This window comes from Candidatus Rickettsia kotlanii, assembly GCA_030295365.1.
Lineage (GTDB): Bacteria > Pseudomonadota > Alphaproteobacteria > Rickettsiales > Rickettsiaceae > Rickettsia > Rickettsia kotlanii.
This window is the reverse complement of sequence record AP027062.1, coordinates 192,302-249,972: the sequence shown is the minus strand read 5'-3', so window position 1 is coordinate 249,972 and position 57,671 is coordinate 192,302. Positions and strand designations below refer to the sequence as shown.

The following is a 57,671-nucleotide window of genomic DNA, read 5'->3' as shown; positions in this document are numbered from 1 at the left end:
GTATGGGTTGCTTGATGTATCACCATTTTTGTTGTTTTAGGCTTATCAAGCTCCGGGTTATTTCGATGCTTCTGATTTGTAATACTAATATAACCTTGTAGTACTAGCTTCATTGCATTATTTAAAAACTCAGCTTTGATTTCGTTTAATTTAGTATTATGTAACTTTTTATTAGCTTCAGTAGTTATTTGCTCAAAGCTTAACGGATTATTTAGATTTTCGCTGAAAGTGTATAAAATAGCTTTCATATAAGGCGAACTAGTTGTTAAGTTAGCGTCTTTATTGCCGTTTAAAAAGAATTTTAAATTTTCGGAAGCATTATTAAGATCTACTTCTTTAAGTGGTTTTTCAGGCACTATATTAAAGATTATATTAAATTTCATTATATCATCATTGTTAATATTTCTATTAATTTTCACATCACTATGACATAGTAAAGTGGTTCTAAAACGACGATTCGTAATGAAATCCATATATTGTTCGGTTCTCACTATATCGTTTACCGCTTTTAACTGCTCTACTACTTTCGGCGGCATATTACCGAGATACATAGTCGAAAGATTACAATCGGCTAAATATTGTAAATTGTGTTTTCTTGCTTCATTCATAAATTCATAGAAGTAGAATTGAGCATTTTCTTCTTCTAGATGATCATGACGTAAATAATGATCGGTTTGTTTAGCCAGTAGCTCTGCTTCAGTTTTTAATGCTTCTGCATAAGGAGTTTTAGAGTTTTCTAAGCTATCCTTAACAAATTCTAGTAACAATCTAGATTGAGCTATTCTATCCTGTACATTTGCAAATGAGCTAGAATGATACATCATCATATCTCTAATAGTACGGACCATATTCCAGCCAGGGAGGGTATTATAGCTAATATATGCTATTCCATTTGGACTAAGATTTTTATTACAAACTTCAAAAATTTTATCTCTAACGGTTTTTGGTACCCAAGAAATTACGCCATGGCAAATTATATAATCAAACTTACCGAAAGAATCGTTAATATCGGTTATCGAACAATGATAGAACTCTATATTTTTTAATCCTAGTGCTTTAACATTTTTATTTGCTTCGTCAATTTGTACCTTAGACAAATCAACCCCAACAAAATACGCTTTTGGATAAAGAACTGCATGTGGTATTAAATTACCGCCTGCTGCACAACCAAGCTCTAATATTTTAGCATTCTCGACTTCAGGAGCATTTACACCGAAAAGAGTTGCAAGTGTACTTAAGTGATAAGGATTTGTAAGAGCATATGGGTAGCTTTCATACGGTACTTCATCATAAGTGTTATGATTTGAAACCGCACCGTTAACAACAGATTGTATGGAATGTGTTTTTTTTGCCATCTTATCATGACCGTTAGGGGAAGAGTTAGTAGCTTTTGGAGACATATTTTTTCCTTATATAGTTGAATTATTTGTGTCATCCCGTGGTCAAGCCTCGGGATGACATTGTAGCTTTCATATAAACATTTCACAGAATTATTAAAATGGCAATCTATAAGTAAATCCTACGCCAAATTCTCCAACGGCTATAGTTTTTTTGATAGGATTTGCTGGCATGAATTGCCCCATTTTCATATCAAGTGTATCATAATTAATTCTTACTCTATATGTTGTTTGTAATTTTGCAGTTGCATCAATACTTAAATTTGAAGTTACATCTTGTGAAATTCCAAGACCTGCTTGCCAAGCAACACAATTTTTATGAGTTTTTCTTACTTTAAAATAATCGCTATTTATAACACTCCACCTAGAAGAGGTAGGCTTAACTTTTACTTGTGCTATTCCACCTCCAAGTATTACAAAAGGTGTGAAAGTTTTTATTTTTTCTAAATCATAAATAAAATTTAGTATATATATATTTGACAATACAGTAGTATTACCTGGAGTTTTAGGAACAGTGAGACCATTACTTAAGTTTTGCTTAGGTAATACGTAATGCAGACGATATTTAGGTTGATAAGTTGCTGAGAATTCAATAGCTATCTGTGGATATATTATATAGCCTATTTTCCCACTATACATACTTGATTTTTTTAAAATTATTTTGGTATTTGAATGTTTATGTCGGAATTTACTAACGACTGGTTCAACTATTCCGCCTTCTGCTCCTATATAGAACCCTATTTCTTTTGCGAAAGCAATGTCATTAAAAATGATGATAGTAATAAAAAATGATTTTAGTAATTTAGTCATTATAATTGCTTAAAAAATAAAAAATATTATATACCTCCTTTATTAATGGTCAATCATATTGTTCCTAATTATGGAAGCAATTATACCAAATAGTAATAAAGTAATAGTTATAATGAGCGCAACATATGCCGGAATCGCTATATAATGATGAATAAATATTTTAAAGCTGATAAATATTAAAATTAAAGCCAAAGAATATTTTATATAACTGAAACATTCTACAATTTCTGCTAAACAAAAGAATAACGCTCTAAGCCCTAAAATAGCAAAAATATTTGAAGTATAAATTATATAAACATCATTAGTAATTGCGAATATTGCCGGTATACTATCTATAGCAAAGACTAAATCTATTGCTTCTATCAGTACTAAAGATATAAAAAGGGGAGTACAATATAGTTTGTTATTACGTTTAACAACAAATTTATTCCCTTCAAGGTTAGGAGTAATATTTAGATTTTTTATTATTGACTTGTAAATATAAGAATTCTGTATATCAAAAGTTTTATGTGATAAATAGAAAGTTTTTATACCTGTAGCAATAAGTATTACGGCAAAAATATATAATAACCAGGCAAATTTATTTATAAGAATAATACCGCCGTAAATCATTACGGCTCTGAATATTATTACGCCTATTATACCGAAAAATAAAACACGATGTTGATATTGCCCGGGAATTTTAAAAAATTGGAATATAATAGAGATAATAAAAATATTATCAAGTGACATAGCTTTCTCAATGAGAAAGCAAGTATAATATTCACGAGCATGATCTGCCCCCATATTATAGTAAACAGAGATACCGAATAAACAAGCTATTACAAGATAGAAAAGACTAAAAAGTACGCTTTCTTTAAAGCTCATTATGGTATTTTTTTTGTGTATTATTCCCAAATCGAGAATCAGTAAAGCAGCGATTACCGTATAAAAAATAATCCAACTCATTATTTATCTCTTCATCTTATATTGCATGTGGAAATATAGTCCTCCACTAAACATAACTCTTAGCTGGAATCTTATAGTATTTTCTCCTTGTTTTAAATAACGCTTTATATCAATCGGTAAATTTTTAGCGTGTAATGCTTGATTTTGGTCCTGTCCATTGTTACAGTACCTTGTCTCATCTAGAGAATCAACGTTAGTAGGGAGGCTAAGTAACTTTATGTCGTTGACATATATTAATATGCAATCATCATACCATAAATCTTTTATTTTAAAATACTCAATATCGTCTATTATTGCATCTAAAGTTACTTTGAATTCTACAGTATGCAATGTTGTATTGTTCAGGTGATCTGCTGCATTTATACGTGCTCCATCATCTGGAAATACCATAGTGTTCATATATGGTACCGGTTTCTTGTTTAAGATATAGTCACCTATTTTAGTTACCGGATTATAAAGGGTCTCAGGTAATTGGTCTGATGGAAAGTCGTTATAACTAACTTTTATAGGTAATCCTTTAGATTTTCTACAGCCGACATTTTTGCCTAAAGGTTCAAACTCGACAACCTTTCTATCAAAATATGATAAACAATGGCGTTTTAAAGGTTTATTAGGATCAATAGGTATCCAATTCGTCGGGCATTTTCCTGTTGCAAGTTCTCCTATATCGCTTTCAGGCCATTCTGCATTACCGTGATTGTTACCGGAAGGAGCTTCCTCTGTGCTAGGAATTTTAGCACAAGTAGGTACTAATATAGGAACACAAAGATTTAGCTCTTGCCAAGTTTTATCTCTTACATCCTCAGTCTCAGCTTTATATGTCGGCTCAGGAGGAGTATTGTTATCTCCTTTTGTATATGTCACTGTATAATATTTTGAAGGATCTACCGGTACTAATATTGGTCCTATGCTAGGTTTCGGCTCGATTCTATCTGTATAATTCCTACTTAAAACACATACTGGAGTATTAGCCTTATCGTTATTGGTATAGCATTTACTCGGAATCTTATTTATATTGCAAGTATAAATTGTAATACCTCTTCCTGGACCTGACACTGTTTCTTCTAGAGTACAGCGTGTTAGATCTGTATCTTTTTTACATAAGCCAAGATTTGGATACTTAACGTTATATTTATTTTTAAAATCTTTACAATTTATAGTGTCGTTGTTGTTGAGTTTAGCAAGTACACAATTTATCGAATCATTATTGTAACCGGGCATAGGTGATCCATCAGGTAAAGTAGGACGCAGCATAGGGTTACAATGTTGGAAATTTTTTGGCATCAAGCAGGCATGTGTTCCACCTTGGATATATTTACCGTTTATATACTCTAAATATTTTAAATATACCGCACTTGAGTTAGGATTTCCATTACTATCATAAGGTGCTTTATCGTCTTTATATTTACCGTAAATAGTCAACTGATTTAGAGCATTCTCTTCTGAAAACGGCATAGCAATATATTGATCTTTCTTTGGATCTTTAGGTATAAACACAACGGAAGAACTATACTTATAACCAGCAAGCATTACTATGCTTTCTGTGTCAGTGGGGTTGGGAGGTGGAGGTCCGGCGTATGCTAACGGCGTTACAAGAGTGCTTGTTTCATCTATGATATTGTCGCCTTCTCTGACTTGTACTGACGCAATGAATTGCGGTTTATAATAAGCATCGTTGGGATTGCTATTATTAGTACAGGTAATTCCGGCATATTGCTTTGCACATTCATAAGCAGCTAAGCTGTAAGAATGATTTACTCTTGGTACGCAATCTATTAAATTACCAGACTCAAATAAGCAAATATTATTAGGATTTTGCTTATCGTCTTCGGTATTACTAATAGAGACATAAAGCTTTCTATCTTTACCGTTATTGTCTTTTAAGGTGACATCTGTCTTTATAGGCATTAAGCTAGTTGTATCTTGCTTTTGTACCTTAGGAAATTTTACGCTTACATCCTTAAATTCGCCAATATTAACTCCCCACACTTTTTGACAAGTAGTTGAATTAGAACTTGGACAGTCTGGTATATCGCTTATGTAGTAATCGCTGGGTGTTTCTATATTTCCAATTTTCTGCGAATATACTATTCTAAATCCCTCATTACAACCGTTAGCCGTAACACTACATGGCGTAGAAATTTCTGTATTAATACATGGAGTGTTGCCTGAAGTATTTTTACACGATTTAATTAAATCTTTAAAAGCCGTATTAGTATGAGTAATTTTTGCTGAAGAAAAATCTATATTACGTGGTTCTACACAAGTTTTGAGGTCAGAGCGAGAACTCTTGCAAAGCGGGACAAGATTGCTAAAGCTAACACGTATGGTATTATTAACAATATTGTTTTTAACATTAATATTAGATGGCACTACACAAGCCGGACTAGTAGAAGATTGGTCAAACTTGCCGCTTGCATCTTTTATGCTACATACATTATTAGCGCTTGCATTAATGCTAATATAATCTAAATTTGGACAATATGGCGGTGGAAAAGGCCCTAAAGGTAATTGTACACAACCAAAAGAATAGCTATCTACAGAACCGTTTAATGACCCAAGTGTTTCAATAATTTTTATTATTAAAGTAGGAAAAAAATTAAAAAGCTCTCCTATTGCATTAAGTATTGATTGAAGTACTTTTATAAACTCTGAATTTTGATTTATCATACCAAGAAGCTGCCCTAATAAACTTGGCAAACTGGCTCCTTTTACCGTTTCAACTAAAAATTTTAATACTTTTGCAATAGGGCTAAGTTCATTAGTCTGATGAAGAGGTTGACGATTAGGATTCCAGTCCATCGGATCAAGATGTACACCGGAATCTGAAATAAGATTAACAAGTCCAGGATCGCTATAAGCACAAAGTTTAGGAGGTTTTAAAGTAATGATTTTTCCGTCTACACCGATTATCTTATTATCAGTTTCTGTATAACCGACTTTATTGAGATGTACCCCATCAGTATAACCTGGATCTGCAGGGGAAGGCGGGGCATTTATCCCGGAAGGTGGAGGCATATCCGGTACGGCAATTCTAGCACAGACTCTAGTTAGAGGTAGACCGTAACCTGTAGGCCATAATACACATTCTCCATCCCAATTTAAAGTAGAGTTTTGATGCCAACAAGCTGCGGCATTACAGCTTTGAATTCTAATACGAATTTTAGGAGTAAAGTAACTACTATCAGGGGCTTCTTCCGCACATCTATTGAGTAAAAAACCAATAAATGTACCTGGGTAATCAAATTTTAATAAACAAGTATCATTATCGCGACCGTCGCTTTTATTCCAAGGAGGACATAATGTGTTTGGTTTAAAAGGCCCTCTTAGCTTTGCATTGATGCCTCCATCCCTATTCCAAATTTCCGTTCTCTCACTTTGACCGCAATTACATGGATCGCCAAGACAAGTGACTATATCATCCCAAATAGATGCATATACATTAAATGAGAAAAATGAAAATAAGAAAAATAGTAAATATTTTTTTAACACTTTGAGTATTCTTTATGCTCGTTGTTTTTATAGTTCATAATAAATTATTGTCATCCCACGATTTTGTAGCGGGCTCCAGTCCTTTTTAATTTTTTTGGATCCCATAATAAATCACGGGATGACAGAGTGAAATATTAGTCCGTATTTAACTCATTATATAGGTAATTAACCCAATTATCTGGAGGACCTTGGTGTTGTTCAAGTATTTTTTTATAAATATCCATTTCCTCCTGTCTGCTTGATAAAATACGGACAGCTCCTATTAAAGCGGCAATACTTAATTCAGAAGCTATCGATGTATTATCTTTACTAATTAAGAACATTCTTGCAGAAAGTATTAGCTGTGATAATTTTCGTATTTCTGGCTTGCTTAAACCTAAAATTTTATCTAAATCTTCTATTTTAACGTCAGACGGTAGAATAATTTTAGTATTAATTAAATCAAGCCAAGGTTTTATAGTATATTTTGGATATGACTTAAGATAAATAAAATTGAAATTACTGACGAAAATACCGTTATTTTGAGACAAATTATTATAGATTAAATTTATATTATCATAATAAACCTCAGGTCTGTAAAGTTTATCAAAATTATCGGCAGCAAATATTTTAGGTTTTGTGCCAACTAGACTTAAATGATAAGTAAAAGCATAAATTACTGCTGCACTAATACTTTGGTGTTTCTTTAAATTATTATTGAATTGTTCTAAAAATTTTCTCTCTGTTGGGTAAAATTGTTTAGAAAACGGCTCATCAGAAAGTTTATATAAATTAAACCCTATAACTTTCCCTTCTTCAATATTAAGAGACGATCCGTCAAATAATCCGGAATATAATTGTTCTTCGGTAAAAACTTTAAGTTTATCAAGTATTTGTATTCCTCCTTCCTCCTTAAAATCTTCTAATTTTAAAATATCGGAAAAAATACGTTTTTCTTTTTCAATTGATAAAATTTTATTTTTTAATTTCTCTAGAAAGGATATCTCTATTTCGCTAAGAGGTGAAATATAATGACCACTGATTAATTTTAAAAATTCTAAAATGAATGCTTGTGATTTTTCTGTATCATCTACTAAAAATGGATTGATAATTTGTTTGTCCGGTTCTGACCATTTGCCTTCTATTGCCTCGATAAAAATTTTAGAATCATTATTATTAGAGATATAAATTATTGTTGGATCGTATTTAGTCGATTCTGATATTAAAAAGTTCAATAATACGGTCTTGCCGGTTTTTTCCGTACCAAAGATGCAAGTATTACCTTTATTCGTTTTATCATGAAAATTCATGAAATATGGAGTACCTTTCTCGGTTCGCAGTAAAGTTATAGCCTTACCCCAAGGATTATATTGATTACCGAGTGTAGTATTATGAAGAGCGGTAAGAGAAGCAATATGCTCTACGGATAATGGCGACATTCTACGTATAAAGGCAAAGTTAGCAGGTAATTGCGACCAAAATATTTGCTCAATATTAAGATCTTCTTTTACATGAATAATACCAAGTTTAAAAAGTTCGGTTGATGCTTTAGCTACGGCTGCATCTAGTTTATTTTCATCTTCTTCTATAACGGCAATTGAAATTTGCTGATTACAAAATTGAAAATCTAAATTAGCTGCATCAAGCTTATTAATCCCTTTGTGATTAAGTAAAGTTGAGTCGTTAGTAATTTTTAGAATATAATCTTGACCATGCAATTTGGATATTACTTGTTTTTTGTTAACAAAGTAAAATATTTCAGTTATTATTAATTCAATCGGTAACTGTAAAAATTTATCCAGTGTACTAGAAGGAGTTTCATGATATTCTTTTATAGATAGTAAAGAAGCAAATTTATTATTTTTCTTATGATCCGTAACTACCATTTTATCGCCGCTAATTGTATAAATACTTCTACCTAGTGCATCAGATAAATCTATGATAGGTACCAAACAATCATTATTATTAAGGTTAGCTATTCGATTATATAAGAATAAAGGACTAGAAAAAACATTATCATTTTCAAATATTATACCGAGTTTTTCAGCACTGAATTCGTTTAAATCATTTAAAATATTATTAGTGATATTGTCTAATTTTTGAAAAGCTAAATCTAAGTAGTTATTTTCAAAATCAGTAATTAATTTATTAGATAAAGAATTTATTAAAGAGTTAAAATTTACGATGTTAACTTTAGCAGAATCATGTACTATAGATATATATAAAGTATTAACGAATTTATCATTCCAATGGTTTTTTCTTTGCCATAGGCTATGAATATTTGCCGGTAGTAATTTTTTGTAAGGAGTTAAATCGTCTAAGTTTTGTTTTTCTCGTATTGTATGTAGCCAAAAAGCAAAATCATAATTGGTTATATTCTTTTTTATAGAAACTCTAACCATTTCACGTAAATTTTGTATGTTATCGCTTATTTTCTCTGAGTTAATGCCGTGTACTTTGATAATTTGTAGTAATTTACCGTCTTTGGTAAGTAAAGTATTTTCATTATAATGACATGCTATAGGTATAAAACTAGGAGCATTATAATTATATATATCTTTGTCAAATTTTCGTAAACCACTAAACACAAATAACCTGAATTTAAATTATTGTTTTGTATACTCGTTCAACTTGAAAAATTGGCTACGTCGTTTGTGTAAGTCCTTGGATGCTCACGTATTAAGTAGACGCTCTGCCCCTCGGCTTACAGACTCCTTGCTCTTTTTCAAGTTGAACTTCGTATAACAACTCTTCATTTCACAGGAGTATATACTAATAAATTTTGCCTGTGTGGATGCTAGAATCGTCATTGCGAGCAGCCGTAGGCCTCTACTCGATGTTATTCCCGCGAAAGCGGGAATAACATGGAGAGCCATGCAACAAAGCCAATTTAATAACAACTAGAAACTGTACCTTAATTATTTATTAGTTGATAAACAATTATTCACTATAGGCAGTGATTTTTTGTAATCCTCCCATGTAATTTATCAAGACATCCGGTATAGTTATTGATCCATCTTCATTCTGATAATTTTCAAGTATTGCGACCATAGTTCTTCCGATAGGTAATCCTGAAGCATTTAAAGTATGAACTAAGGTAGTTTCGTTACTGCCGAATTCTTTATATCTTGCTTTCATTCTACGTGCTTGAAAATCTCCACAATTAGAACAGCTAGCAATTTCGCGATATTGCTTTTGTCCTGGAAGCCATACTTCTATATCATAGGTTTTTTTTGCTGCAAATCCCATATCTCCGGTGCAAAGTAACATAACACGATAAGGAAGATTCAGTTTTTGTAAAATAGTCTCTGATGCATTAGTTATATATTCATGCTCATTTTTTGATTCTTCAGGGGTAGTAATAGATACTAACTCAACTTTACCGAACTGATGTAACCTAATCATACCTCTTGTATCTCTACCGCTACTACCTGCTTCTGATCTAAAGCACGTGGTGTAAGCAACATAACGTATCGGTAATTTTTCTCTTGGTATAATAGTATCGGCGACCATATTTACTAAAGATACTTCTGCGGTTGGAATTAGTCTGTAACCATTGGCTGTTGCAAAAGACTCTTTGGTAAATTTAGGTAGTTGTCCTGCATTATACATAGCATTATCTCGAACTAATACCGGAGGTGATATCTCAAAGAAATCCAACTTTTTAGTATGAACATCAATCATAAAATTAATTAAAGCACGTTCTAGCTTTGCTAAATCACCTTTTAACGTTACAAATCTAGTTCCAGAAATTTTAGCAGTTTGTTCAAAATCCATTAAATTTAATTTTATACCTAGTTCAAAATGCTGTTTATTCAAAGCATTTGGATTTATCTTTCCGTAAGTACGAACTAATTTATTCATACTTTCATCCATTCCGTAAGGTACTTCTTCATCCGGAATATTAGGCAACATATTTAATAGTTCATTTAATTCGTTATTATTATTTAAATCCTGTTCAAGTGCTTCCAACTTCTCATTTATATGTTTGACATCTCTTTGTAACCCTTCAAACTCTTCGCCGCTTTTAGAGGCCATATTACCTAAAATCTTTGATTTTACCTTACGTGCATGCTGAAATTCTTGAATTAAACTCGTAATTTTTCTTTTCTCTCCGTCGAGCATAGCAATTTTACTAGACATAGGTTCAATAAATCTTTGGCTAAGCTTTTGATCAAACAATTCTTGATTTTCTCTAATCCACTTGATATTTAACATTTAGTGTCCTCGGTTTTTCTATAAAATTACATATCATTATTGAAGTTTCATATAATAAAAGTAGTGGTATTGCAAGAGCAAACTGGCTGAAAATGTCAGGAGGTGTTAATATTCCTGCAATAATAAAGTTAATTACCACGGCAATGCGTCTTTTTTGCTTAAGTGTTTGTACCTTAACTATTTTTAGTATATTTAATATCATTATCACAATTGGTAGTTGAAAAGCGACTCCAAAAGCAATAATTAAATGAATAACTAAATTTAGATACTCACTAATTCTTGCTTCCAAAACTATCGGTACTATCATATCACGTTTTTCAAAACTAAGAAAAAAATTCCAAGCTTTCGGCATTACAAAGTAAAAAACAAAAATACTACCGCACCAAAATAAAATAGGCGACATAAAAAGAATAAAAGCGATAATTTTTTTTTCATGGCGGTGTAACCCGGGACTGATAAATAAATAACACTCCAAAGCAATTATAGGTATAATAATAGTAAAAGCAGTAAAAGCTGCAAGTTTAATATAGGTAAAAAATGCTTCTGTAAGCCCTGTATAAATTATATTTCGTGCCGTATCACCGCTTAGCTTAGCAAGCGGTTTTAATAAAACATTATAAATAGTGTCGCTAAAATAATAGCAAATAGCAAATATAATTATAAAAGCAGTAAATATTCTAAGAAGCCTTATTTTTAATTCTAGTAAATGTTCTTGAAAACTATATAGCTTCATAAAAATTCTAACTCTTCATTTCGCAAAAATATATATATCAATATTATAAACCTTTTTTAATAATTGTCATATCTTTTTAGAAATATTCACAAAGCCTAGTTTCTTTCTATATATTTTATAAAATATCGGGATAAATAACATGCTAAACAGAGTATTACCTAAAAAGAATACAGGCCAAGTAAGATATTTTGCACAAATACCGCCAAGGCTAGCTAGAATAATACGGCTAAGAGAGCTAAAAGATGCAATAATAGAATATTGTGTGGCAACAAATTCACTATTGCAAAGGCTAGCAAAATAGATAGAGATAATAGTTCCTGCAAAGCCTGCACAAAAGTTTTGTACTGTAACAGTTATTATAAATGTCTTTATATCATAGCCGATACTAGCAAGAATCATAAACATCAGAGGTGACAATAATTGAATAACTCCACCAATTAAGACACTATGAAATATACCCATTTTTGCAGCCATAACACCGCTTAAAGCTCCTCCGATGATCATGATTAGTAACCCGTAAGCTTTGTAAATAACGGCAATTTCATGAGTAGTAAAACTTAAATCTAGCAATAAAGGCGAACTCATAGCCATAGGTATAGAATCCGCAGCTTTATATAAAAAGATAAACAATATAATTAGCAGTAAATATTGTTGTTCATTTTTTAAGGAGATAATACTTTTTTTAATAACTTCAAAATATTGTTGTAATCCTATTAAATTAGTAGTTGTATGGTGTATTTCTTTTGATTGTGGTTCTTTGATACATAAAATTACTATAGGTCCAATTAGAGTAATTAATAGAGCAAATTTATATACTGTATTCCAGCCGAGAATAATTGATAAATATAAAGTACCGACGCTGCCAAGTAACATACCTAAACGAAACCCTATGCTACTAAAGGTAAAAGCCATTGAAAGCTCTTCTTTAGATGTAGGTCTCTCAATTCTATATGCATCAAGTACAATATCTTGTGTAGAACTGCAGAATGAAATAATAAATAAGATAATTGCAGTAATATATAAGTTATTACAAGGGCTTATATTTAAGAACCCTGTCATCACTAGGATTAAAAATATTTGTGATACCAATGCCCAACCACGCCTGTGACCGAATTTAGAACATAAAAAAGGTATAGAGTATTTATCTATAAAAGGTGACCATATGACCTTTAAGCAATACGGGAAGGCAGCTAGTGATATCGAACCTATTATATCAGTGGTGTATTTTGCTTCGGATAGTTGATATGGAACTGTAAAAAAAATTAAATTGAACGTAAGACCGGAAATTAAGCCTAAAAGTAAAATACCGATTAAATATGTATGATTATTTATGTCATTCTTGCATGAATTGATCTTCAACATCATTGTGAGGAAAAACTGTAAGTTTCGACGAAGCAATCCAGTAAAAAATTCTGATTTACAGAATATTCTATTATTATTTCTGGATTGCCACCACGCTCCTTGCAGTTGTGGATTTGTTGTATGGCTTACTTCCACCTCTGTCATTCTACAAGTTTGTAGTAGGCCCCAGTTAAAAATACTAATATTGTTAGTCTTTTTAGTTGTTTTCTGGATACCGTAGTCAAGCCAAGGTATAACACCGAACACGTTTTTTAAGCCATACAACAACGCTTTCAGTCGTTCGCAATGACGATAAGGTACACACGCAATAATGCCTCGCAGGAATGACATAAAGGAATGATTAAACATTTTGTACACGCAATCTAATAGCTTTAAATAGTTACTTAATATTTCATTTTTAGGGAGTAAGGAGCGACTTTGGAAAATATTTTACCGACTACCGGTATTTTAGTTACAATAGTGCTGATTAAGAAAAAGGAAGGAATAACATTTCCTTTAACCATAATTAATTGCTGCTTGGTATCAATATTACCTGTCATAGTAAAATCAAAGAACGGTCCATGTGCTTCCGTATCAAAAATTGTAATTATATTTCCTCTATAATTAAATTTACCGCTTATATCTTCAAATAAAATATTTTTATTATTAGTTACTGAACTAAGAAAACCCGGCAACGAAACAAAGGAAACAAGCCGTGTTAAAAAAGGAGTATCAACTACCGTAAAATGTTTTATAGAAAATTTGCCGTCTAATATTGGCACTATCCCACCTTTTTTTACTTCATATCTTTTTGTATTTAAGTTGATGTTAATCTGACCGTTTTGCATAGTGGTATACATTCCGAGTCCCTTAAGCAATGCTCCAGCATTATCGGATTCAATTAACCATTGTTCAAAAGTTTCCTTAGCAGTAAGCGACATCTTAACTGTTTTATTATCAATATTAGCATTTAGAAAGCCGGAGAAACACCGCACTTTATCACATTTAATTGCTAAATCAAGATTACCTAGAATTATATTATTCTTTAAAAGTATTTTTGATATATTAGTTTTTAAATTAATATTACGTGTAGAATCTCCCGCTTTTTCTAAAAACTGCATCATATTAGCATTTGATAAATCTAATACGCTCCCATAAAGTGCCGTATTAAGATTATGGTTATCTATGATTATTTGTCCTTTTAAATCCGTATGATTATATTTAACAGAGGCTAGATTAATATTATAAATATTTTTCTTAATTAAGGCATTACCGTTAATTTTTAGATTATCCTGCCCTGAAAGGTTAAATTCAATATTTCTATCGAAATTTTTATCATTTAATTTAGTATATAAATATAAATTGGCTTTTTTATATAATTTTTTATGAATAGATACTTTATCTATATAAAATTCTAAATTATTAAGATTAGAATTAACGGTAATAAAACTCTCATTATTATGCTGTTTTTTATACTCAAAATTTAAAACAGTGCTGCCTGAAATTAACTTAAATACTCCAAATCTTTGATTATTTACCGCAATATTGCTTTTTATTTTAAGTAAACACTCATTATTTTTATCCGATATATCATGATCATAAGTAAAGCTGCTTGCATAATTATTAATGTTACCTTTACCGTTAATATTTAGTTTATTATCTTTAAAACTACCTTTGGCTTCACCGTTTTGTAATAGGATATTATTGTCTAAGGTGTTAAAAGAGATATTTGTTAATGTCGACAAAACATTATAGCTATTAGGGATATTGGGGCTAATAGGAATTATTAGCTCTATTATTGAATTTGCTGTTCCTTTGATTTTTTTAAGATCAATATTTTGAGCTTTAATATTTTGATATGTATCATTTGGAACAAAGGCAATTAAGTCATTAATTTCACCTTTAGCAGTAGCATTAAAAACAAATTGTGATTTATCCAGTCCTTCCCATTTGAAAGTCATAATACCGTCTGAAATGACACTTTTACCGCTATATGCTTCATTAATTAGAAATTTTATTTCCGGTCCTGAAATGATTATATTAATGTCAACTTTAGTCAAAGGCGGTAAATCTGTATGATATTTATATTCAAAATTCGAGATATGTAAATTTGCTTTTAAATTATCTTCTACTAAAATATTTTTTTTTAAAAAATTTTTATCTAATTTAATATTTAATTCTCCGTTTTGGATGTAACCTTGTTTTATATGTTCTCGTAAATATGAGATTATAGGATTATCCGGAATAATTTTTTCGACTGTTTGATAAATTATTAAAGGTATATTTGTAGCAACTGCACTTGCATCGATATTTTTATCGGTTATTATACCGCTTAGTGATAAAAAAGCTTTGTCCCCAAAGGTGAGTTTGCAATTAACGGTCTTTGGATTATCTTTAGAATAGGTGGCTTTATGTGAGCATAAGGCATTTCCTAGAGGTAAGTCTACTCCTTGCTCATCAGTTAAGATATCACTTTTTATTGAAGTTAGTCGTATGTCGGTTAGGGAATCTTTTTTAATTATATTTAATGAATAATCACCGGTCGTTGAAGTATTTATAATTTCTTCATCGTTATTTGAAATTACGGAAATTTTATCGATATTAAAATTAGCCTCTATTAACGAATTAGAGAAGAAATTTTTGAAATTAAAGAAAAGATTAAAATTGTTAATTTCTCCTCTAGCATTATCTATAAGACTTAAGGAAATTTTATCTATGGATAATCGGTTTTCTTTAAATTCTAAATTATGTAGTACAGCCTTTATATCATTTTTACTTAAATAAAATTCAATTATTTTTTTCAAAGGTTCATTTAAGTGTCCTTTATTTGCACTATAAACAGTTAGAGTTATAGTCAAAGATAATGAAATCAGAATTATAACAATACTAATAAAGGTTTTTTTAATAAAATTCATTTGAGTTTGTAAATCTATTGAAATATGATAAAAGCTTTATATTCTTGGATAGAACTGCAAACATTAGCTACGTCATCCTACAAGTACTCCGGTACTCACGTATTAAGTATACGCTCCGTTCCTCGTCTTGTGGACTCCTTGTACTTTTTGAAATTGAGCTTCGTCTATACTACTATTTATTTGAGGTATACACTTGGAATATAACGTATAATTTAAAAATTTAATATAAAAATCACAAAAAATTATGAATATTACATTTATCGGTAGCGGATATGTGGGATTAGTCTCAGGTATTATTATGGGCTATTTAGGTCATAATGTTACTTGTCTTGATAATGATGAGGTTAAAATATCCAAATTAAATAAGCAAATATTACCGATTTATGAAGCTAAACTTGATGAGTATCTTAAGCAAGCTTTAGAATCTGATAGGTTAAAATTTACAAATATTTATAATAATGAACTTCAAAATGCTGATGCAATATTTATTACGGTCGGTACACCTTCAAAATGGTTGGGAGAAGCGGATTTAAAATATGTTTATGATGCTATTGATAAAGTTTTCGAGCATATAAATAAAGATTGTTTAATAGTCATAAAATCTACCGTTCCGCCAGGTAGTTGCAGTAATATTATAGCTTATTTAAAATCAAGAGGCTTTTCATTTAATGTTGCTTCTAATCCTGAGTTTTTAAGAGAGGGAAGTGCGGTGGAAGATTTTTTATATCCTGATCGTATAGTTATCGGTGTAAATAATAAAGAATCAGAGGAAATATTGCGAAAAATTTATGCACCTTTACAAGGTGCAAAGTTTGTAGTTACCGATTTAGTGACGAGTGAACTTATTAAATATGCTTCAAACAGTTTCTTAGCTACCAAAATTGCTTTTATTAATGAGATGGCTGATTTATGTGAAAAAATCGGCGGTAATATTAAAGATTTATCTAAAGGTGTAGGACTTGACCAAAGAATCGGTCAAAATTTTTTAAATGCAGGACCTGGTTTTGGCGGTTCGTGCTTTCCAAAAGATATTCTAGCATTAAATAATCTTGTAGAAAATCATCATATAGATTGTAGGATTCTTAAGGCAGTAATTAAAAGTAATAAGCAGCGTCCAAGTAATATGGTAGATAAAATAGCTACTTTGTTAGACGGAGATTTAAAAGGTAAAAATATAGCAATTTTAGGCTTAACATATAAAGCAGGAACAGATGATGTGAGAGCAAGCCCTGCCATCGCAATTGTAAAGATCTTATTAAATAAAGATGTATATGTTAAAGCATTTGATCCTATCGGTCTTGAAAATGCTAAAAAGAATTTGGAACATAAAAATTTGCTATATTTAGATTCAGCAGTTGAAGCCTGTAAATCAGTAGATATTATAGTTATTGCAACTGAATGGTCAGAATTTAAAGAACTTAATTGGCAAGAAATTTATAATTTAGTAAAATCACCGATAATCATTGATCTTAGAAATATACTAGATAATGAAGCAATGAAAAAAATCGGTTTTAGATATTATGCAGTTGGAAGTAAAATTTAGTCTTGTCGTTAAGGCTTCCGATGTTATTCCCGCGTATGCGGGAATAACATAAAAAGAGTCATACAGTAATACAATAAACTTTAACATTAATTTAAAATGCAACCTGAATTTATTCATTTAAGAACTCAAAGCTCTTATTCTTTTCTAGAAAGTGCATTAACGGTTGAGAAGGTAGTAGAACTTGCTTCATCAAATAAAATGCCTGCTATTTGTTTGGCAGATAAGGGAAATTTATTCGGCTCATTAGAGTTTGCATTATATGCAGTAAAAAAAGGACTGCAGCCGATACATGGAATTATTCTAAATATAAAATACGATATAGATGTTTTTGCTCAAATCTTGCTTATAGCTAAAGATGAAACGGGCTATAAAAATTTACTCAAACTATCAAGCCTTACTTTTACTAAAAATGATCGTAAGATATGCGATCACATTGATTTTGAAGATTTAATCGAATATCAAGAAGGATTAATAGGATTATGTTGTTATACCGACGGTATTGTCGGGAAATACTTGCTAGCTCGCAATGAGGAGCAAGCGATGTTGTTTGCACGTAAATTACAGGAAATTTTAGGAGATCGTTTTTACTTTGAGATTATGAGACATGAGCTACCGGAAGAACAGTTTATTGAGGATAGTTATATTAGAATTGCTGCTGAGCTTGCTATTCCGCTTGTTGCTACTAATAAAGTTTTGTTTAGTGAGAAAAGCATGCATGATGCACATGATGTATTGTTATGTATATCAGCTGGTGTTACTAAAGAATATCTGGATCGAAAAACAGTTAGCGAAAATTGTTATTTTAGGTCATCGCATGAGATGATAGAGCTTTTTTCCGATTTACCTAGTGCCATCCAAAATACCGTGAATTTAAGGGAGCGTTGTTATTTTGCCGCACATGCAAACCCGCCGATGCTGCCTAATTTTGCCACCAAGGATATTAGTGAAACGGATTTAATTAGAAAAGATGCAAAAGAAGGTTTGCTTGCAAGGCTTGCTACAAAGTTTAAATCTGAAAATATTTCGTTAGAGAATCAAGAAGAAGTAAAAACCGAATATTTTGCTCGTCTTAATTATGAGCTGGATATTATCTGTAATATGAATTTTGCCGGTTATTTTTTGATTGTATCTGATTTTATTAAATGGAGTAAAAAAGAGGGTATTTTAGTCGGACCGGGTAGAGGATCGGGAGCAGGTTCGGTTGTTGCTTGGAGCTTGCTTATTACTGATCTCGATCCGATTAAATTTGGCTTATTATTTGAAAGATTTTTAAATCCTGAACGTATTTCAATGCCTGATTTTGATATTGATTTTTGTCAGGAAAGGCGTGAGGAAGTAATTAATTACGTACGTTCCAAATACGGTAATAATAGAGTAGGACAGATTATAACTTTTGGTAAGATGCAGGCAAAGGCTGTAATTAAGGATGTTGCTCGTGTGCTTAGCTTACCTTATAAATTCGCTGATTATCTAACGGAGCTTGTCCCTTTTAGTGCAATTAATCCAGTTAGCTTAGAACAGGCAATGCGTGAAGTCCCGGAGCTTGCAAATGCCGCTAAAGGTAATGGGCTGTATAATTTAGATGGTGAAGCGGAGTTAATTAAGCTAGTGCTTGATACTTCGTTAATTCTTGAGGGGCTGCATAGGCATTCCTCAACTCATGCTGCAGGAATCGTAATAGCAGGTACTGATTTAGTCGATATAGTACCGGTATATAAAGATGCTAACTCTGATATGCTGGTAGTCGGTTATTCTATGAAATATGCTGAGATTGCCGGTTTAATTAAATTTGATTTTTTAGGGCTACAAACCCTAACGGTTATTACCGATTGTAAGAAACTGCTTAAAGAGCAAGGGATAGAAGTAGATTTTAACAATATGACGTTTGATGATAATAAGACTTATCAAATGTTGTGTAAAGGTAAAGGAGTCGGTGTTTTCCAATTTGAAAGTATCGGGATGAAAGATGCACTTAGACGCCTTAAACCTGATTCTATACATGATTTGATAGCGCTTGGTGCGTTATACCGTCCTGGTCCTATGGAAAATATTCCTACCTATATAGCTTGTAAGCATAAATTACAACAGCCTGATTATTTACATGAGTTATTGAAGCCAATCTTAGAAGAAACTTACGGCGTGGTGATATATCAGGAGCAGGTACAAAGAATTGCTCAGGTTCTTGCAGGTTATACGCTAGGAGCTGCCGATTTACTTCGTAGAGCCATGGGTAAGAAGATAAAAAAAGAAATGGAGGAGCAGGAAGAAATTTTTGTTAAAGGAGCAGTTGCTAATAATATTTCGGAATCTCAAGCTAAATCCATTTTTGCAACCGTGGCTAAATTTGCTGGATACGGTTTTAATAAGGCACATGCTGCGTCTTACGGTGTTATTTCATACCAAACTGCATATCTTAAAGCTAATTATCCTGCTGAATTTTTAGTAGCATGCTTAAATCTTGAATTAAATAATCACGATAAAATTAATTTATTTTTACAAGAAGCAAAAGATAACGGCATAAAAATTACTGCACCTAATATTAATATTTCTGAAGGGTATTTTAGTGTAAAGTTTTCGGACACTGTCATCCCGTATAGCGTAAAGTCTGTCATCCCGCGACTTGATCGCGGTATCCAGGAAATTTCAAAAGATACTGTGGTCAAGCCACGTTATAACATCGCGGGTGCAATAATCTTCGCTTTAGGTGCTATTAAGGGAGTCACGCCGAATTTCGGTAAGTTAGTAACGGATGAGCGAAAAGCAAGAGGGGTGTTTAAATCAATTACTGATTTTATTGAAAGATTACCCCCCAAATCTATTAACAGTAAATTATTGGAAAATTTAATCAAGTCAGGCTGTTTTGATGAGCTGCATGATAATCGATTGCAATTATTGTCAAGCATTCCAAAATTGCTTTCTTATTCAACTTTATATCACGAAGAGCAGGAATCTAATCAATTGAGCTTAATTAAAGTTTCTAGTTTAAGTCCAACTATTTTAGTATTAAGCGATTATGCCGATAAAAATACTTTAGCCTTTTATGAATTTGAGGCTATGGGTTTATTTATCTCTAATCATCCTCTTACGGAATATCAAGAAATATTTAGTCGTTTAAATATTTTAAATACTGCGGATTTGCATAATAACTTACCTGATGGTACTAACCGAGTAAATCTTGCCGGTGTAATACAAAAAAAGGATTCTCGTATGTCGGCAAGAGGTAGGTTTGTGACGCTCGTGCTTTCCGATCCTGAGAATATCTTTGAACTTAGTATTTTTAGTGAGGAAGTTTTAAAAGATTATGTACATTTACTTGATGTTAAAAGTTTGGTAGTTGTTAATTGTGACATAGTTAAAGATAAGGGAGGAATAAAACTAACGGCAAAAAGCTTTTCATCAATTGAGGATGCAATTAATAATAAACGATTTGAACTACAGTTTTATCCACAAAATCATGAAGAATTACGGCAGATAGTCACCTTGCTTGCAGCTCGTATAAATAATGAAAATCAGAGTAATGCTAAAGCTACAATCTATTTACAAAGCGCAGATGTAAAGAATTTTGTAGCAAAAATTACATTACCTGAAAAATTTTTGCTCCAAGGGCAAGATTTTGAGATTTTAAAAGGATATAGTAAATAGCGTAGTTGTTTGCTTGGTTCGGTTTTCCGCTGTCATTCCTGCAAGGCATTGTTGTGTGGATACCAGGTCGTCATTGTGAGCAGCCATAGGCTGCGTGGCAATCTCATGAAATAATAACAAACTCCTGAGATTGCGGACGTACAATTACTTCGTAATTTCCCTTGCAATGACGAAAAAACCAAGTCATGCAACAAAGCCAATGCCTTGCAGGAATGACATCGAAACCTTGAGTCAACTTTTTATAGGCAATACCTGAATTGATGGTAAAATGAATCTATAATTGAGTAATATTCTTTGATGTTTTTTTACTGTGTTGGAAAATATCTATAGCCAGGCGGTTTGCTATTTTCGCTTGTATTTGTGCTTTGATAAGTATATTTACATCTTTATCATTTAAGCATTTTGCTGATAGCTCTTTAATGATTTGTTCTTTGTTAGATTTATATAATCTATAATTTTCTAAAACTTTTTTTGAGGGAGCGATTTCATGATCTTCAAAACAAGTTTGGATATGGTTTATAACAGGCTTTAAAAGATCCTTGGTAATAGGTAAATCAGGGGAAACACAGTAGATAAAAAATCTGCTAGATCAATCTTGATATACTTTAAATTAGATTCTTCAGCAACTTTATTAAATAACTTTTCTTTTGTGCTTGGTGTATGCCCTTCATTATAAAAAAAAGTATCAAAATAATTAGTAGCTGAATTGGCAATATCTTTTTGAAATTGATTTTGATAAGTTGTATTTGAGATACTTTGTTCTTTTATTAAAGGTATATTTAAGATATTTGCTAAATTTTTTTGTTCACTTAAGTTTGATATTATTTGTGATACTTAATTTTGTATAATAAAATCATATATTTCACGAAATTCTGAATCCGGTACATTGTCGCTTAAAGCTTCTCCTATTGACCTGCTATTATAATTCCCTAAAGTTTGTCCGGTAACTGTTCTTCTTGAATCAGCTATTGGATTAATAAATTGCTCTGATTTGAATCTTCGTTATTATAAGCTTTTATTGCTTCTATTTTATTTATAGATAATATAGAAAATATAATATCTTTTATTTCTTTATCTGTTTGATTTTTGAGTGCATATTTAATTGAACTAAATTTTGCTTTACTTCTTGCTTCTATTGTTTCATTTATTTTAGATAATTGATCTTTTGGTGTTTGATTTAGCTTTGAATTATCTGCTCTTACCCCAGCACCGGCATTATATATATACGATAATTTTTTCCGTTTTCTTTAGAAGATTTTATAACATTTGCATGTAATCGTATATTAGTAGGAGCATTAGAATATGATAAATATACTTCTCCGGTTTTTTGTAGTTTATCATATATTTCATCTGTAGTTTTTTCTAAAAAATTTTTTAACTATTCTGCTAGTGGTAATTCAGTTGAGCTAGTTAAATTACGTACTAAAAGGGATTGCTTATAAAGCTCATCTAAACCATCCATAAAATGGTCCAATTTTTTACCTGTATTTTCGTCAGGATTTAAAGCTTTATACGCTAGCCGTTATAAAATGAGCTGAGCCTAAATTATAATCTTTTGTGGATTTATCATAGGTATGGGCCTCGTCAAGCATTTCGCAGTACTGAGTTGCTTTTACTTCATACTCATATTTCCGTATGTTATTTAAGGCTTGAGTGATATTTTCATAATGCTCTTTCAGTTTATTTTGGTTATTCTCTTTTGGAGCAGTATTTGTAAGTTGATTATCATTATTTATATTCTCAGCCATATTTTTAACTAATTAGTTAAACAGGGATAAAAATAATCATGTATTACGAATAAATAAATGTCAATAATTACTCACCTCAATATATCTACTTTATCTAATTGTTCCCATGTAAAATTTTTGTCTTCTCGGCCGAAATGATCGTAAGAAGCCGTTTTTGATAATATGGAGTGCGAAGCTTAAGATGTTTAATAATTCTTCTTAGACGCATATCAAAATGCTGTGTTATGAGCTTAGTAATTTGTTTGTTGCTTAATTTGCTAGTACCGCAAGTTTTAGCATAAACAGATACGGAAACAGCTACGCCTATTGCGTAGGATATTTGTATTTCACAGCGATCGGCAAGTCTTGCTCCTACTATATTCTTAGCAATATAGCGTGCCATGTAAGCAGCCGATCTATCTATTTTTGTTGGATCTTGCCCAGAAAAGCAACTGCCGCGCCGTGTCTTGCCATTTCTCCATAGCTGTTCACGATAATGTCCCTACTGGTTAAGCCGCAATCTGCAATGGGACCGTCTATAACAAACCGACCTGTCGGATTAATTAGGTATTTAGTGTCTTTATGAAATAAATTGTTTGGTAATACCTGTTTAATAATTTCTTCCATTACTGTCAATAAAGTCTTTTTGTTGTATTGCCGGATGATGCTGAGTTGATCAAACTACTGCATCAATGGCAATTGGTTTGTTATTTTCATATCGTAACGTGACTTGAGATTTTGCATCGGGTCTAAGCCAAGACATTTTGTTTACGTAAATATGCTTGCCTTTTCATTAATAAATGAGCGTAGTAAATCGGTACGGGCATAAAACTATCTGTTTCATTACAGGCATAATCGAAAACCATACCTTAGTCTTCTGCACCTATTTCATTGTCATTTGCATTGTCAACACTCATAGCTATATCGGGTGATTGTTTAATGATAGCTGAAATTACGGTACGACAGCTACCGCCAAATCCATAATTTGGATTATTATAGCCGATTTCTTGTATCTTGCTACGTACTATTTGCTCAATATCCACATAGATAGGTACTAGTAGTAATTTCGCCGTTCACTAGAACTAGACCGGTTGTTACAAATGTTTCACAGGCAACACGACTGTTAGGGTCTTGTTTTAGAATCTCATTAAGTACCGTACCTGAAATTTGATCGGCAATTTTGTCTAGATGCCCTTCAGAAACTGACTTAGACGTGAATATAAAATTTTTCATGCATTACGCTCCTTTTAAAATTCTTCAAATGTTATATTAATATATGATTTTTATGTCATTATAGCAAAAGTGGGAATGACATCAGGTCATGCAATAACGCCGCCTTTAGCTAGGAATAATACACCTTCAATGCATTTCCATCCAGTTGTTACCTGCTCTAATTTCGGTTATAATCGGTACATCCATATTAGTAGAATTTTCCATGATTTTTTTAATAATAGGTGTTATAATTTCTACTTCATCAATCGGTGCTTCAAATAGTAATTCATCATGAATTTGCAGTACTAATCTTGTTTTAAGTTTAAGTTTTTCTATTTCTTGATCTAGATTGATCATAGCAATTTTAATTATATCGGCATTAGTTCCTTGAATCGGAGCATTAATAGCCGCACGTTCTGCAAATTGTTTAAGCTTTTTATCATGAATTAGAGGTACAAAACATTTTCTGCCAAAGCAATTTGTGACATAGCCGTTGCTACTTGCAAAAGCTTTTGTTTGCTCCATATATTCTTGTACTCCTTTATATTCAGCAAAATATTTCTTGATATATTCGGATGCTTCGCTATTAGTAACGTTTAATTGCTTAGCAAGCCCAAAAGCACTTATACCGTAAATGATACCAAAATTTATAGCTTTTGCTTTACGCCTATGTTCGCTAGTTAGTTCATGTTTTTGTAAGTTAAAGATCTGACAAGCAGTTTGAGTATGGATATCGTCTTTATTGATAAATGCTTGTTTTAGTGCATCTATATTTGCGATATGGCTTAATATTCTAAGCTCAATTTGAGAATAATCGGCAGATATTAATTTATAACCTTCTTCAGCAATAAAAGCTTGTCTGATTTGATTCCCCTCACTAGAGTGAATAGGTACATTTTGTAGATTAGGTTCTTGTGAGCTAAGTCTTCCTGTAGTGGTAGAAGTTTGTAAAAATGTCGTATGTACTCTATGTGTTATATTATCTATCTGTTTCGGCAAACTATCGGTGTAGGTATTCTTTAATTTTGTCAGTTGCCGCCATCTTAATAATAAATCTGCAATATTATATCCATGCTCACTAAGTTTTTCTAGTATTTCCGCTCCCGTTGAGTAAGAACTTGCTTTAGCTGAAGCTTTACCGAAAGGTAATTGCATTTTTTCGAACAAGATTTCGCCTAATTGTTTTGGCGAACCAATATTAAATTTAGTTCCGCTAAGAGCAAAAATTTCTTCTTCAAGTTTTAGAATTTCTATTCCAAATTCAGCGGATAATTGTTTTAGGTAATTAGCATCTACTGTAATACCCACTTTCTCCATTTTATCTAAAATAAAACAAATAGGTAAATCAATGTTGCTATAAAGTCTAAAGGTTTTGTTGTCTTTAAGCTCCCATATAGTTTGCTTATAAAGTGCGATAAAGTTTATTACTATTTTTGCTGATTCGATAATTATATTTTCTATCAAAGTTTCTTTCAAAACTTCTTTAAATAAATTTTTCTGTGATAAACCGGCAGATAACGCATACTGCATTAATTCTAAATCTTCTATAGCAGTAACGTCATGAGATTGGTTTGCATAAAATTTAAGTAGAGGTTTAAGAGAGTAAGTAATTTTTTTTATGGATTTATCGGTTAGTAAATTGAAGATTATATCCGAAAACCAGTTGTTATTAGTTTTAGTATTATAAGAAAATAGATCATGAGAAGTGTTAGAAATTTTAATAATATAGCTTTGGTTTTGCAGTGATAAAATAAAAGCAAGATTAGCTCCTTTATGCTGTAATAAATATATCCCGAATATTCCTATTTTTTCGGCTTCTTTAGCAAAGTCTGCTAACTCATTAGCATTATTAATTTCTTTTATTTCCATTACTTTATTATTTGCTATCTCTTTGTGGTCATTAATTTTAATATCCAATAAATTTCCTACTCTTTTATATAAAGATCTAAAACCGTATTCCTGTAAAAATTCTATTAATTTATCGCTATTTGGAGGTGACCATTCTAAATTATTTAGCTGAAAATCTAAATCAACATTAGAATCAAGCCCTATTAACTGCCATGAAATTAACGCCGCTTCTCTTGAATTTTGTAAAGTTTCACGTTGTTTTACGCTTGAGACTTGGTCTAAAGAGTTAAATATATTTTCTACAGAACCAAATTGCGTTATAAGACTACTCGCAGTTTTTGGTCCAATAGATGGCACACCTGGAATATTATCCGATCTATCGCCGATTAAAGCCATTACTTCACGTAATTTATCAGAAGTAGTGCCAAATTTTTTAACAATATCATCCTCCGTAATATATTTCCCTTTTAATGGATCATATATCTTGATGTTTTCAGTCATTAACTGTAATAAATCTTTATCGGAAGAGATAATGACTACATGTTCGCCAAGTGCAGCAGTTTTAGTAGCAAAGGTTGCGATAATGTCATCGGCTTCATAACCGTTCTTCTCTAGAATAGGAAAATTTAAGTTACTTGCAACATCACGAACTAAAGGTAATTGTACAATTAAATCGTCAGGGGCTGGAGGGCGGTTAGCTTTATAGTCGGGATAAATCTGATGGCGAAAATTTTTCCCGCCGCTGTCAAATACTACAGCGACATGTTTAGGCTTAAAGTCGCTCAGTAATTTTAGTAGCATTGAAGTAAAACCGTAAAGAGCACCGACAGGCTCACCTTTTGGTGAAGTTAAAGGCTGTTGTGCATAATAGGCTCTAAAAACAAATCCGTATCCGTCTATGAGCAATAAGGTATTTTTTTGAGTCATTTTATGATTTTAATTTTTAATTAAATCGTCATGACGAGGAAATGGCATAGCAATTAACGAAGCAATCTCAGGAGTTTATTATTTTATGAGATTGCCGTGCAGCCTACGGCTGCTCGCAATGACGACTCAATATTCGTGTGGGCAATGACGTAGCAAAACCTCACAATCCCACTAGATTTCTAGCAAAATCATGTCGGTTGAATATTTTTAAGTCCTCTATCTTCTCGCCTATGCCGATAAAGTATAAGGGTAAATTAAATTTTGGTACTACACCGACAATTACACCCGCTTTAGCACTGCAGTCTAGTTTAGTCACGATAAGTCCCGTCAAATTAGTAGCATCATTAAAATGTTCTACTTGGTTATAAGTATTTTGTCCGGTAATAGCATCAATGACTAAAACGCTATGAGTAGGGGCATTCTCGTCTAGTTTTTTTATAACTTTTACAATCTTAGACAGTTCATCCATCAAATTTTTCTTATTATGAAGCCTACCTGCCGTATCGATAAAAAGTATATCGATATTTTGTTTTATCGATTCTTCCATCCCGCGATAAGCAACACTCGCAGGGTCAGCCGATTCTTCACCGGTAATAAGTAGTGCCTTTGCTCTATCTGCCCAAGTACTTAGCTGATTTACGGCAGCTGCTCTAAAAGTATCGCAGGCTGCAACTGCTACTTTTTTCCCTTGTGCCGAGTACATTGCAGCAAGCTTACCTATAGTTGTGGTTTTACCTGCTCCGTTAACACCGCAAACTAAAATTACGTTTAATTTATTTTCGCTTAAAGTAAAAGGAATTTCTGATTTTGATAGTTGCTGCTCTATTAATTTAGCAAGGGCTTCTTTTACTGTATCACTATCTATTGCTTTGTCAAATTTTACCTTTTTAAACTCTTCAATAATATTAGTTATTACCGAAATACTCATATCACTTGAGATAAGTAGCTCTTTTAGCTCTTCTAGAGTTTCTGCATCTAATTTTTTCTTGTAAAATATTTTGTCGATACCTCCCGATATTTTATTAGAAGTTTTAGATAAACTTTGTTTTAATTTACTAAATATCGAAATCATATTAGATAGTTTTTTGTTTTATGGGTATTGGTGTTACGCCTACGCGAGTATCAAATCGTCATTGCGAGGAAATTACGTAAGTAATTGACGAAGCAATCTCAGGAGTTTATTGTTATTTCATGAGATTGCCGTGCAGCCCATGGCTTACAATGACGATTAGGTATCTACACAGATAAGTCATCTTGCAATGATGGTTAAGGTACTTATCTCTTTTTCTTATTTTTGCTTTTGTTTTTATTTCCATCAGTGGTGTTATTGAATCTACCTAAATTTTTAACAAATTTTTGTAGTCCGTTAAGTTCCGTTCCATATGTCCTAGTATATTCATGGGCTATTTCTATATCTTGTCTATGAGAATCATCTATTACTACTACTTCCTGCATAAAATTATTAGTATCAAACGTAATTTTTACTATCTTCTGCTTTTCAATTTTTGGATTGAGCCAAGCTCTTTGAGACGTAACTCTTTCAACATAATACCAGGTATTTTGGGAATATTCCGGTATCATAGTAGGCGTGCCTATTAACTCTACAACTTCTGTTTTATTTAGTTTTTTAGACTCTAATTTTACAAGTGCCGAATCATCTATGGATTGTCCTCTATTTTCGATAGTTTTGCAGCCGCTTAAGGAACAAAAGGCTAATATACTAAAAATGTATGTTATAAAAATTTTCATAAGTTTAATTTTATCTAGATTTTATTATAAGATTATAATATACTGCTCTACTAATTTGACAAATACTTTTTATTTATATTTAGAGAGGCTAATAATGGCAGTTCCAAAGAAAAAAACATCAAAATCAAGACGTAATATGAGACGTTCGCACTTAGCACTTGGTAAAGTTAACGTAATAGTTGATTCGCAAACCGGTGAATATAAGCTTCCGCATCACGTTTCTTTAGTCGATGGTACTTATAATAATCGTTCAGTAGTAACAAAGAAAATTAAAACTGAAGAAGAAGTAGCCTAAAAGATTTATGACCTGTAAAATTATTGGTTGTGGAGGGTATCTCCCTTCAAAAATAGTTAGTAATGACGAGCTTGCAAAATTCGTAGATACTAACGATGAATGGATTAGAACAAGAACAGGTATTACGCAGCGTCATGTAGCAGGTGATACAGAATATACTTTCCATCTTGCTTTAAAATCAGCTGAAAAAGCTATAGCAGATGCAGGGATATCGGTAAATGATATTGATTTAATTATTACATGTACTACTACTCCCGATAATAGCTTCCCTTCGGTTGCCTCTAAGCTTCAAGGTTATCTTGGTTTAACTAATGTACCGTCTTTTGATTTACAAGCAGTATGTGCTGGCTTTGTTTATGGTTTACAAGTAGCAAATTCTCTTATCTCATCAGGTAAATATAAAACTATTTTGCTTATAGGAGCCGAGAAAATGACGTCGTTATTAGATTGGAATGATAGGACTACTTGTGTTTTATTCGGTGATGGGGCCGGTAGCGTAATATTACAGTGTAGTAGTGATAATTCCGGTTTAATAGATAGTAATATCTTCTCAAGCGGAGCTGATTATGACATTTTATACACAAATGGTGGCGTAAGTATGAACGGTATTAGTGGCAAAATAGTTATGCAGGGGCAAAAATTATTTCGTCATGCAATAGAAAAAATGCAACAATCTATAAAAGATTTACTGCATGCTAATCAATTTAGTGTAAGCGATATTGATTATTTTATACCTCATCAAGCAAATATCCGTATTATAAATAAACTTGCTGAACTATTAAATATAGAAGAGCATAAAGTAGTAAAAACTGTAGAAAAACATGCTAACTGCTCTGCTGCTTCTATTCCGCTTGCTTTGAGTACTCTCAAAGCATCAGGCAAAATAAAAAAAGGTGATATTCTACTATTTTCAGCTATCGGTGCAGGTCTTACTTGGGGCAGTGCATTCATTAGATGGTGAATATACTCGTTTTATTAGACATCTTCAGAAACTCTACTGTTAGAGGTAATTTGTACATTGATCCTGTACTTGAATCCTCACATACCTCTATGTACGCTGCGGCTCTGCATGCCGTGTCTCCTTCAAATGCCTCTTTATAAGCGAGTTTCTGAAGATGTCTATTTGAAAAGTTGGCAACGCTACTTATTTGCTTATAAACATATTATATATATGCTGCGGTTATAAGCTTCAAAATTGATTCCTCTTTTCCCTATTAAACTTCATCATACATAGGACATCTATCTATTTATCCAAAGTATACACTTATATTATAAAAATGATATTTTTACCACATTTATACATAAGTAATTGCATTTTATAATATTTTAGCCTTTAAACTTATAAAATAATGATATATACTAACTCACATAGCTTTTGGTTAGTTTAGTTTTATGACTAGCTAAAATGAATTTAATATTAATAAATTATAATCTCAAGGAGTTTAATTATGAAAACAAAAATCACATTAGCTTTTCTTGCATTATTTGTGCTTGCAGGGTGTAGTAATACAACAAAAAGAGTACCACAATTTGACGGAAATATGAACCAAGGTGAAGAAACTTCATTAATGAAAGATTTCGAGAAGCATGCAGGAAATGCAGTATGGTTTGCTTTTGATAGCTCTGCTTTATCACCAAAGGCTAAAGAAGAACTAGAGAAACAAGCTTGCTGGTTATCAAAGCATCCTGAAGTAAAAGTTACTGTTGAAGGACATTGCGATGAAAGAGGCACCAGAGAATATAACTTAGGTTTAGGTGAAAGAAGAGCAGCAGCAGCAAAAAAATTCTTAGTTCATAAAGGAATCGATCATAACAGGTTAAATACAATCTCTTATGGTAAAGATAGACCTGCTATTATGGGTAATACTGAAGAAGCTTTTGCTTATAATCGTAGAGCTGTAACAGTTGTACACCACTAAAATTATTTACTAATTATAGTATCCTAAAAGGTCGAGTTTATACTCAGCCTTTTTTATTTATAACTTGATGTTATTCGAAAGCGTTGATGTGTGGATACCAAATCGTCATTGCAAGCCATAGGCTGCGTGGCAATCTCATGAAATAACAACACACTCCTGAGATTGCTTCGTCAATTACTTTGTAATTTCCTCGCAATGACGAAAAAACTGAGCCATATTGCCCTGTTTTTAGGCGATACCTTAAAAAGGTAAAAATTTTACTAGACTTAACTGCATAATAATTATATAAATTTCAAATGAAAAGGGGCTGTAGCTCAGTTGGTTAGAGCGCACCGCTCATAACGGTATGGTCGTAGGTTCAAGTCCTACCAGCCCCACCACACAAATGCTTATTTAAATTCGCATTTAGCACTGAATTTATAATGATTAATCTAAAAACACTTTCTTGGTATCTTACTAAATTATATTCTAAGTGTTTCTTTATTATATTATTTCTTTTAATCGGGCTATTAATTATCTCAAATATTTTTGATCTTTTACAAAAATTCAAAAATATTTATGTTCCTTTTAGTTTTTTTTGGAGACTTATCTTATATAAGATTCCTTATTTACTAGGTCAAGTATCTTCGTTAATTAGTTTTACCGCTATGTTATTTTTTCTTAGAAATCTAACAAAAAATAATGAATTAACGGCTATGTTATCTAGCGGTATTCATATTTGGCAAGTGCTTGTTATTCCATGTATTGTAACTTTAATGTTAGGTATAGTTTTTACGACTATATTGAATCCTATCGGTACTATAGGCTTACAAAAATATGAGTTATTAGAAGCAAAACTAACTAAAAAAGCTTTGAGTGAGGGTATAATATATAAATCAGGCTTATTATTTTTTGAATCTTTAAATAATGAAACTCAAATTATCCAAACACAATTTATTAATGTTGCCGAGAAAAAATTAAATAATATTACAATTTTATTTGTTGATCATAATAATTCTTTTTTAAAGAGAATTGATGCATTATACGGTATTATTGAAAATAAAATGTTACATTTAAATAGAGTTAAAGTTTTCACAAAAGAGGAAACTAAGGCTTACAATAATTTAACTATGCCGACAAATTTATCAATTAATAGTTTAGTAAATAAATTTATTCGTCCTGAAATGGTTTCTATTTGGGCTTTACCTAAATTAATTGATGAATTATTAAATTCAGGGTTACCAGCTATTAATTATCAAATTTATTATTACAAGCAATTATTTAAACCTATAATGATGATGGCAACTGTAATTTTAGCAAGTTGTTTTATTAGTCTTAAACAGCGTGATAATTCCCAAGAAAAAATACTGCTATTAGGTTTATTTTTAGGTTTTATAGCATATTCGTTATCAGAAATTTTATTAAAAATACTTACTTATAATAATTTGTCTTTAATTGCTGCTATTTTATTACCTAGTATGCTAATATTTTTTATTAGTAACTTTATTATGTTACATTATAAAGAAATTTAATATAGGACTGTTTATTATAGAAGTGTTTTTAGAATTTAGAGAGAAAAAATAAAATGATAATGAAATTTTTGGAAGGGTTTTCTTCCGGTATGGCCATAGATCTTGGTACGGCAAATACTATTGTCTATCAAAAAAATTGTGGAATTGTTCTAAGGGAACCTTCTGTTATTGCGTTAATAAAAAAAGACGGTGCTTTTGTGCCTTATGCTTATGGTCATGAAGCAAAAATGATGCTTGGGCGTACTCCTACGGATATTGAAGCAAAAAGACCTTTAAAAGATGGTGTTATTGCTGATTTTAAGGGTGCAGAGGAAATGATAAAGTATTTTATTAGAATGGTGCATAATCGTCGTTCTTTTTTTGGGCCGACAATTGTTATTTGTGTGCCTTCCGGTTCTACGCCGGTTGAGCGTCGTGCTATCCAAGAAGCAGCAGAAAGTGCAGGGGGGAGGGATGTCTATTTAATTGAAGAACCTATGGCGGCAGCAATCGGAGCAGGGCTACCCGTAACGGAAGCGACCGGTTCGATGATTGTTGATATTGGAGGAGGTACTACCGAAGTTGCAGTTTTATCACTAGGGGGCATAGTATATGCAAGGTCGGTAAGAGTCGGTGGTGATAAGATGGATGCAGCTATTATCTCATATATAAGAAGGCACTATAACCTATTGATAGGTGAGGCTACTGCCGAAAAGATAAAGCAAGAAATAGGTACGGCTTATGTGGATGAAAATGCTGAGCCGAGAAAGATGGAAATTAAAGGACGTGATTTAATTTACGGTATTCCTAAAGAAATGATATTGAACGAAAGACAAATTGCTGATAGTCTAATTGAACCGGTAAGTCAAATTGTTGAAGCAGTAAAAGTAGCACTAGAAGCAACACCTCCTGAATTATCTTCAGATATAGTTGATAAGGGCATTGTTTTAACGGGCGGCGGCTCATTATTACAAAATCTTGATTTTGTTCTTAGTGAAGCCACTAAATTGCCAGTAATAGTTGCAGATGATGCCCTCTCTTGTGTAGCGCTTGGAACAGGAAAAGTACTTGAAGATTTTACAAAGCTAAAACATGTACTATTTAAACAGGATTAAAAATGGCAATACTTGCAAATAGAGTAAAAAATTCTTCAAATTCATTAGAATTAATAAGAATAATATCAAATACTCTTAAGCGTTTTTTTGTTATATTTGTGCTTGGATTGTCTGTATATTTATTTTTTACTACACCTAAAAAAATATCTAGTATGTCACTTGAAGTAACCGGTAGTATAGTATCAACCGGTTTAGCAGTTTATGAATATATATTTGAATATATAAATTCAATAACACAAAAATTTGTTTATTTTCAAGATTTAGAACGACAAAATATAGAACTTAAACTTGAGATAGCAAGATTACAACATTTACAAAGTGAAGTAGAATCGGTAAGAGCCGAAAACATTGCATTAAAAGATTTGTTAGCGATTGCTGAGGAAGAAGAATTTGAATATATTACTACTAAACTACTGAGTGTTTCCTTTAATCCCTTTTCTAGAATTGCTTTGATTGCTGCAGGTAAAAAGCAAGGCATTGAACCTGATCAAATCGTTGTTAATTCGGGAAAATTAGTAGGGAAAGTAATAGAAGTGAGTAATAATTATGCTAAAGTAATGTTAATTAGTGATGTTAATTCTAGAATACCTATTAAAGCTAATTCTTCAAGAGAACAAGGTATTTTAGCAGGTAATAATAATAATAGTAAAATTTTATACTTGCCTAACAATCATTTAGTACAGAAAGATGAGGAGATAGTAACCTCTGGACACGGTAATATTTATCCTGCAGGTATTTTAGTGGGCTATGTGTCTGGAGTTACGGAACATGATGTGATAGTAAACGTAGCAGCTGATCTATCTAAAACGGAATTTGTACAAGTATTATTGCCTAAGGAGTAATTTCTGTTTTTTTGTACTCTATGTCATTACCGCAGAATCGGGGCTTTGTTGCATGGACCGGTACAATCCCCTATGTGTCACCCTGTGGCTTGACCACGGGGGCCAAACAACAATAAAAAATACTAATAATTTTAGTATTTTTAACTGGATCCCGCGATCAAGTCGCAGGATGACAGAGGTGGAATTGATCCACGCCACAAAGCTTTCCCGTGTAGGCGGGAATTCAGCAAAATAACTTCAATATTGCTACAGAAGTTATATATTTGATAAAATAACCATATAAAAACTTGTTTTTATATGGTTTTACTAGATTTTCGTTTACGCGGGAATGACATTGAGTAGGCTTTTCGATCCATGTAACAAGGCTGGTACTACTCGACACACTTTGTATATATCTATCCTTTATTTATTCAGAGGTAATATGGCACTTGCTACTAAAGTAAAAGAATTTTTAGAAGAAAAATTAAAACAAGAAAAGATAGATCGTAAATATCTTGCCGAAGTCACTAATATCCCTTATACGACTGTTAGCAGAATTATGAGAGCGGAAGCTAATCGTGAATTCAACCCTGAAATAGATACTATTTTAAAAATAGCAAAATATTTTAATTGTACTATGGATGAGGTAATAAAAAGAAAAGTACAGAATAATTTATAAAGCTTGATACAAGCGAATTTTGCATGATTTGTCTGTACTCACATAGTTTACCTACTGCTTTCGCAGGCTCACATTTAAATTCATCTTGTCTAAATCTTTCTGAAATATGCTGTACCTACGAAATAAAACATAAAATATGACAACAAAAAAGACAAGAGTTCTGCAGAAATTCGCTTATAGAGAGGAATTTAAAGGAGACATGGAATGTAGCACCGTAGCGACGTCTAAATTACCTCTAGAAGTAGAACTTTCGAGGAACTCTAAAGGACTGATTATAATTTTATCTTCTCCTTCAGGTACAGGTAAGTCGAGTTTAGCTAAAGCATTATTGAAAATAGATAATAATTTGCGTTTATCTATTTCAGCAACTACAAGAAAACCACGTTTAGGAGAAGTAGAGGGTATAAACTATTACTTTAAGACCAGTCTAGAGTTTGAAGAATTAGTTAAGCAGAATAAATTCCTTGAATATGCTAAAATATACGATAATTATTACGGTACACCTAAAGAATATGTCGAAATTTTATTAAATCAAGGCTTGGATGTTTTGTTTGATATTGATTGGCAAGGAGCAAGGAGTATTAAGAAAAATGCTACTAAGGTTGTTGCTATATTTGTATTGCCTCCTAATATTGAAGTATTGGAACAACGCTTAAGAAATAGAGCGACCGATAATGAAGAAGCAATAAAATTACGTATGCAGTCGGCACAAAACGAAATATCACATGCTAATGAGTATGATTATGTAGTTACTAACGATGACTTTGACCGGACGCTTAAAAAAATACATGCGATTATAGTTGCAGAACGAGAAAAAGCATTTTAACTTTGTCGTTTTTTCTTGCTATACTGAGAATTAGATATTACGTTTCTAATTTTTATGGTACTAATTTAAATGCTTAGAAAACAATTCCTTTCATCAATAATAAAACATTTTAAAACTCATAAAGTTTGTGCCTTGTTAGGACCAAGGTAGTGCAGAAAAACTACACTTTCTAAACAATTCGTAGAAGCTTATAATATTCCTAAAATCAATATTTTTGATCTTGAAAATCCTTTAGATTTAGCAAGATTAAATGAACCGATGCTTGCTTTGTCTGATCTAAAAGGATTTGTTATTATTGATGAAATTCAGTATACGCCGAATTTATTCCCTATTTTAAGAGTTCTTGTTGATACAACTGATGTTAAATTTTTAGTATTAGGCAGTGCATCAAGAGACTTAATTAAACAAGGTTCTGAAACACTAGCAGGTAGAATAGGTTATATTGAAATGACACCTTTTTCCTTATCTGAAGTGTCAGGTACTCAGCAATTATGGATACGCGGCGGATTTCCTTTATCATATCTTGCAGATGATGAAGAGTTAAGTGCTTTATGGCATCAGAATTACATTAAACATTTTTAGAAAGAGATATACCAAATTTAGGTTTTACAATGCCATTTATGCAGTTATGTAGGTTTTGGTTAATGCTTTGCCATTATCACGCTAATATATTTAATGCTTCAGAACTTGGGAATTCTTTATCTATCTCGTATCATACCGCAAAGCATTATTTAGATATTTTAGATGGAACTTTTATGATCCGTATTTTGCAGCCTTGGTATGAAAACCTTAGAATGTTATTTTTGGTCATTTCATAATGGAGCAGAAATAGACCTTTTAATTTTTAAAAATGGAAGACGGTTGGGGTTTAAAATTAAATATACAAATACACCGGGCATTACAAAATCAATGCAAATATCTTTAGAAGATTTAAAACTTGATCAAATTAATGTAATATTTCCAGGTGAGATTAGCTTTAAATTGTCAGAAAAAATACAGGCAATAGGTCTTTCAAGCTTAATTTAAAATGATACAAAAGCTGCAACTATGTAGTTACAGCTTTTAGAATGTTATATTATTTCACATACGCCTTTAGAAACTTTACCGGCAAGTTTGATATCTTTGGAAGCATTATCCACACAATTACCTAAATCTTGATTATATTGGTGGATTTGACTACTTGCTTGCATAGCATCGTTAAATACTGCGTTATGTTGTCTTTGTTGTTCTTCAAATTGTACTTTTGCAGCTTCTAAAGCTGCTTTTCTTTGTTCAGAAGTTAATTTTTTAAATTTAGACATAAAACATTACTATTTAGTTAAATTCCTCTCGTTTTATTATTTGTAACTTTAATATTAGGAGTACGAGCAGGAGATAAACTCCCAGTATTAGTATCTTTTACTTGTGTTTGTTCTCTGATTTTATTAGCTAAAGATTTAGTTTTATCCACGTTAATTTTATTTATTACTTTATTATGATGCTCTATATCTTTTACAACGCCGTTTGTCTTAATTGCTTTATGCTGATTTTTTAGAACTACATATTTTTCATATGCATCTAAATATTTTTCTGGTTCTTTTTTATAACGCTCTTTAATATCACTTCCTAATTTCTTTATTTTATCTTTATTTATATTGTGTTCTTGTTCACGTTTAATAACTTCTTGATCTAATATTTTTTTACTATTTTCAATCTTCTCTACATAGGCTTTATGTATTTTTAGCATTTCTTGGTGAAATTCTAATTCTCCTTTTAATTCTTTAACTTTTTTTGGTGCTAAGCCTTTTTCTTGTAATTGTTGTGATAAATTCGTTATTGTTGTATTTAATACATTTAATTCTGTATGTGCTTTTTTGTGTTCTTCAGTTATTTTTTTATGGTTTTCATGTAATACTTTATACGCTTGATTTAGTTTAAATATTTCTTCATGAGTTAATATTTCACGATTTAACTCTTCATGATCAATAATGTTTTCCTTTTCCAGTTTATTTATTATCTTATCTAAACGTTTATTACTTTCTTTAATTCTTTTAGTATCTTTAGTAATATTTTTTATAAATTCATTATGCAAATTATTAAGTGCAGCAATTCTTTGTGCGATTTCTTTTTCTTTTTCGGCAAGTTTTATTGCGCTTTGTGATTTTAGGAATTCTTCTTCTTGAACCCTAGCTTTCGCAATAGATTGTTCTACTTCATAGCTCTTGAGCTTAGTTTCAGCATTCTCTTTTAGATTAGATATATCAAAATTCAAGCCATATGAAGCTGCTTCGTTTTGTAAACTACTCAATTCTCCTAGAATTGTTTCTATTTGAGAGCGAGAATAAGAATTTTTAAGATACTCTTTTAAATTATCGAATTTATATTTTAATGTAGCTGTTATATCAGACATACATGCTCATCATCTTTAATATTAACGCTAGGAAACGTTAACAAAAGTTAATAATCGAGTCAAGAAAATTTTAACAAAAATTAATATTGTATTTCTAGCCATTGATTTAATAACTCGTCTAGTATCTTTTTATCATTAATTAATTGGTTAGTAATGCGGTTATATTTTTGAGGATTATCTAAATATAGATTAACGTCTTCAAGTTCTTTTTCTAAGTGTTTGATGGATATTTCTAGCTTTTCAATATCATTGGGTAATGTTTCAAGCAAACGCTGATATTTATAAGATAGCTTTTTATTTAGAGGTTCTTTTTGAGAAGTTAGTGGTAGTGGTTTTGAAGCTTTTTGGGCTATAGGAGAGGTAGTAAAATACTGCTTATAATCTTCATAACCTCCTGTTAAATCATGAATTTTACCTTGAGCAAAAACTAAAGTTCTAGTAACTAACCTATCTAAAAAGTCACGATCATGGCTTACGACTATTACAGTACCTGAATAATCTGCAAGTATATCTAGTAAAATTTCCAGACTATCCATATCGAGGTCATTAGTCGGTTCATCTAAAATTAACAGATTTCCAGGGTTAATTAGAATTTTTGCAAGTGATAATCTATTAGCTTCACCGCCTGATAAAATAGCAGTTTTTGCATTAAATAGTTTAGGATTAAACATGAATTGTTTTAAATAACCGGCAACATGCATGATTTTACCGTTTGGCAAAAATACTTGATCACCGCCTGTAGGACATAAAGTTTGTTGTAATGTATGATTAGACTCTAGTTTTTCTCTATGTTGATCAAAATATGAAATATCTAAATTACCGCCATATATAATTTTGCCGCTTTCAGGAGTAAGCTGTTTTGTTAGTAGTTTGATAAAGGTAGATTTGCCTGAGCCATTTGCACCGATTATACCAATTTTCTCGCCTTTTTTTACACGAAAGCTAAAATTATCAATAATTTTAGTATTTTTATAACTAAAAGTAATATTATCTGCTTCAATAATGAATTTACTTTTAGCTATATTTTTGGCAAGCTCTGCTCTAACTCTTTGTGTTGAACTAGCTAGTTTTGCAGTCTGTTCTTGTGTTATTGCTCTTAAAGCTTTCAAATCCGCAAGTCTCTTTTGATTCCGCTTACGTCTAGCAGTAACACCGGCATTTAACCATTCATTTTCTTGAGATAATTTTTTATTTAATTTCCGAAGAGCGGCTTCTTCTTGGTCTATGATCATTGTTTGCCATTCATCAAAAAATTTAAATCCTTTATCGGATTTACGTAAAATTCCTCTATCAAGCCACCAAATTTTATTAGTAACATTTGAGAGGAATGTTCTATCATGACTAACGCAAATAATAGCACCGTTATAAGATTTAACAAATTTTTCTAACCATTCGATTGTTGCAATATCTAGATGGTTAGTCGGTTCATCAAGTAGTAATATTCCCGGCTCTAATATTAAAGCTTTAGCAAGGCTTGCTCTCCTCAGTTGACCGCCTGAATAGGTGGATAAATTATCTGTTCCATTGATTTGTAATTTTTCTAGAATTATATCGATTTGGTATTTATCTATTTTTTTTGTACTATCTGTTTGTTGTAAGACAAAATCATAAACAGTTAGATGAGTTTTTATAGAAATATCTTGTTTTAAATAACCGGTTGTAACTAAAGGATCTTGAAATAATTCACCGTTATCTAACTCATAATCACCTGATATGACTTTCATTAAGCTTGATTTCCCGCAACCATTACGTCCTATAAGACAAATTTTATCGCCTTTGTACAAATAAAGTTCTAAATCAGATAAAATTACTTTATCCGTAAAACTTAAGTTACCGTCTTTAATGTAATAAATTGGGGTCATAGTTGATTATTGGCTAGTTTTTTATGTCATTCCTGCGCAGCAGGAATCTAAAAAAATAACCTTAATATTGGTACAAAATTACATATTTGATAGAATAAAAATAAGTTTTTATATGTTTTACTGGATTCCTGCTGCGCAGGAATGACATTAGTTAAGGGTTGATAGACGAAGTTTAATTTGGAAAAGCGCAAGGAATCCAAAGATTAGGGGCGGAAAGTATACTTAATACGTGAGTACCGCAGTATAGGACTTTGTGCCAATTTTTCAAATTAAACGAGTATACTCTTAATCACTAAACTAGCATTAGTACCACCGAATCCGAACGAATTGGAAAGCACGTAATTTATCTGAGCTTTCTTAGCTTTAAGTGGAACTAAATCTATATTCACCTCATCCATAGGGTGATCTAAGTTTAAGGTTGGTGGTGCAATCTGGTCTCTAATTGCAAGAGCTGAAAAGATAAACTCAACACTTCCTGCTGCACCAAGCAAATGTCCTATTGATGATTTAGTAGAAGACATTAAAACTTTTGGATTCGCTTCTAAAAATAATTTTTGTACGGCTGCTAATTCTATCCCATCACCACGTGTAGTAGAAGTACCGTGTGCATTAATATAATCAATCATATCGGGCGTGATAGTTGCATCTAGCATTGCGTCTCTCATCGCTCTATAAGCTCCTCTACCTTCAGGATGTGGAGCTGTCATATGATAGGCGTCACCTGTAGAGCCGTATCCTATAACTTCACCGTAAATTTTAGCCCCTCGATTTAAGGCATGCTCATATTCTTCTAAGACTACAACGCCTGCGCCTTCACCCATAACAAAGCCGCTGCGGTCTTTATCCCAAGGTCTTGAGGCTTTTTCAGGATTATCGTTATATTTAGTACATAATGCTCTAACAGCAACGAAACCTGCAACTCCGACAGGTGTAACGGGAGCTTCTGCACCGCCTGCGATCATAACATCGGCATAGCCGTGCTTTATCATACGCATAGCATCGCCTATAGCATGTGCCCCTGTAGAGCAAGCTGTTACTGCCGCTTGGTTTGGACCGCTAAAACCATATTTTATAGAAACAAGACCGGATAAAAGATTAATTAATGAAGCGGGGATAAAGAAAGGACTAACTTTGCCGTTATTTTCTTGATAAAGTTTGATAGAGGTATCTTCGATCATTTTAAGCCCGCCGATTCCTGAACCTAATATCACGCCAGTCCTATCACGAGATTTTTCATCGTCGGGTAACCAGCCGCTATCTTCAACTGCTTCGGTTGTAGCTGCTATTCCGTAATGGATAAATTTATCCATTTTACTTAGTCTATTAATGTCATCTGCTTGTGTGAAATTTTCAAGTTTAAATCCATATTTCTCAGAGTTATCTATAAGTCCGGCAATTTTACACGCAAGTTTAGAAGTGTCAAATTCTGTAATAGTTTTTATACCGCTTACTCCACCTACAATATTTTTCCAAGATGAGCTAACATTAAGCCCAACAGGAGTAACAAGTCCAAGCCCGGTAATAACTACTCTTTTGTTTACTCTTTGATTCGACATTTTTAATTATCTATTAGGGATTTAATTTATGCAGATTAAGATTGGCGTTCTTTTATATATTTTATAACATCGGATACGGTTTTAATTTTAGTGGCTTCATCATCAGGGATATCAATACCGTACTCAACTTCTATTGCCATCATTAACTCTACGGTATCAAGGCTATCGGCTTTCAAATCTTCTATAAATCTTGAATCCGTAGTTATTATCGATTTATCTTTATTTAGCTTTTCAGCAACCATTTCAATAACTTTCTGTTCGATCTTATCCGTTGTACTCATAATTTTGAACTCCATAAATCATTTTATTTTATATGCTGTATAATAGCGGTTATTCAGCTATTAGACTTTATTTTAACTTGTATGAATATTTATTTAAAATATTCATCGCATTTTATCTTTAAAAGAACTTCTAGCACAAAAAATTATTTTATGCTAGCACAAAATAATCTTATTAATTTTTATACCATTAACATACCGCCGTTTACATGTATAGTTTGACCGGTAATATATGATGCCTGATCGCTTGCTAAAAATGCAACCGCGTTTGCCACGTCTTCCGGCATACCGTAAGTGCCTAGCGGAATTTTTTGTACTATAGCTTCTCTTTGTTTTTCATTTAGTTTATCAGTCATGTCTGATTTAATAAATCCTGGAGCTACTGCGTTAACCGTAATCCCTCTGGTTGCAACTTCGTAAGAGAGCGATTTGGTCATACCTATTAAACCTGCTTTAGAAGCACAATAATTAGCCTGCCCAGGGTTACCTGAAATGCCTACTATTGAAGATATGTTAATAATACGTCCATACCTGTTTTGTATCATTTTTTTTATTGCTTCACGATTTAAAATAAAATTTGCTTTTAAGTTAATATCAATAACTTTATCAAAATCGTCATCTTTCATTCTAATTGCTAGCGTATCGCTAGTAATACCGGCATTACATACTAAAATATCTAACTTTAATGCTTTAGATATTAAATTGCTACATTCTTCCTTATCGGCAAGATTACATACTTCTATCGTATAATTATCTTTTACAACCTTTCCAAGGGATTTTAATTTTTCCTCATTACTACCGCTAATAATTACATGGCTTCCGAGTTTATGCAGTAACCTCGCTATAGCTCCGCCTATACCTCCTGAAGCTCCCGTAATTAAGGAAGTTTTCCCTGTTAAATCAATCATTTTCTTCCCCCGTTTGATCAAGATTTATATTAGTAATTTTTGACGATTTTTCACGTATTATTTGCTCAATTTCGTTGGAAATTTGTGGATGTTCTTTTAAATATTGTTTGACGTTTTCACGCCCTTGACCTATGCGTACGTTCTTGTAGGAAAACCAAGAGCCGGATTTCTCAACAATATCAAGCTTAACTCCAAGGTCGATTATCTCGCCTTCTTTTGAAATACCTGAACCATACATTATATCAAAATCTGCAGTTTTAAATGGAGGAGATACTTTGTTTTTAACTACTTTTACTTTGGTTTGGCTGCCTATTACTTCTTCTTTATCTTTAATGGAGCCGATTCTTCTTATATCGATCCTAACAGAAGCATAGAATTTTAAGGCATTACCACCTGTCGTAGTTTCAGGACTACCGAACATCACACCTATTTTCATTCTGATTTGATTGATGAAAACAGCAATACAATTGGTGCGATTAATTGATGCGGTAAGTTTACGCAAAGCCTGGCTCATTAACCTTGCTTGAGAAGCCATTTGAGCATCACCCATTTCGCCCTCAATCTCTGATTTTGGTACTAAAGCTGCAACGCTATCTATTATTATCATATCAATACCGCCGGAGCGAATTAATGTATCAGCAATTTCTAGGGCTTGTTCACCTGTATCGGGTTGTGAAATAATAAGCTCATCAATATTTACGCCTAATTTTTTAGCATAAGCAGGGTCTAATGCATGCTCGGCATCAATAAAAGCACATGTACCACCCTTTTTTTGAGCTTCTGCAATTAAATGCAATGTTAGAGTGGTTTTACCTGAGCTTTCAGGACCGAAAATCTCGATGATTCTACCTTTGGGAACACCGCCGATTCCAAGAGCTATATCTAGCCCAAGTGAGCCGGTTGATATGGCCTCTATATCAACATTCGGATGCTGCCCTAGTTTCATTACCGAACCTTTACCGTAGCTTTTTTCAATTTGTGCGAGTGCTGCAGCAACGGCTCTTTCCTTATCTGTATTTGACATAAATTTCTATATTATAAACTTACCAGTTAAAATATAAGCTTGAGAAAGAAAAATCAAATTTTATTTATGTTATTGTGCTTGTAAGATTAAATCTTGACTTCCATACTAGGTGATGCTTAGATGTTAAATTTACTTGTGTTATGGTTAATTGATTTGGATTTACTTACTATGTTACCAACTGAATTAATAACCTAGGGCTATTAACAAAATAAATTTTAAAGCTAATTAAATTACTTGTTAACAGTTCCATAGTTCTCAAAAAAGATAGATTTAGTAAAACCCTTATTAAATAACTTATTACATATGGTATCACAATTTCCGCAAACTGAATATATCGCTAAAGATAATTCATCATCTACATCTAAATTTAGATGGCATATTTTAATTATTTTAAGCATTTGCTTACTTTTGGTATCGATGGATGCTACAGTCTTGCATGCTGTTATGCCTACTATAATCCTTGATTTAAAACCATCTAATTTACAACAATTATGGATAATCAATGCAGATGTATTATCAGGTCTTCTAATTACCGCAGGTGCATTAGGAGATAGATTTGGGCGTAAAAGATTATTACTTTGGGGGCTTCTAGTTTTTTCCATCGCCTCAATGTTAGTTTATGTATTTGATAGCGCATGGGGATTAGTATTATGTTGTGCTTTACTTGGGTTAGGAGGATCAGTGATAATGCCTTCCACTTTATAATACACATGAACGTATGATCGCAATATTCGTGTGGTGAATAATGGCAACCGTAGGAGCAGCTATAGGACCAGTACTAGGAGGAGTATTGGTTGAGCTTTTAAGTTGGCTATTTGCATTTTTTATAAATGTACCTATTGCATTAGTAATTATTGCTTTTGGCATAGTTTGGATTCCTGAATTATCTAAATCCTAATAATGAACATGGGATTGGATAGGAGTATTTCAATCGTTTTTTGGGATGACAGCTTTAGTTCAAGGCATTAAGATGTTGGCTAAATACGGTATTATGAATCTAGTATTCGGTGGATGCTATTAATTAGCATTGTGTTATAATAATATTTACCTTACGCCAACTTAAAATTGATGATCCGTTCGTGGATATGCATTTATTCTTAATTAGCAATTTTAGTATAGGAGTAATAGTTTATTTGCTGATTACGTGTGCCTTAGGATCTATAATGTATCTTATGTCCTTATGGTTACAGTTTATCAAAGGGGTAAGTCCTTTGTATGCAGGTCTTTATATGTTGTCTGCAGCAGTTTTTGCTTTAATTGTATCTTTAGTTATGCCATATTTACTCACACGGTTTATCGCACGTGTAATTAATGTTTAGTGGGCTTATCTTTACTACTATATCATTGATTTTATCTAGTATATTAGACTATAGAGATTTATTATCGAATACTATATTATATATCTTGGATTGCTTGGTATAGGAAGTAGTCTATGCCTCTCTACCACCGTAACAGTTATGATGAATGCAGTACTTGCAGAGAAATTCGGAGGTGCAGCAGCATTACAAGAAACAGCATATGAATTAGGTAATGTATTAGGTATAGCTATTATTGTAAGTATTACGTCTTTTTAGTAACAATCTAGTAATCCCTCACGGTGTTTCTATATCAATGGCAGAAATAGCTCATGACTCAATCGGTGAAGGAATAATTATTGCTTAACAACTACCACCTTCATTTGCTCACGAATTAATTAAGTAGGTTAATATTACTTTTATAAATGCATTTAATTTAATATAGTAAGTATTATTCTAGGAATAATCATGCTAATATTGGCGGGTGTGATTATGTATGTTCTCCCTTCTTTTAAGGCATCTACCTTTCTACATTAATATGATGAAACTGGTATAGGAACCTTACCATCTTTTGCTATTTCTGCACTATTTACCATAATGGTTAATAATGATCTTAGTGCTTATTTTTATAGTAGGTAGTTAATAAAATGAGATGATGATATTTTCAAGGCTATAAATTCATTACTAAATATTTTTTCTAATTCTGCTAAGCGTTATTCTATTCTTTCGATATCGCTTTTTGTCATAGGTCTTTGTCTTTCGATGGTTTTAGTATTTTGGCCAGACATATTTGTTCCCGATTGATTAAACTTTAAACTGCTCAAGTTTCAACCACCGCAGAGAAATAAACTCTTGGTGGTTGCGGTGGAGTAAGAAAACCATCAACGATAGCCATAATAGCCTCTAGGTTCTAAGCTTAAGCTTTAAATCTTGGACACAACTACTATGATCCCGACTGTGAAGTCAAGGATTGCATCAGTTTTGTGAGACATGTTCTTACTTTTGGCAGAGGTTTCAACACCCCGAAAGAGCACTTTGCTACCCTAAGCATCATTTTATATATAACTTTCAAAAAGTCAATGATGGTTTGTTATGGTACTAACAACGTTCTATACTTCTATACCTGAGAAGTCGTATGGTGATGATACATCAGCTAATAACGGCATTTTGCAATTTTGATAGTCAATATCTGTGTAACGATGGTTAAATATCTCAAATATTTCTGTAATGCTTTCTTTATATTCTGCAGACTGAGGATTTGCTGTTCGTATAATTGTTATTAAGTGTGCAAAATTACTGATAGTCTTAAAACTATCATCACCGCCAAGACTCTTACATATTTCGTGCAATATTCCGCTTGCAGAATCTAAGTTTATTGCTATAGCAGATGGGGAATTTAATTTTACAATTTCATTATTTAAATTAGTTAGTGGTAGTATTGAGAATTCATATTCCTTAATAGATTTTGCTAGTTTTATAATATCATGTAAATTATTAATTTTTATAACTTCATCTAATATAACTGCATTATTCTTAAAATTTTCATGTAGTAGTTCTATAAATGCTAATTCTTTATTCTTCATTACTAAATCTAAATTTTCATTTTTTATATTTCTTCCCTTATACCAATCCCATCCATATTTAATGCAATACCCTAAGATAGTACCTACAGCTAATGTTCCTAATGCTACTCCAGCTATATAAGCACCGCTATATCCACCGTCATTTGTATCATCGTTAGGTCTTTCTGTAGTAGGGGCAGTGTAAGCTTTACCGAGTTGATCTAAAATATTTTTACCTATTTCTGTAGGAGATACATTATCTAAAGAGAGACCTAAGTGATTTAGAGTATTTTCAAGAGTATTTATAAACGATTCACGAGGGATTAAAGTTTCTTTATAAGCGTTATAGTTTTGTAAAGCACTCATAGCTTCTTCTGTAGTGCATTCATTTAAACCTAAGAAATCAGCTCTGCTAGTTTCGGTAATATTGCCTTGAGAGAACATATAATCATTCGTTACTTTATAAAGTTGCCCAAGAATACTAGCCGTACCGTTTTGATGAGGTGTTACGGCTTGTTGTAAAAGTATATGAGGATTATTTTCAGCATCGATAAAAATATTATTTATTGGAGTATTTAAACCATTGTTGCACTCTTGGTGTAGTATTGAAAAATCATTTGGGGACTCATTGAAAGATTGTTCAATGTTTTTCCAATTACACTGTGCATTATCCACTATATAACCTTTTTTAAAAGCTCCCTCAACAGTACTATATACTGATGAAAATATAGTACCACTTAATTTATGAATGATGTGCCTTATATTACCCGGTAAATTGCTTACTATTTCATTTTCAAACATAGGCATAACGCATTGAGAATTAGATGCCATAATGTTACTCTTTTAATTAATAAAAGGTGGTTTCTAAAGTATGTTAATGTTTTTGTCAAGATAAAGTTAAAATAAATTAATATATGGAAAGATTTGAGAAAGATGATTGTTATGCTGTAATGTTTCATTTTTTCGTCATTGCAAGGAGGTACATAGCATCGACGTGGCAATTTCAGGCATTTTGTACTAGACTTCTTGCATAACCTATCTTATAAAAGAAGAGTTTACAGGAAACGGATGCGAGTACCGGATTGACATATAAATTATCTTTAGAAAGAGGTTATGCAAGAAATCTACTGTTTCATAAGGTTGCCACGCTCCTTGCAGTTGCTTGCAATGACGATTTGGTGTCCATGCAATAATACCTTGCGAGAATGACATAGAACGAGCTATACAATATTACTTACCTATGCAGAAATTTTTAAAGATCTCGCCTAGTATTTCTTCTACGTTGATAACACCCGTAATTGCACCGATGCAGCGTGCCGTCATTCTAATATCTTCAGTTGCTAGAACTAAATCATTATCTAAGCTAAAAGCTGTTAAATGTGAGAGAGCTTGTTGTAAATAGTTACGATGACGCTGATTTGTTATATAAGGAGTTTCGGTAAATCCTGCCATATTTTCGGCAATATTTTCAATATTTTTTAATATACTTGAAAGAGCAATATTATTTTTTACTGAAACTCTTAAGCATTTATATTTATTTTCAATAGAAAAGATTTTACTAGCTTCGATTAAATCGATTTTATTAATTATTGTGATAGTATTTTCATCAATTAAATTAATAATATCTTCATTTATATAGGAGTCTAATGTTTCGGCATCAAACATTATAATCTTAATATCTGCTGTTTTAGCTGAATTTATAGCTCGTTTTATACCTTCCTGCTCGATAATGTCACTACTTTCTTCTCTTATACCTGCTGTATCCTGTAAAATAATAGGATAGCCGCCAATGTCTAAATGTCCCTCAATTATATCTCTAGTAGTTCCTGCAATATTTGAGACAATTGCTATATCTCTCTGCATTAAGAAGTTTAGTAAGCTAGACTTACCAACGTTTGGCGGACCGATAATTGCAAGCTTAAGACCACTTCGTAGTAATTCTCCTTTTCTATTATCATTAAGATATTCCGATATTGTATTGACAAGAATTGTATGAGTATTAGTAACTTCATTAAGGACGGTATCAGGTATATCTTCATCCGGGAAATCTATATAAGCTTCAAGCAGCGAGATAATTTTTAAAAGCTGACTACGCCAATTATTATATAATTCTTCAAGTTTGCCGCTTACTTGTCTAATTGCTTGCTTATGCTGCATTATAGTTTCGGCATTAATTAAATCGGCTATCCCCTCTGCTGCCGTTAAATCAAATTTGTTATTTAAAAAAGCTCTTTTGGTAAACTCTCCTGCTTCTGCCAAACGAATACCAGCTATATTTAATAATGCATTTGTCAGCATTATAGATATAGCTTTACTGCCATGCGTGTGAATTTCGACTACGTCTTCCCCGGTAAAGCTACCAGGTGACTTAAAATAAACAACCATAACATTATCGATTAGCTCCTTAGTTTCAGGGACTGTAATTTGTTGATAATACATTAATCTCGATTTAAAGTCCTTTCTACCGGTAAGTAGCTGTAAAGCCTCTAAACTTTTAGGACCAGAAATCCTAAAAACCGCTACGCCTGCTTTACCGAATGCAGAGCTTTGTGCAAATATTGTTCCCACTTATTTTCTATGCCTCTTGCTTAAGTTATTTTATATAATATAATAACCACAGAAATAATCATATTATTATTTAAGAAAATCATGACCCCAAAAACAACCTCTTTAAACTTTAGCCGTTTAAATTGTCAAATCCTGAATGATAAAACTAAAATTCTAGAATTTAGCAAGGAACGTGAGTCAAGTTCCATATATATAGATTTTGTTCAAAAGTTTTTAAATTATATTCCGATAGATTATGATTTTGAGAATAGAGCACAATTATTTCAAAATTTTGCAGATGAAGCCTTTAAGTTTTTTAAGCACAGGATAGCAAGAGCAAGAAAAATAGCAATAACAAAGGCAGTTATCGAAAATGATCCGGCAATAAATGTCTTGATATTACTTGATAATAAGCCACATATTGTTGATTTTATCATATGTCTGCTTAAAAACATGAATTTGCAAACTAAGTTTTTACTCCATCCGGTAATAAACTGTGTCCGAAATAGTACAGGAGAATTGGAAAAAATATTAGAAAATGCTGTGTCGGATGAAAAATCAGAATCAATACTACATTTAACCATTTTAGGCAATTTTGATGATAAAACTACTACATTTTTAACCGAGGCTATAAATGAAAGATTAGAAAAGTTAGAGCAAAGCTATAGTCATTTACCGCAATTACTCACAAAATTACAAGATTTATCTAAAAATATAATTGATAATTATAAATTAAATTTTAAAGAGGCTAAAGAATTCTTAAATTGGTTACAAAACGATAATTTGGTTTTATTAGGGACTCTTGATTTTGAGGTAAAATCTTTAAAATTAAGCAATGAAATAGGAGCAGCAAAAATATGGCAAGAAGTAAAAGACGAGATTGATGATATTATAAAATGTTCTGCTAATCCTTTATATCAAAATCAATTAATAATACTCGGTAAAATAAATAGTGCGTCGCTTATCTATTCAGATAATTTAATCGACTATATCTTAGTGAAAAAATTTGACTCTTCGGGTGAATATATTTCAGGAAGTATAATTTTTGGTATATATAATTCAAATATGTATTACCATTCAATAAGTAATATTCCAATCCTACGACAAAAATTTAATTTTGTAATTGAGAAAGCCGGTTTTGCATTATCTGGTTATAATGCCGATAAGTTAAGAATTTTAATGGAGTCATTACCGAGAGAAGCTTTAATACAAATTGATCAAGGCGATTTATATTGTATGTGTTTACATATGCTCTCAAGTATAATGAGTAAGAAGCTTAAATTATTTATTCAATATGATTGGTCTAGTTCTTTTCTTAATATTATAATTTTTCTGCCACGAGAACGTTTAACGGCTGAAATGCATAATATGATAGATTGTTATTTAGCAGAAAAATTCGGTAGTAAAATTTTATCCAACTATATCACCGAAGTAGCCGGTAATTTTTCTTATCTTTTTGTAATGCTTGAAGCACAAGGGGAACATAAAATAAATTTTGAAGCAGAAATGATACAGCAAGATTTAGATCGTATCTCTACACGTTGGAATGAAGATTTTTATTTTAAGTTTTCTAAAAATTTTGGCGAATATCAGGCAGGTATTCATTTAAAGCTTTTTGATAATGTTTTTTCGGCAGATTATCGGCAAAAATTTTCTCCGGAAATAGCTTTAGTAGATATTGAATATCTAATGGAAGCAAGTAAGTTACAAAAATCTATGTTTAATCTAGTTTCTGTAAATGAAACGGAATTTTACTTAAAAATATATAGTCCAAAAGTAAAACTTGCACTTTCTAATATATTGCCGCCAATAGAAAATTTAGGTTTTAAAGCAATTGATGAACAAACTTTTGCAATTAAGGAGGTTCTCGAAATCAAAGAAAGTTGGATATATAATTTTATCTTAACTTCTATTGTACCTGTAAAGGATAATATTACCGAATTAAAAATAAATGTTGAAGAAGCTTTAGACAAAATGGCACTTGGGATGCTTGCTAATGATTCTTTAAGTAAATTAATAGTGCTTGCAGGTTTTAATTGGAAGCAAGTTAAACTCGTCAAAGCTTTAACAAGATATTTACATCAAACGGGATTTAGTTATGGTAAAGGCTATGTACAGTTAACGTTACTTAAACATCCCGAATATACAAAAATGTTGGTAAATCTATTTGATATAAAATTTAACCCTAAACATTCGGATAATAATTGTGACGTAATCAAAGACAAACTAAATAATTACTTAGTAACCGTTGAGATGAGTAGTGAAGATAAAGTACTACGTAATATGCTTGGTATAGTTAATGCTATTACTAGAACAAATTACTATCAACCACATAAACATATTTTTTCATTTAAGTTTGATTCTTCAAAAGTACCGGGTTTACCTAAACCTGTTCCGTTTGCCGAAACATTTGTTTATTCTAGAAATTTTGAAGCTGTTCATTTAAGAGGTGGTCCCGTATCACGCGGAGGGCTTAGATGGTCGGATAGAGCAGAAGATTATAGGCTTGAGGTCCTTGGGCTTATGAAAGCACAAATGACTAAGAATTCCGTTATTGTCCCTGTCGGTGCTAAAGGTGGCTTTTATGTTCATTTTACTGAGGAAGGGCTTACTCGTGATGAATATATGGAAAAAGTGGTAGAATGCTATAAGAATTTCCTTAGAGGTTTATTAGACATAACTGATAATATCATTGACGGTACAGTAGTACATCCAAAAGACGTTATTATTTATGATAAAGAAGATCCTTATTTAGTGGTTGCTGCCGATAAAGGTACAGCCTCATTTTCGGATTATGCTAATAGTGTGGCAAGAGAATATAATTACTGGCTTGATGATGCTTTTGCTTCTGGTGGTTCTGCAGGTTACGATCATAAAAAAATGGCTATTACTTCCAAAGGAGTTTGGATTTCCGTAACTAATCACTTTAAAACTTTAGGGTTCGATGTCCAAAAAGACCCTATTACCGTCGTAGGTATAGGAGATATGTCGGGAGATGTGTTTGGTAACGGTATGCTCGGATCAAAGGCTATTAAGTTAGTTGCTGCCTTTAATCATAAACATATATTTATTGATCCTACTCCTGATCCTTTATCAAGTTTTAATGAGCGTTTGCGTTTATTTAATTTAAAGGGTTCTAATTGGTCTGATTATGATTCTAAGCTTATTTCTAAAGGAGGCAAAGTATTTGAACGCAGCAGTAAATTAATAAAATTATCGCCGGAAATTAAAAAATTACTTGATATAAATGATAATGAATTATCACCGGAAGAATTAATTAAAGCTATTTTAAAAGCAGATGTTGATTTATTGTGGAATGGCGGAATAGGCACTTATATCAAAGCTAAAACGGAAAATAATTTAGAAATCGGTGATAAAGCAAATGATAACCTTAGATGTGATGGTGAAGAAATTAGAGCAAAAGTTATAGCAGAAGGCGGTAATGTTGGGGTATCACAGAGAGGTAGAGTTGAATATGCTAAAAAAGGCGGGCGCATAAATGCTGACTTTATTGATAATTCAGCAGGTGTTGATTGCTCCGATCATGAGGTAAATATCAAGATTGCTTTAAGTAGTGCGATGACCTCAGGAAAAATTACTTTAGAAGAACGTAATAAACTTCTAAACGATATGACAAAGCAAGTTGAAGAGTTAGTATTACTTGATAATTATAAGCAAACCGAAGCAATAACAATTATGCAACTATCTCCTACTTTAACTGTTAATATACTTAGTCAATTTATAGATATTTTAGAAGAAGAAAAAGTATTAGAGCGGGAAAATGAATTCTTGCCTAGTGCAGAAGAATTGAATAGCAGAGCTATTAGCGGTGAAGTATTAACTCGTCCTGAGCTTTGCATATTGCTATCATATAGTAAGAGATCTGCTTATCATGAGTTAATTAATTCTACTTTTTCCCATGATAAATATTTTGATGCATATCTTATAGATTATTTCCCTGAAATGATGCAAAACAAGTTTCGTAATGAAATTTTATCTCATCCACTTAAACATGAGATTATTAAAACTGTTACTATAAATAAAATAATGAATCAGCTTGGGGGACCGCTTATTAGTATTGTAAAGCGTGAGATTGGGGCTCCACTTTGTGATATAATAAGGTCATATACCATTATTTGTGAAATTTTTGATCTTGATGATATATGGGAAACGATAAGTAAGCTACCTACTAATATTGATTACAATGTAAAAATCGACATGTTTACCGAAATAACGAAATTAATGCGTCGAGGTATTTCATGGTTTATTAAAAATTTAAAACATCCTATTAATATTAGTGACACTATAGAAGAGTTTAGAGTTCCTGCACAAAACTTAAGAAAAACGGTAGATACTTTATTAGTCGGAGAAACTAAAATAAGATTTGAAGAAAAATTAAATTGTTATACCGCTAGCGGGGTAGCGGAATCATTGGCTGCTACTATCGCTACATTTGACAATTTAATTTCAGTATTTGACATTATATATGTAACAAAACAGACTTCAGGGAATAATAAAGAGATAGCAAAAGCTTATTTTGTTATAAGTGATATGTTTAGTCTTGATTGGTTGCGTAAAGTTTGTGATAGGCAATTGAACGATTCATTTTGGCGTCGCTTAGGTATTCAATCACTAAAAGATGATTTATATGACAAACAACGTAGATTATTAATAAAAATAATTAATAAATCTAAAACAACTATTGATTTAGATTTATGGATTGATAATAATAATAACTTAGTTAGAAATTTTCTTGATTTTATTAAAGAAATTAAAGCTCAAGAGACTATAGACTTAAATATAATTATTTTAGCAAACAAGAAATTTGAAATATTCTTACAAAAACTTGAATAAATTATGTCGTCAATGCTTAAGCAAATTAGGTTAGATTCAGGTAAAACTTTAAATCAGGTATCTAGTGATTTAAAAATTAGAAAAAAATATTTAATAGCTTTAGAAGAAGGTGATTTTGATGTTTTACCGGGAGAAATATACGTAAGAGGTTACTTAAAATTATACTTGGATTATCTTAATGTAAAAGATAGAAATGTAGAGCAGATAGAAGCTACTCAACAGAACGAAACCGAAAAATTATTAAATAATAAAAGAGCTACGATATTGATAAATTATAAACGTAAAAAACAATTAGTACTGATATCTATTATAATGTTATCAATTATTATGGTAAGTCATCCATTCATAATTAACGCTTAAACGAAAATGGATAATGAAATATTAGATTGCTTACAGAACGAAGCTAATAAAGAGGCATTTGAAGGAGACACGGAACACGGCACTGCAGCGTACATAGATGTACGTGAGGATGCGAGTACAGGGTCGACGTACCAATTACCTTTAGAAGCAAGTTATGTAAGCAGTCTAAAGAAATTAATGGAAGAAGTAGAACATAAACTCGATGATTTGTTGAGTATGCTTGTAAATAATCAACGTGAAGTTCAAAAATTACAAAACGAAAATAAAGCATTAAAAGATAATTATATAATAATGCTAGATCAAATTAACATTTATATTAATGAACTTGAAGAAATAAAAAAACAGCAAAAATAATTATGTCAATTGTTACGGTAACATTAAATAACAAGAGTTTTCAATTATATTGTAATAATGGAGATGAGGAAGAGTTGCTATCTTTAGCGAATAAATTGAATGATAAAATAGCGGAAATTAAACTTGGTAGTCCCACAGCCTCTTTTGAGCTATTATTAGTTATGGCATCACTTAATGCGCAAGCTGAAATAACTAGTCTAACAGAAAAACTTAATAAAAATGGTCTTCAAAAAAATCATCCTGACGAAGAAAAATTCGCAGAAACCTTAGCTACTATAGCAGGTTACCTAGAAAACCTTGCACGTAAAATGGAAAAGTGATATATTAGTCCTTGGCTGCTTGGTTCGTGAGCTTAATATTAACCTAGGACTACCACTAACTTCTAGGACATCGTCCCTGTCTAATACTAATTCAGTTTAGATATACGAAGTCCACCTTTACATAAAGGTCTTTGAAGGATTTTAAGTAACGGCCAAAGTGGTCATATATACTCGTTAAATTTGAAAAATTGGCTACGTTGTCTTTTGCTGATAATCCTCACGTACTAGTACATACGCTGCGGTTATCAGCTTCAAGACGCCTTGCTCTTTTCCAAATTAAACTTCGTCTACCTACTTTTCGTTTACTCACAGTATACCTTTAAAATGAAACAAACAAAATCATGCAATAAAGTTCTCGGTGCTTTTTTAGGCACTATTATTGAATATTACGACTATAGTTTATATGGTTTTTCAGCAGCAATTATCGCTGATAAATTCTTTTCAGCCAGTACTGATCTATTAACAAAGCTTGTAAATGTTTTTGCTGTTTATGCAGCAGCATATTTATCAAAGCCTATGGGTGCTTATATTTTTGGATGTATAGGGGATATATACGGTCGAAAAAAAGCCTTAAGTTTTACGATTATCGGTATTGTAATCCCGACCTTAATAATAGGTTTATTGCCCGATTATCCCTCGATAGGAGTGTGGAGTACAATCATTTTAGTTTTATGTCGCTTCATGCAAGGTATTTTTATTGGAGGGGAATATGACGGTGCAGCGATTTATGTTATTGAACATTTAGGAGCAAAATATCGATTTACTACCTCGGCAATAACTAGATGTACAGGAGTAATGGGTTTATTATGCGGAATCGGTGCAACTAATTTCTTTAATTCTCATATTTTTCCGGAGTGGGGTTGGCGTATCCCGTTTTTACTAAGTTTACCACTTGCATTAATAACTCTTTATTATCGCCGGCAATTTGATGAAACACCGGAGTTTAAAAAAGCACACTATAGCCAAGATTCTATTAAAAAACTTAGCTCTATAATTAAAAAGCAATGGAAAAATATTGCATGGTTAATATTTTTAGCTGGAGGTTTTGGAGCAACATATCAAATTGCGATCATCTTTATGAAGCAATATTTACCGCTCGTATTACCTTCAGTTGGTATTATTATGAGTACTTTTTCAGTCTTAATAGTAATATGTTTTGCTGTTTGCATGCCGATTGCCGGTTTTATTGCCGATCGCTTAGGAGTTAATTCGGTATTAAAAATCGCATTTATATGTACTATTACAGCAAGTGTATTTTTTGTGATAGCAGTAAAATATCAAATGACTAATTTAGGGCTTGCAGCTAGTTTAATGTTAGCTGCATCAGTTGCACCTTTTAATGCTCTTGCTCATAGTATAGTTATTAAGTCTTTTGTAGTTAAAGAACGCTATCGTGTTATAAGTTTAGGACATAATATCGGCTCAATGTTAATGTCTGGTACTGCTAATTATATTTGTGCAAAGGTAATAAAATCATTTGATTTTAACCTATTCCCGATTTTATATCTTTGCATGTTTGCCGTACTTGCTTATTCTATGACCATATTATTTAACCGTAATAGGTAAAAAATAAATCTTGATGAAAATAATGAATAATAAGTATCTTTATTTGTATTTTTTTAACTTTAAATGTTATGCATAAAATTTTTCATAAATCTATAATTTTTATTATCTTATGTATACAAGGAAATATTAGTTTTACCGATGCACATAGAAGTATATACGCTAGATATTGGTAATTGCAAAGAACGTAAATATGACTATGAAGATCATTTGGAATAATTGTTGAAGCAAGAAATTTCTTTAGCAATGCAGAAGAATGGTTTAAGAGTTAAGTTATTGTACCACAAAGATATTAGAACACAAAAGCTTGATGATTTAGTATCTCGTTCCGTAACTCTTATAATAATACTTATACTGCTTTATATACGCCTTTATTATGGCCTAAAAAGCTTTTTCAATGACTCAAGATATAGGTGAACCTGTTATAATTTTAGGAGAAAAAACAGGAGCTGATATATTTGTATTACTTAATTATGTACAAATGATAAAGACTAATGGAGCTCGTACACGTGACTTTTTAATTAGTGCTTTGGGTTGTTCAGTAAGTAATGTAGATAATGTCTATAGGAATAGTAGAAGCAAAAAGTGGTAGAATATTATGGACTAATGCAATGCCCCAAGTACAACCATTGAGTAGTTCTGTTTTCTCTTCTCGTGATAAATCAGAAATTGGCAATTTTCATTCAGTAATAAATATGCTTTTATCTCCATTATAAACTGAATTTTGTGTCGTTCAGGGGTGGTTGGTATGGCTTATTATTCCTCTCTGTCATCCTGTGATTTATTCACGGGATCCAGTAAAATATATAGTATGGGTAGACAAAACACATCTAATTTAAGTTCATAAACTATAAATCGTTTTTACAAATAGGAAAAATTCATCTATTTCAGGGATAATAAACTTATTTTCATCAATATTATGTTTTTTCATAGCTTGTCAGAGTCCCAAAGGAGCGGCATTAAATGCTTCATCAGCTAATTGAAAGACGTTAAAATGACTAGCTATAGAAAATATTTAGCGCCTAAGTCTACATGAGTAAATACGGCTTCTTCAGGATGCATATGCACTGGTTTCATTATCGGAATAAGGCTTATTAAAATATTATGTTTTTTTCCGATCTCTTTAAAAAGAGTATCGTTATAACCTGAATCACCTATAAAACAAATATCTCC

General features: G+C 31.9%; 41 protein-coding genes, 1 tRNA gene, 1 other RNA gene and 5 pseudogenes (2 of these 48 running past the window's edge). 21 read left to right on the top strand and 27 right to left on the bottom strand.

Annotated elements, in window-relative coordinates:
- From QUD19_RS01435 to QUD19_RS01390, 10 genes and pseudogenes are all read right to left on the bottom strand, one after another.
- Nucleotides 1-1,400 carry the 5' portion of a methyltransferase regulatory domain-containing protein gene (locus QUD19_RS01435; protein ID WP_498808313.1) on the bottom strand. Its footprint begins 259 nt before the window's first position, so 1,400 of the gene's 1,659 nt are visible here — the first part of the coding sequence; it begins with the start codon at nt 1,398-1,400; its stop codon lies off the left edge, out of view.
- Nucleotides 1,401-1,493: 93 nt separating this feature from the next.
- The gene (locus QUD19_RS01430) at nt 1,494-2,207 is read right to left on the bottom strand and encodes an outer membrane protein (RefSeq protein ID WP_498808312.1); all 714 of its coding nucleotides are present in this window, start codon (nt 2,205-2,207) and stop codon (nt 1,494-1,496) included.
- A gap of 42 nt (nt 2,208-2,249) precedes the next feature.
- The gene (locus tag QUD19_RS01425; protein ID WP_498808311.1) at nt 2,250-3,155 is read right to left on the bottom strand and encodes a TerC/Alx family metal homeostasis membrane protein; all 906 of its coding nucleotides are present in this window, start codon (nt 3,153-3,155) and stop codon (nt 2,250-2,252) included.
- Between the two features lie 3 nt (nt 3,156-3,158).
- Complete coding sequence (locus QUD19_RS01420; RefSeq protein WP_498808310.1) at nt 3,159-6,647, bottom strand: hypothetical protein; 3,489 nt, start codon at nt 6,645-6,647, stop codon at nt 3,159-3,161.
- 134 nt (nt 6,648-6,781) lie between these two features.
- Entirely contained in the window at nt 6,782-9,214 is a 2,433-nt protein-coding gene (locus tag QUD19_RS01415; RefSeq protein ID WP_498808309.1) for a VirB4 family type IV secretion/conjugal transfer ATPase, read from the bottom strand.
- A gap of 38 nt (nt 9,215-9,252) precedes the next feature.
- Nucleotides 9,253-9,355, bottom strand: a pseudogene (locus QUD19_RS01410) (palindromic element RPE5 domain-containing protein).
- 211 nt (nt 9,356-9,566) lie between these two features.
- Nucleotides 9,567-10,844, bottom strand: coding sequence for a serine--tRNA ligase (serS, locus tag QUD19_RS01405; protein WP_498808308.1), 1,278 nt, complete (start codon nt 10,842-10,844; stop codon nt 9,567-9,569).
- A complete protein-coding gene (tatC, locus tag QUD19_RS01400; protein WP_498808307.1) occupies nt 10,822-11,577 on the bottom strand; it encodes a twin-arginine translocase subunit TatC in 756 nt (251 codons plus the stop codon). The genes serS and tatC overlap by 23 nt, the downstream gene beginning before the upstream one ends.
- Before the next feature lie 66 nt (nt 11,578-11,643).
- Entirely contained in the window at nt 11,644-13,296 is a 1,653-nt protein-coding gene (locus QUD19_RS01395) for an MFS transporter (RefSeq protein ID WP_498808306.1), read from the bottom strand.
- Nucleotides 13,297-13,322: 26 nt separating this feature from the next.
- Nucleotides 13,323-15,833 carry a transporter AmpG 3 gene (locus QUD19_RS01390; RefSeq protein WP_498808305.1) on the bottom strand — a complete coding sequence of 837 codons (2,511 nt, stop codon included), beginning with the start codon at nt 15,831-15,833 and terminating at the stop codon, nt 13,323-13,325.
- Nucleotides 15,834-16,077: 244 nt separating this feature from the next.
- On the opposite strand from QUD19_RS01390, the gene QUD19_RS01385 reads away from it, so the two are divergent.
- Both QUD19_RS01385 and dnaE read left to right on the top strand, forming a co-directional pair.
- A complete protein-coding gene (locus tag QUD19_RS01385) occupies nt 16,078-17,376 on the top strand; it encodes a UDP-glucose dehydrogenase family protein (protein ID WP_498808304.1) in 1,299 nt (432 codons plus the stop codon).
- Nucleotides 17,377-17,472: 96 nt separating this feature from the next.
- A complete protein-coding gene (dnaE, locus tag QUD19_RS01380) occupies nt 17,473-21,018 on the top strand; it encodes a DNA polymerase III subunit alpha (protein WP_498808303.1) in 3,546 nt (1,181 codons plus the stop codon).
- 1,198 nt (nt 21,019-22,216) lie between these two features.
- Here the strand turns inward: dnaE and QUD19_RS01375 are convergent.
- The 6 genes and pseudogenes from QUD19_RS01375 to QUD19_RS01350 form a co-directional block, all read right to left on the bottom strand.
- Nucleotides 22,217-22,480, bottom strand: a pseudogene (locus QUD19_RS01375) (hypothetical protein).
- Between the two features lie 46 nt (nt 22,481-22,526).
- On the bottom strand, nt 22,527-22,766 hold the full coding sequence (locus tag QUD19_RS01370; RefSeq protein WP_498808302.1) for a hypothetical protein: 240 nt from the start codon (nt 22,764-22,766) through the stop codon (nt 22,527-22,529).
- 71 nt (nt 22,767-22,837) lie between these two features.
- Nucleotides 22,838-23,978: pseudogene (gene metK, locus QUD19_RS01365) on the bottom strand (methionine adenosyltransferase).
- Between the two features lie 126 nt (nt 23,979-24,104).
- Entirely contained in the window at nt 24,105-26,732 is a 2,628-nt protein-coding gene (gene polA / locus QUD19_RS01360; RefSeq protein WP_498808301.1) for a DNA polymerase I, read from the bottom strand.
- Between the two features lie 160 nt (nt 26,733-26,892).
- Nucleotides 26,893-27,804: a signal recognition particle-docking protein FtsY gene (ftsY, locus tag QUD19_RS01355; RefSeq protein ID WP_498808300.1), complete on the bottom strand. Its 912-nt coding sequence runs from the start codon at nt 27,802-27,804 to the stop codon at nt 26,893-26,895.
- A 203-nt stretch (nt 27,805-28,007) separates the two neighbouring features.
- Nucleotides 28,008-28,481, bottom strand: coding sequence for an outer membrane protein assembly factor BamE (locus QUD19_RS01350; protein ID WP_498808299.1), 474 nt, complete (start codon nt 28,479-28,481; stop codon nt 28,008-28,010).
- A gap of 94 nt (nt 28,482-28,575) precedes the next feature.
- Between QUD19_RS01350 and rpmF the strand changes: the two genes are divergently transcribed.
- Both rpmF and QUD19_RS01340 read left to right on the top strand, forming a co-directional pair.
- Nucleotides 28,576-28,776, top strand: coding sequence for a 50S ribosomal protein L32 (rpmF, locus tag QUD19_RS01345; protein ID WP_498808298.1), 201 nt, complete (start codon nt 28,576-28,578; stop codon nt 28,774-28,776).
- A gap of 7 nt (nt 28,777-28,783) precedes the next feature.
- Nucleotides 28,784-29,737, top strand: coding sequence for a beta-ketoacyl-ACP synthase III (locus QUD19_RS01340; RefSeq protein ID WP_498808297.1), 954 nt, complete (start codon nt 28,784-28,786; stop codon nt 29,735-29,737).
- On the opposite strand, the pseudogene QUD19_RS01335 reads toward QUD19_RS01340, so the two are convergent.
- Nucleotides 29,727-29,991: pseudogene (locus QUD19_RS01335) on the bottom strand (palindromic element RPE1 domain-containing protein). The gene QUD19_RS01340 and the pseudogene QUD19_RS01335 overlap by 11 nt on opposite strands.
- A 233-nt stretch (nt 29,992-30,224) precedes the next feature.
- Here QUD19_RS01335 and pal point away from each other — a divergent pair.
- The 8 genes and pseudogenes from pal to QUD19_RS01295 all read left to right on the top strand — a co-directional run bounded on the left by pal (nt 30,225) and on the right by QUD19_RS01295 (nt 36,652).
- Nucleotides 30,225-30,695 (top strand): peptidoglycan-associated lipoprotein Pal, encoded by a 471-nt coding sequence (gene pal / locus QUD19_RS01330; RefSeq protein WP_498808296.1) that lies wholly within the window; start codon nt 30,225-30,227, stop codon nt 30,693-30,695.
- Nucleotides 30,696-30,998: 303 nt separating this feature from the next.
- Nucleotides 30,999-31,075 (top strand) — tRNA-Ile (locus QUD19_RS01325).
- Between the two features lie 42 nt (nt 31,076-31,117).
- Complete coding sequence (locus tag QUD19_RS01320) at nt 31,118-32,206, top strand: LptF/LptG family permease (protein WP_498808295.1); 1,089 nt, start codon at nt 31,118-31,120, stop codon at nt 32,204-32,206.
- A gap of 53 nt (nt 32,207-32,259) precedes the next feature.
- A complete protein-coding gene (locus QUD19_RS01315) occupies nt 32,260-33,300 on the top strand; it encodes a rod shape-determining protein (protein ID WP_392505633.1) in 1,041 nt (346 codons plus the stop codon).
- Nucleotides 33,301-33,302: 2 nt separating this feature from the next.
- Nucleotides 33,303-34,142, top strand: coding sequence for a rod shape-determining protein MreC (gene mreC / locus QUD19_RS01310; RefSeq protein WP_498808294.1), 840 nt, complete (start codon nt 33,303-33,305; stop codon nt 34,140-34,142).
- A gap of 421 nt (nt 34,143-34,563) precedes the next feature.
- Complete coding sequence (locus QUD19_RS01305) at nt 34,564-34,800, top strand: helix-turn-helix domain-containing protein (RefSeq protein ID WP_498808293.1); 237 nt, start codon at nt 34,564-34,566, stop codon at nt 34,798-34,800.
- Between the two features lie 136 nt (nt 34,801-34,936).
- Nucleotides 34,937-35,626 (top strand): guanylate kinase, encoded by a 690-nt coding sequence (gene gmk, locus QUD19_RS01300; RefSeq protein WP_498808292.1) that lies wholly within the window; start codon nt 34,937-34,939, stop codon nt 35,624-35,626.
- A 69-nt stretch (nt 35,627-35,695) separates the two neighbouring features.
- Nucleotides 35,696-36,652 (top strand): annotated as a pseudogene (locus QUD19_RS01295) (ATP-binding protein).
- A 44-nt stretch (nt 36,653-36,696) separates the two neighbouring features.
- Here QUD19_RS01295 and QUD19_RS01290 read toward each other — a convergent pair.
- From QUD19_RS01290 to recA, 7 genes are all read right to left on the bottom strand, one after another.
- A complete protein-coding gene (locus tag QUD19_RS01290; protein WP_498808291.1) occupies nt 36,697-36,927 on the bottom strand; it encodes a hypothetical protein in 231 nt (76 codons plus the stop codon).
- 17 nt (nt 36,928-36,944) lie between these two features.
- A complete protein-coding gene (roaM, locus tag QUD19_RS01285) occupies nt 36,945-38,015 on the bottom strand; it encodes an actin-based motility regulator RoaM (protein ID WP_498808290.1) in 1,071 nt (356 codons plus the stop codon).
- Between the two features lie 80 nt (nt 38,016-38,095).
- Nucleotides 38,096-39,877, bottom strand: coding sequence for an ABC-F family ATP-binding cassette domain-containing protein (locus QUD19_RS01280; RefSeq protein WP_498808289.1), 1,782 nt, complete (start codon nt 39,875-39,877; stop codon nt 38,096-38,098).
- Nucleotides 39,878-40,146: 269 nt separating this feature from the next.
- Nucleotides 40,147-41,433, bottom strand: a complete 1,287-nt coding sequence (fabF, locus tag QUD19_RS01275) for a beta-ketoacyl-ACP synthase II (RefSeq protein ID WP_498808288.1) — start codon at nt 41,431-41,433, stop codon at nt 40,147-40,149.
- A 35-nt stretch (nt 41,434-41,468) separates the two neighbouring features.
- Nucleotides 41,469-41,729 carry an acyl carrier protein gene (gene acpP / locus QUD19_RS01270; protein WP_008579292.1) on the bottom strand — a complete coding sequence of 87 codons (261 nt, stop codon included), beginning with the start codon at nt 41,727-41,729 and terminating at the stop codon, nt 41,469-41,471.
- Nucleotides 41,730-41,893: 164 nt separating this feature from the next.
- Nucleotides 41,894-42,619: a 3-oxoacyl-ACP reductase FabG gene (gene fabG / locus QUD19_RS01265; protein ID WP_498808287.1), complete on the bottom strand. Its 726-nt coding sequence runs from the start codon at nt 42,617-42,619 to the stop codon at nt 41,894-41,896.
- The gene (gene recA, locus QUD19_RS01260) at nt 42,612-43,643 is read right to left on the bottom strand and encodes a recombinase RecA (RefSeq protein ID WP_498808286.1); all 1,032 of its coding nucleotides are present in this window, start codon (nt 43,641-43,643) and stop codon (nt 42,612-42,614) included. Before recA ends, fabG begins: the two co-directional genes overlap by 8 nt.
- A gap of 303 nt (nt 43,644-43,946) precedes the next feature.
- Between recA and QUD19_RS01255 the strand changes: the two genes are divergently transcribed.
- Both QUD19_RS01255 and QUD19_RS01250 read left to right on the top strand, forming a co-directional pair.
- Complete coding sequence (locus QUD19_RS01255) at nt 43,947-44,348, top strand: MFS transporter (protein ID WP_498808285.1); 402 nt, start codon at nt 43,947-43,949, stop codon at nt 44,346-44,348.
- Nucleotides 44,349-44,388: 40 nt separating this feature from the next.
- A complete protein-coding gene (locus tag QUD19_RS01250; protein WP_498808284.1) occupies nt 44,389-44,541 on the top strand; it encodes a hypothetical protein in 153 nt (50 codons plus the stop codon).
- Nucleotides 44,542-46,047: 1,506 nt separating this feature from the next.
- Here QUD19_RS01250 and QUD19_RS01245 read toward each other — a convergent pair.
- Both QUD19_RS01245 and mnmE read right to left on the bottom strand, forming a co-directional pair.
- Nucleotides 46,048-47,331 (bottom strand): DUF5460 family protein, encoded by a 1,284-nt coding sequence (locus tag QUD19_RS01245; protein ID WP_498808283.1) that lies wholly within the window; start codon nt 47,329-47,331, stop codon nt 46,048-46,050.
- Nucleotides 47,332-47,730: 399 nt separating this feature from the next.
- A complete protein-coding gene (mnmE, locus tag QUD19_RS01240; RefSeq protein ID WP_498808282.1) occupies nt 47,731-49,068 on the bottom strand; it encodes a tRNA uridine-5-carboxymethylaminomethyl(34) synthesis GTPase MnmE in 1,338 nt (445 codons plus the stop codon).
- An 81-nt stretch (nt 49,069-49,149) separates the two neighbouring features.
- Between mnmE and QUD19_RS01235 the strand changes: the two genes are divergently transcribed.
- The 7 genes from QUD19_RS01235 (at nt 49,150) to QUD19_RS01205 (ending at nt 57,090) form a co-directional block, all read left to right on the top strand.
- Nucleotides 49,150-53,901 (top strand): NAD-glutamate dehydrogenase, encoded by a 4,752-nt coding sequence (locus QUD19_RS01235; RefSeq protein WP_498808281.1) that lies wholly within the window; start codon nt 49,150-49,152, stop codon nt 53,899-53,901.
- A 3-nt stretch (nt 53,902-53,904) separates the two neighbouring features.
- Nucleotides 53,905-54,261: a helix-turn-helix domain-containing protein gene (locus tag QUD19_RS01230; RefSeq protein ID WP_498808280.1), complete on the top strand. Its 357-nt coding sequence runs from the start codon at nt 53,905-53,907 to the stop codon at nt 54,259-54,261.
- Nucleotides 54,262-54,267: 6 nt separating this feature from the next.
- Entirely contained in the window at nt 54,268-54,615 is a 348-nt protein-coding gene (locus QUD19_RS01225) for a palindromic element RPE1 domain-containing protein (RefSeq protein ID WP_498808279.1), read from the top strand.
- Between the two features lie 2 nt (nt 54,616-54,617).
- Complete coding sequence (locus QUD19_RS01220) at nt 54,618-54,935, top strand: cell division protein ZapA (RefSeq protein WP_498808278.1); 318 nt, start codon at nt 54,618-54,620, stop codon at nt 54,933-54,935.
- Nucleotides 54,936-54,944: 9 nt separating this feature from the next.
- A non-coding RNA gene (gene ssrS, locus QUD19_RS01215) (6S RNA) lies at nt 54,945-55,103 on the top strand.
- A 156-nt stretch (nt 55,104-55,259) separates the two neighbouring features.
- Complete coding sequence (locus QUD19_RS01210) at nt 55,260-56,501, top strand: MFS transporter (protein WP_498808277.1); 1,242 nt, start codon at nt 55,260-55,262, stop codon at nt 56,499-56,501.
- Between the two features lie 394 nt (nt 56,502-56,895).
- Complete coding sequence (locus QUD19_RS01205; protein ID WP_498808276.1) at nt 56,896-57,090, top strand: hypothetical protein; 195 nt, start codon at nt 56,896-56,898, stop codon at nt 57,088-57,090.
- Nucleotides 57,091-57,500: 410 nt separating this feature from the next.
- Here QUD19_RS01205 and QUD19_RS01200 read toward each other — a convergent pair whose 3' ends face one another.
- On the bottom strand, nt 57,501-57,671 hold the end of the coding sequence (locus tag QUD19_RS01200) for an MBL fold metallo-hydrolase (protein ID WP_498808653.1). It continues 474 nt past the right edge of the window; the window shows 171 of its 645 coding nt (coding positions 475-645); its start codon lies beyond the right edge, outside the window — the gene reads right to left on this strand; its stop codon occupies nt 57,501-57,503.

What these genes read in the sequence shown, in the direction of transcription:
- QUD19_RS01250 (WP_498808284.1), top strand. Translation starts at nt 44,389, where the DNA reads ATGGCAACCGTAGGAGCAGCTATAGGACCAGTACTAGGAGGAGTATTG.
- QUD19_RS01280 (WP_498808289.1), bottom strand. Translation starts at nt 39,877, where the DNA reads ATGACCCCAATTTATTACATTAAAGACGGTAACTTAAGTTTTACGGAT.
- QUD19_RS01390 (WP_498808305.1), bottom strand. Translation starts at nt 15,833, where the DNA reads ATGAATTTTATTAAAAAAACCTTTATTAGTATTGTTATAATTCTGATT.
- QUD19_RS01230 (WP_498808280.1), top strand. Translation starts at nt 53,905, where the DNA reads ATGTCGTCAATGCTTAAGCAAATTAGGTTAGATTCAGGTAAAACTTTA.
- QUD19_RS01340 (WP_498808297.1), top strand. Translation starts at nt 28,784, where the DNA reads ATGACCTGTAAAATTATTGGTTGTGGAGGGTATCTCCCTTCAAAAATA.
- QUD19_RS01225 (WP_498808279.1), top strand. Translation starts at nt 54,268, where the DNA reads ATGGATAATGAAATATTAGATTGCTTACAGAACGAAGCTAATAAAGAG.
- QUD19_RS01385 (WP_498808304.1), top strand. Translation starts at nt 16,078, where the DNA reads ATGAATATTACATTTATCGGTAGCGGATATGTGGGATTAGTCTCAGGT.
- QUD19_RS01320 (WP_498808295.1), top strand. Translation starts at nt 31,118, where the DNA reads ATGATTAATCTAAAAACACTTTCTTGGTATCTTACTAAATTATATTCT.
- QUD19_RS01370 (WP_498808302.1), bottom strand. Translation starts at nt 22,766, where the DNA reads ATGGCTGAGAATATAAATAATGATAATCAACTTACAAATACTGCTCCA.
- QUD19_RS01305 (WP_498808293.1), top strand. Translation starts at nt 34,564, where the DNA reads ATGGCACTTGCTACTAAAGTAAAAGAATTTTTAGAAGAAAAATTAAAA.
- ftsY (WP_498808300.1), bottom strand. Translation starts at nt 27,804, where the DNA reads ATGATTTCGATATTTAGTAAATTAAAACAAAGTTTATCTAAAACTTCT.
- recA (WP_498808286.1), bottom strand. Translation starts at nt 43,643, where the DNA reads ATGTCAAATACAGATAAGGAAAGAGCCGTTGCTGCAGCACTCGCACAA.
- QUD19_RS01315 (WP_392505633.1), top strand. Translation starts at nt 32,260, where the DNA reads ATGATAATGAAATTTTTGGAAGGGTTTTCTTCCGGTATGGCCATAGAT.
- QUD19_RS01255 (WP_498808285.1), top strand. Translation starts at nt 43,947, where the DNA reads ATGGTATCACAATTTCCGCAAACTGAATATATCGCTAAAGATAATTCA.
- QUD19_RS01430 (WP_498808312.1), bottom strand. Translation starts at nt 2,207, where the DNA reads ATGACTAAATTACTAAAATCATTTTTTATTACTATCATCATTTTTAAT.
- polA (WP_498808301.1), bottom strand. Translation starts at nt 26,732, where the DNA reads ATGACTCAAAAAAATACCTTATTGCTCATAGACGGATACGGATTTGTT.
- gmk (WP_498808292.1), top strand. Translation starts at nt 34,937, where the DNA reads ATGACAACAAAAAAGACAAGAGTTCTGCAGAAATTCGCTTATAGAGAG.
- QUD19_RS01220 (WP_498808278.1), top strand. Translation starts at nt 54,618, where the DNA reads ATGTCAATTGTTACGGTAACATTAAATAACAAGAGTTTTCAATTATAT.
- acpP (WP_008579292.1), bottom strand. Translation starts at nt 41,729, where the DNA reads ATGGAGTTCAAAATTATGAGTACAACGGATAAGATCGAACAGAAAGTT.
- pal (WP_498808296.1), top strand. Translation starts at nt 30,225, where the DNA reads ATGAAAACAAAAATCACATTAGCTTTTCTTGCATTATTTGTGCTTGCA.
- QUD19_RS01235 (WP_498808281.1), top strand. Translation starts at nt 49,150, where the DNA reads ATGACCCCAAAAACAACCTCTTTAAACTTTAGCCGTTTAAATTGTCAA.
- fabF (WP_498808288.1), bottom strand. Translation starts at nt 41,433, where the DNA reads ATGTCGAATCAAAGAGTAAACAAAAGAGTAGTTATTACCGGGCTTGGA.
- QUD19_RS01290 (WP_498808291.1), bottom strand. Translation starts at nt 36,927, where the DNA reads ATGTCTAAATTTAAAAAATTAACTTCTGAACAAAGAAAAGCAGCTTTA.
- mreC (WP_498808294.1), top strand. Translation starts at nt 33,303, where the DNA reads ATGGCAATACTTGCAAATAGAGTAAAAAATTCTTCAAATTCATTAGAA.
- QUD19_RS01210 (WP_498808277.1), top strand. Translation starts at nt 55,260, where the DNA reads ATGAAACAAACAAAATCATGCAATAAAGTTCTCGGTGCTTTTTTAGGC.
- fabG (WP_498808287.1), bottom strand. Translation starts at nt 42,619, where the DNA reads ATGATTGATTTAACAGGGAAAACTTCCTTAATTACGGGAGCTTCAGGA.
- dnaE (WP_498808303.1), top strand. Translation starts at nt 17,473, where the DNA reads ATGCAACCTGAATTTATTCATTTAAGAACTCAAAGCTCTTATTCTTTT.
- QUD19_RS01205 (WP_498808276.1), top strand. Translation starts at nt 56,896, where the DNA reads ATGACTCAAGATATAGGTGAACCTGTTATAATTTTAGGAGAAAAAACA.
- QUD19_RS01350 (WP_498808299.1), bottom strand. Translation starts at nt 28,481, where the DNA reads ATGAAAATTTTTATAACATACATTTTTAGTATATTAGCCTTTTGTTCC.
- roaM (WP_498808290.1), bottom strand. Translation starts at nt 38,015, where the DNA reads ATGTCTGATATAACAGCTACATTAAAATATAAATTCGATAATTTAAAA.
- rpmF (WP_498808298.1), top strand. Translation starts at nt 28,576, where the DNA reads ATGGCAGTTCCAAAGAAAAAAACATCAAAATCAAGACGTAATATGAGA.
- serS (WP_498808308.1), bottom strand. Translation starts at nt 10,844, where the DNA reads ATGTTAAATATCAAGTGGATTAGAGAAAATCAAGAATTGTTTGATCAA.
- QUD19_RS01425 (WP_498808311.1), bottom strand. Translation starts at nt 3,155, where the DNA reads ATGAGTTGGATTATTTTTTATACGGTAATCGCTGCTTTACTGATTCTC.
- QUD19_RS01245 (WP_498808283.1), bottom strand. Translation starts at nt 47,331, where the DNA reads ATGGCATCTAATTCTCAATGCGTTATGCCTATGTTTGAAAATGAAATA.
- tatC (WP_498808307.1), bottom strand. Translation starts at nt 11,577, where the DNA reads ATGAAGCTATATAGTTTTCAAGAACATTTACTAGAATTAAAAATAAGG.